44 protein-coding genes and 1 tRNA gene (1 of these 45 only partly in view) are annotated in these 49091 nt (G+C 64.6%); 30 read left to right on the top strand and 15 right to left on the bottom strand.

Features of this window, described 5'->3' with window-relative positions; genetic code table 11:
• The 3 genes from GTP77_RS19365 to GTP77_RS19355 all read right to left on the bottom strand — a co-directional run.
• The coding region (locus tag GTP77_RS19365; RefSeq protein WP_187358775.1) for an FHIPEP family type III secretion protein at positions 1 to 1059 on the bottom strand (1059 nt) is incomplete at its 3' end.
• Positions 1056 to 2273, bottom strand: a complete 1218-nt coding sequence (flhB, locus tag GTP77_RS19360) for a flagellar biosynthesis protein FlhB (protein WP_161073781.1) — start codon at positions 2271 to 2273, stop codon at positions 1056 to 1058. The genes GTP77_RS19365 and flhB, both read right to left, overlap by 4 nt.
• A 97-nt stretch (positions 2274 to 2370) precedes the next feature.
• Positions 2371 to 3087, bottom strand: a complete 717-nt coding sequence (locus GTP77_RS19355; RefSeq protein ID WP_161073780.1) for a pseudouridine synthase — start codon at positions 3085 to 3087, stop codon at positions 2371 to 2373.
• Between the two features lie 119 nt (positions 3088 to 3206).
• Here GTP77_RS19355 and GTP77_RS19350 point away from each other — a divergent pair, with 119 nt between their 5' ends.
• Positions 3207 to 3515 carry a hypothetical protein gene (locus GTP77_RS19350; RefSeq protein ID WP_161073779.1) on the top strand — a complete coding sequence of 103 codons (309 nt, stop codon included), beginning with the start codon at positions 3207 to 3209 and terminating at the stop codon, positions 3513 to 3515.
• A gap of 178 nt (positions 3516 to 3693) precedes the next feature.
• Here GTP77_RS19350 and GTP77_RS19345 read toward each other — a convergent pair whose 3' ends face one another.
• From GTP77_RS19345 to GTP77_RS19330, 4 genes are read right to left on the bottom strand one after another with little or no spacing between them, the layout of a single operon-like run.
• Positions 3694 to 4731 carry a S49 family peptidase gene (locus GTP77_RS19345; protein ID WP_161073778.1) on the bottom strand — a complete coding sequence of 346 codons (1038 nt, stop codon included), beginning with the start codon at positions 4729 to 4731 and terminating at the stop codon, positions 3694 to 3696.
• Positions 4732 to 4754: 23 nt separating this feature from the next.
• Complete coding sequence (locus tag GTP77_RS19340) at positions 4755 to 5129, bottom strand: Rieske (2Fe-2S) protein (protein WP_161073777.1); 375 nt, start codon at positions 5127 to 5129, stop codon at positions 4755 to 4757.
• Positions 5129 to 5788 (bottom strand): HAD-IIIA family hydrolase, encoded by a 660-nt coding sequence (locus tag GTP77_RS19335; RefSeq protein WP_161073776.1) that lies wholly within the window; start codon positions 5786 to 5788, stop codon positions 5129 to 5131. The genes GTP77_RS19340 and GTP77_RS19335 overlap by 1 nt, the downstream gene beginning before the upstream one ends.
• A gap of 34 nt (positions 5789 to 5822) precedes the next feature.
• Entirely contained in the window at positions 5823 to 6815 is a 993-nt protein-coding gene (locus GTP77_RS19330) for an RluA family pseudouridine synthase (protein ID WP_371869375.1), read from the bottom strand.
• Between the two features lie 612 nt (positions 6816 to 7427).
• Between GTP77_RS19330 and GTP77_RS19325 the strand changes: the two genes are divergently transcribed.
• From GTP77_RS19325 to moeA, 3 genes are all read left to right on the top strand, one after another.
• A complete protein-coding gene (locus tag GTP77_RS19325) occupies positions 7428 to 10562 on the top strand; it encodes an Rne/Rng family ribonuclease (protein WP_161073774.1) in 3135 nt (1044 codons plus the stop codon).
• An 82-nt stretch (positions 10563 to 10644) separates the two neighbouring features.
• On the top strand, positions 10645 to 11751 hold the full coding sequence (gene moaA, locus GTP77_RS19320) for a GTP 3',8-cyclase MoaA (protein WP_161073773.1): 1107 nt from the start codon (positions 10645 to 10647) through the stop codon (positions 11749 to 11751).
• A gap of 2 nt (positions 11752 to 11753) precedes the next feature.
• Positions 11754 to 13664: a molybdopterin molybdotransferase MoeA gene (gene moeA / locus GTP77_RS19315; RefSeq protein WP_161073772.1), complete on the top strand. Its 1911-nt coding sequence runs from the start codon at positions 11754 to 11756 to the stop codon at positions 13662 to 13664.
• Positions 13665 to 13796: 132 nt separating this feature from the next.
• On the opposite strand, the gene GTP77_RS19310 is transcribed toward moeA, so the two are convergent.
• Together GTP77_RS19310 and GTP77_RS19305 are read right to left on the bottom strand one after the other, a co-directional pair.
• Positions 13797 to 15059, bottom strand: a complete 1263-nt coding sequence (locus tag GTP77_RS19310; RefSeq protein WP_161073771.1) for a DNA recombination protein RmuC — start codon at positions 15057 to 15059, stop codon at positions 13797 to 13799.
• Positions 15060 to 15068: 9 nt separating this feature from the next.
• The gene (locus GTP77_RS19305; protein ID WP_371869376.1) at positions 15069 to 15467 is read right to left on the bottom strand and encodes a group II truncated hemoglobin; all 399 of its coding nucleotides are present in this window, start codon (positions 15465 to 15467) and stop codon (positions 15069 to 15071) included.
• Between the two features lie 91 nt (positions 15468 to 15558).
• Here GTP77_RS19305 and GTP77_RS19300 point away from each other — a divergent pair, with 91 nt between their 5' ends.
• Complete coding sequence (locus GTP77_RS19300) at positions 15559 to 16524, top strand: hypothetical protein (protein WP_161073769.1); 966 nt, start codon at positions 15559 to 15561, stop codon at positions 16522 to 16524.
• 94 nt (positions 16525 to 16618) lie between these two features.
• On the opposite strand, the gene GTP77_RS19295 is transcribed toward GTP77_RS19300, so the two are convergent.
• Together GTP77_RS19295 and GTP77_RS19290 are read right to left on the bottom strand one after the other, a co-directional pair.
• Complete coding sequence (locus GTP77_RS19295) at positions 16619 to 19156, bottom strand: ABC transporter permease (RefSeq protein WP_223149371.1); 2538 nt, start codon at positions 19154 to 19156, stop codon at positions 16619 to 16621.
• Between the two features lie 10 nt (positions 19157 to 19166).
• Complete coding sequence (locus GTP77_RS19290) at positions 19167 to 20177, bottom strand: adenosine deaminase (protein WP_161073767.1); 1011 nt, start codon at positions 20175 to 20177, stop codon at positions 19167 to 19169.
• Between the two features lie 497 nt (positions 20178 to 20674).
• On the opposite strand from GTP77_RS19290, the gene GTP77_RS19285 reads away from it, so the two are divergent.
• The 15 genes from GTP77_RS19285 (at position 20675) to GTP77_RS19215 (ending at position 37893) form a co-directional block, all read left to right on the top strand.
• The gene (locus tag GTP77_RS19285; protein ID WP_161073766.1) at positions 20675 to 22597 is read left to right on the top strand and encodes a PrkA family serine protein kinase; all 1923 of its coding nucleotides are present in this window, start codon (positions 20675 to 20677) and stop codon (positions 22595 to 22597) included.
• A gap of 85 nt (positions 22598 to 22682) precedes the next feature.
• On the top strand, positions 22683 to 23951 hold the full coding sequence (locus tag GTP77_RS19280) for a YeaH/YhbH family protein (RefSeq protein WP_161073765.1): 1269 nt from the start codon (positions 22683 to 22685) through the stop codon (positions 23949 to 23951).
• 22 nt (positions 23952 to 23973) lie between these two features.
• Positions 23974 to 25512, top strand: coding sequence for a SpoVR family protein (locus GTP77_RS19275; RefSeq protein WP_371869374.1), 1539 nt, complete (start codon positions 23974 to 23976; stop codon positions 25510 to 25512).
• 492 nt (positions 25513 to 26004) lie between these two features.
• Positions 26005 to 26667: an energy transducer TonB gene (locus GTP77_RS19270; RefSeq protein ID WP_161073763.1), complete on the top strand. Its 663-nt coding sequence runs from the start codon at positions 26005 to 26007 to the stop codon at positions 26665 to 26667.
• A gap of 81 nt (positions 26668 to 26748) precedes the next feature.
• Complete coding sequence (locus GTP77_RS19265) at positions 26749 to 27678, top strand: MotA/TolQ/ExbB proton channel family protein (RefSeq protein WP_187358774.1); 930 nt, start codon at positions 26749 to 26751, stop codon at positions 27676 to 27678.
• 5 nt (positions 27679 to 27683) lie between these two features.
• Positions 27684 to 28109, top strand: coding sequence for an ExbD/TolR family protein (locus GTP77_RS19260; protein ID WP_025595585.1), 426 nt, complete (start codon positions 27684 to 27686; stop codon positions 28107 to 28109).
• 81 nt (positions 28110 to 28190) lie between these two features.
• Positions 28191 to 28619, top strand: a complete 429-nt coding sequence (locus GTP77_RS19255) for an ExbD/TolR family protein (RefSeq protein WP_187358773.1) — start codon at positions 28191 to 28193, stop codon at positions 28617 to 28619.
• Between the two features lie 68 nt (positions 28620 to 28687).
• Positions 28688 to 29911, top strand: a complete 1224-nt coding sequence (locus GTP77_RS19250; protein WP_228893589.1) for a tetratricopeptide repeat protein — start codon at positions 28688 to 28690, stop codon at positions 29909 to 29911.
• A gap of 145 nt (positions 29912 to 30056) precedes the next feature.
• A complete protein-coding gene (locus GTP77_RS19245) occupies positions 30057 to 31034 on the top strand; it encodes a bifunctional riboflavin kinase/FAD synthetase (RefSeq protein WP_161073762.1) in 978 nt (325 codons plus the stop codon).
• Between the two features lie 64 nt (positions 31035 to 31098).
• Positions 31099 to 33963, top strand: a complete 2865-nt coding sequence (ileS, locus tag GTP77_RS19240; protein ID WP_161073761.1) for an isoleucine--tRNA ligase — start codon at positions 31099 to 31101, stop codon at positions 33961 to 33963.
• A 148-nt stretch (positions 33964 to 34111) separates the two neighbouring features.
• A complete protein-coding gene (gene lspA, locus GTP77_RS19235; protein ID WP_161073760.1) occupies positions 34112 to 34621 on the top strand; it encodes a signal peptidase II in 510 nt (169 codons plus the stop codon).
• Positions 34622 to 34643: 22 nt separating this feature from the next.
• A complete protein-coding gene (gene coaBC, locus GTP77_RS19230) occupies positions 34644 to 35864 on the top strand; it encodes a bifunctional phosphopantothenoylcysteine decarboxylase/phosphopantothenate--cysteine ligase CoaBC (RefSeq protein WP_187358772.1) in 1221 nt (406 codons plus the stop codon).
• Positions 35861 to 36310, top strand: a complete 450-nt coding sequence (dut, locus tag GTP77_RS19225; protein WP_161073759.1) for a dUTP diphosphatase — start codon at positions 35861 to 35863, stop codon at positions 36308 to 36310. Before coaBC ends, dut begins: the two co-directional genes overlap by 4 nt.
• A gap of 9 nt (positions 36311 to 36319) precedes the next feature.
• The gene (locus GTP77_RS19220) at positions 36320 to 37456 is read left to right on the top strand and encodes a M48 family metallopeptidase (protein ID WP_229202261.1); all 1137 of its coding nucleotides are present in this window, start codon (positions 36320 to 36322) and stop codon (positions 37454 to 37456) included.
• A complete protein-coding gene (locus GTP77_RS19215; RefSeq protein ID WP_161073758.1) occupies positions 37456 to 37893 on the top strand; it encodes a surface-adhesin E family protein in 438 nt (145 codons plus the stop codon). Before GTP77_RS19220 ends, GTP77_RS19215 begins: the two co-directional genes overlap by 1 nt.
• Before the next feature lie 43 nt (positions 37894 to 37936).
• Here the strand turns inward: GTP77_RS19215 and GTP77_RS19210 are convergent, their stop codons facing one another.
• Positions 37937 to 38548: a PEP-CTERM sorting domain-containing protein gene (locus GTP77_RS19210; protein ID WP_161073757.1), complete on the bottom strand. Its 612-nt coding sequence runs from the start codon at positions 38546 to 38548 to the stop codon at positions 37937 to 37939.
• 186 nt (positions 38549 to 38734) lie between these two features.
• Between GTP77_RS19210 and GTP77_RS19205 the strand changes: the two genes are divergently transcribed.
• The 3 genes from GTP77_RS19205 to GTP77_RS19195 all read left to right on the top strand — a co-directional run bounded on the left by GTP77_RS19205 (position 38735) and on the right by GTP77_RS19195 (position 41628).
• Positions 38735 to 39760, top strand: coding sequence for an XdhC family protein (locus GTP77_RS19205; RefSeq protein WP_161073756.1), 1026 nt, complete (start codon positions 38735 to 38737; stop codon positions 39758 to 39760).
• 81 nt (positions 39761 to 39841) lie between these two features.
• Positions 39842 to 40732, top strand: coding sequence for a DMT family transporter (locus GTP77_RS19200; protein ID WP_161073755.1), 891 nt, complete (start codon positions 39842 to 39844; stop codon positions 40730 to 40732).
• On the top strand, positions 40729 to 41628 hold the full coding sequence (locus tag GTP77_RS19195) for a DNA-3-methyladenine glycosylase family protein (RefSeq protein WP_161073754.1): 900 nt from the start codon (positions 40729 to 40731) through the stop codon (positions 41626 to 41628). Before GTP77_RS19200 ends, GTP77_RS19195 begins: the two co-directional genes overlap by 4 nt.
• Here the strand turns inward: GTP77_RS19195 and GTP77_RS19190 are convergent.
• Together GTP77_RS19190 and GTP77_RS19185 are read right to left on the bottom strand one after the other, a co-directional pair.
• Positions 41625 to 43883 (bottom strand): hypothetical protein, encoded by a 2259-nt coding sequence (locus GTP77_RS19190; protein ID WP_161073753.1) that lies wholly within the window; start codon positions 43881 to 43883, stop codon positions 41625 to 41627. The two genes, GTP77_RS19195 and GTP77_RS19190, sit on opposite strands and share 4 nt — an antisense overlap.
• Positions 43880 to 44647, bottom strand: a complete 768-nt coding sequence (locus GTP77_RS19185) for a hypothetical protein (protein WP_161073752.1) — start codon at positions 44645 to 44647, stop codon at positions 43880 to 43882. The genes GTP77_RS19190 and GTP77_RS19185 overlap by 4 nt, the downstream gene beginning before the upstream one ends.
• Before the next feature lie 108 nt (positions 44648 to 44755).
• Between GTP77_RS19185 and GTP77_RS19180 the strand changes: the two genes are divergently transcribed.
• The 4 genes from GTP77_RS19180 (at position 44756) to GTP77_RS19165 (ending at position 47361) form a co-directional block, all read left to right on the top strand.
• Positions 44756 to 45679, top strand: coding sequence for a class I SAM-dependent methyltransferase (locus GTP77_RS19180; RefSeq protein ID WP_161073751.1), 924 nt, complete (start codon positions 44756 to 44758; stop codon positions 45677 to 45679).
• Positions 45676 to 46692, top strand: coding sequence for a MerR family transcriptional regulator (locus GTP77_RS19175; RefSeq protein WP_161073750.1), 1017 nt, complete (start codon positions 45676 to 45678; stop codon positions 46690 to 46692). The genes GTP77_RS19180 and GTP77_RS19175 overlap by 4 nt, the downstream gene beginning before the upstream one ends.
• A 65-nt stretch (positions 46693 to 46757) precedes the next feature.
• Positions 46758 to 47195 carry a hypothetical protein gene (locus tag GTP77_RS19170; RefSeq protein ID WP_161073749.1) on the top strand — a complete coding sequence of 146 codons (438 nt, stop codon included), beginning with the start codon at positions 46758 to 46760 and terminating at the stop codon, positions 47193 to 47195.
• A 25-nt stretch (positions 47196 to 47220) separates the two neighbouring features.
• Positions 47221 to 47361 (top strand): hypothetical protein, encoded by a 141-nt coding sequence (locus tag GTP77_RS19165; protein ID WP_161073748.1) that lies wholly within the window; start codon positions 47221 to 47223, stop codon positions 47359 to 47361.
• A 54-nt stretch (positions 47362 to 47415) separates the two neighbouring features.
• Here GTP77_RS19165 and GTP77_RS19160 read toward each other — a convergent pair.
• Positions 47416 to 47492: transfer RNA gene (locus tag GTP77_RS19160), tRNA-Met, on the bottom strand.
• A gap of 185 nt (positions 47493 to 47677) precedes the next feature.
• On the opposite strand from GTP77_RS19160, the gene GTP77_RS19155 reads away from it, so the two are divergent.
• The 3 genes from GTP77_RS19155 to GTP77_RS19145 all read left to right on the top strand — a co-directional run.
• Entirely contained in the window at positions 47678 to 48253 is a 576-nt protein-coding gene (locus GTP77_RS19155) for an NUDIX hydrolase (RefSeq protein ID WP_161073747.1), read from the top strand.
• The gene (gene aat / locus GTP77_RS19150) at positions 48250 to 48981 is read left to right on the top strand and encodes a leucyl/phenylalanyl-tRNA--protein transferase (protein ID WP_161073746.1); all 732 of its coding nucleotides are present in this window, start codon (positions 48250 to 48252) and stop codon (positions 48979 to 48981) included. Before GTP77_RS19155 ends, aat begins: the two co-directional genes overlap by 4 nt.
• A gap of 67 nt (positions 48982 to 49048) precedes the next feature.
• Positions 49049 to 49091: the beginning of an arginyltransferase gene (locus GTP77_RS19145; protein WP_161073745.1), read on the top strand. The gene runs 686 nt beyond the window's last position; 43 of the gene's 729 nt are visible here — the first part of the coding sequence; its start codon is at positions 49049 to 49051; the stop codon falls past the right edge of the window.

The raw sequence follows: 49091 nt of genomic DNA, 5'->3' as shown, positions 1-49091 counted from the left end.
GCCCTCGCCCGACGGCGCCGCGCCGCCGGCCGCCGCGCCGCCTTCCCGGGTGCGCTTGGCCATCAGGTAGCCGGCGCCGCCCAGCACGCCGGCCAGCAGCAGGAACACGAGATTGGGCATGCCGGGGATCAGGCCCATGCCGCCGATGATGGCGGCGGTGATGTACAGCACTTGCGGCTTGGCAAACAGCTGGCCTATCACCTGGGTGCCGATGTCCTGCTCGCTGGCCACGCGCGACACCACGATACCGGCGGCGATCGAGATCACCAGCGAAGGAATCTGCGCCACCAGGCCGTCGCCGATGGCCAGCAGCGTGTAGGTCTTGATGGCTTCGCCGAACGGCAGGTCGTGCTGGATCAGGCCGACCAGCAGGCCGCCGACGATATTAATCACCGTCACCAGGATGCCGGCAACCGCGTCGCCGCGCACATATTTGGACGCACCGTCCATGGCGCCGTAGAACTCGGCCTCCATCGACACTTCGCTGCGGCGCTTGCGCGCTTCCGCCTCGCCGATCAGGCCGGCGTTCAGGTCGGCGTCGATCGCCATCTGCTTGCCCGGCATCGCGTCCAGGGCGAAGCGCGCGCCCACTTCGGCGATACGGCCCGCGCCCTTGGTGACCACGGTGAAGTTAATAATGGTCAGGATGATGAACACCACGATACCGACGGTGTAGTTGCCGCCGATCAGGAAGTGGCCGAAGGCCTCGATCACCTTGCCGGCCGCCGCCGCGCCGGTGTGGCCCTCGGTCAGCACCACGCGGGTGGAGGCCACGTTCAAGGCCAGGCGCAGCATGGTCGACACCAGCAGCACGGTCGGGAAAGCCATGAAGTCGAGCGGCTTGACGGTGTACAAGGCCGTCAGCAGCACGATGATGGACAGCGCGATATTGAAGCTGAAGAACAGGTCCAGCACAAACGCCGGCAGCGGCAGCACCATCATCGTCAGCAGCATGATGATCAGGATGGGCGCCGCCAGGCTCTTGCCGTTGGCGCCCGCCGCGCCGCTCACGCCGCCAAAGGCGCGGCTCATCCATTCCGGCAGTCTGATGCTGTTCATTGCTGTGCTCCGTTGCTGTTACCTGCGTTGTTATCGGTTTTCTTCTGCAAGGCTTGCTGCTTGGCCTGCTTGGCCAGCTCGTAGGCCGGATGGTTCGGGTCCATATCGTCCGGCACGTCCAGCTTGCCGGGGCGGTCCGGATAGCGGCCGCCCGGCTTGAAGGTGCGCAGCTGGAACACATAGGCCAGCACTTCGGCCACGGCCGCGTACAGGCGCTGCGGAATCTCGTCGCCGATATCGCTGTGCTTGTACAGCGCGCGGGCCAGCGCCGGCGCTTCCAGGATGGCCACCTTGTGCTCGCGCGCCAGTTCGCGGATCTTGGCCGCCACCTCGTCGGTGCCCTTGGCCACCACTTTCGGCGCGCCCGAACCGTCGGTGTACTTCAGCGCCACCGCATAGTGGGTCGGGTTGGTCACCACCACGTCGGCGGTCGGCACGTCGGCCATCATGCGGCGCTTGGCCATCTCGCGCTGCATCTGGCGGATCTTGCCCTTGATCTGGGGGTTGCCGTCGGACTCCTTGGACTCCTGGATCATCTCCTGGCGCGTCATCTTCATCTTGTTGGCGTAGTGCCACATCTGGTAAGGCGCGTCGATGGCGGCGATCAGGCCCAGCGCGCCGACGATGAACAAAAAGCTCATGCCCAGCATATCGAGCATGTGCACGCTGCCCAGCTTGAACGGCTCCATCGCCAGGCCGATCACGGCATCCTTCTGTTTCATCACCACCAGGTAGGCGACAAAACCCACCACCAGGGTCTTGGCGATGGCTTTCACCAGCTCCACCAGGGCGTTGGTGGACACCATATTGCCCAGACCGCGCATGGGGTTGAGCTTCATCAGGTTGGGAGCGACGGCCTTGCCGCTGAACAGCCAGCCGCCCACCAGCAGCGGCGACACCAGCGCCACCACCATCACGGCCACGCCCAGCGGCAGGCAGGCCAGCATCACGCGGCCGATATCGATGCCGACGCGGGTCAGCAGCACATCGGGATTGAAAATCTGTTCCTTGCTCAGCGCCAGGCCGGACACCATGGCGGAAGACAGGTCGCGCACCAGGCCGGAACCGGTCATCCACAGGCCGGCGCCGGCGGTCATCAGCACGGTGAACGTCGCCACTTCGCGCGAACGGGGAACATCGCCTTCCTCACGCGCCTGGTCCAGGCGCTTCTGTGACGCCGGTTCTGTCTTTTCGCTTTCGCTTTCTTCTGCCATGTGAAGCTCTGACTATCTTGAGGAATAGTCCCATTATGCCTGCGGGCAACGCCGCGGCATCAAGCGAACAGCATGTGTTTTCCCTCTCTGCTCGCCCTCAGGCGGGGGCCAGCAACGCCAGCTGTTCCGGCGTCAGATAGCACCACTCGCCCTCGGCCAGGCCCAGCGATTCGAGCTGCAGCTGGCCGATGGCGGAACGGTGCAGCGCGCTGCAGTGGTTGCCGGCGGCCGCCAGCATGCGCTTGACCTGGTGGTATTTGCCCTGCTCCAGCACGATTTCCAGCTGGTGTTCGCCGCGCTGCTCGCACACCAGCGCCGCCAGGGGCGCCGGTTCGTCGTGCAGCTGCACGCCGGCCAGCAGTTGCGCCACCAGTTCCGGCGTCACCGGGTCCTGGGTGGTGGCCTGGTAAACTTTGGGAACATGGCGCTTCGGCGACGATTGTGCATGGATAAAGGGCCCATCGTCGGACATCAGCAGCATGCCGGTGGTGTCGTGGTCGAGCCGGCCCACAGGCTGCACTTCGCGCCAGCTGAACTGCTCGGGCAGCAGGGTCAGCACGCCGGGATGGTGGCTGGGCTTGCGCGAGCACTCGTAGTTGGCCGGCTTGTTCAGGGCGATATACAGGTGTTCGCGGACCACCCATTCTTCTTCAAAAATGGTCAGGACCAGGCCCTCGGTCTCGAGGCTGGTCTTGTAGCTGTCATGGACTTCGCCGGCGATGCTGACTTCGCCGTCTTCGATCAGGGCGCGGCAGTATTTGCGCGTGCCGAAACCCTGGGATTGCAGGATGCGGTCTAAGGATAATTTGCTCATAGGGCGAGACTTTACCAGATTTCAATCAGGGCTTGATGTAGATCAAAGGCCGTTCACCTCGCTTGACTACACTTAATTTAAGGTAGGAATTTCCCTACTGGTGTAAGAAAGGATGAGAGATGAGTTCCCCGAAAACCGCCAGCCGCCACCTCGCTTTGCATGCCGCTTCGCTGGGCGTGGAGCGCTGGCGGCTGGGCGTTCACGGCCAGGATACGGCCCTGGCGGCGCAAGCTGGCTGGCATGCGGCGGCCCAACAGCATTTCATGGACTGGCTGGCGGGCGGCGGATTCCGGCAGCAGGAGGCGGGCGAAATGGACAGCACAAATGAAAACAGCGGCTGTTACGCCGCCGTTCTCATGTCCCGTTGCGGGACTCAATGCGAGGAATTGAAATTCTCTCGGGTCCGCATCAGCGATGCGGTTGAGTAGTTCGTTTCTGACTTACGGTAAACGTGTGCAGACAACGAGTTATGCTGTTTATGCTGGCCTCCTGGGAAAGAACTACATCACCAATATAGCCCACCCCCGGGAGAATACAAGAACAAATCAGGCCGGATTATCAATATTGCACAGTGCGCTCGCACATAGCGCAAACTTTCGTCCCTGCCTAGCGCACCGCCGGCGCGGCGCTCTGCACGGCCGCCTTCATGGCGCCCGCCCCCATCGCGGCGCCGAATTTCTTCAGCACGCGCTCAGGCAAGCCCTCGTGCTGCGTGTAGTCGACGATGTCTTCGGCATGGATCACATCGCGCGCCACCGTGTCCACCGTGCCCAGGCCGTCCGCCAGGCCCATGTCGATGGCGCGCGCGCCGGTCCAGAACAGGCCCGAGAACGTTTCCGGCGTTTCCTTCAGGCGCTTGCCGCGCCCCGTGCGCACCACGTCGATAAACTGGGCGTGGATTTCGTTGAGCATGGTTTGCGCATGCTGGCGGTGCTTGTCGCTCAGCGGCGTGAACGGGTCCATAAAGCCCTTGTCGGCGCCCGCTGTCAGCAGGCGGCGCTCCACGCCCACCTTGTTCATGATGCCGTTGAAGCCGAAGCCGTCCATCAGCACGCCGATGGAGCCGACGATGCTGGCCTTGTTGACATAGATCTTGTCCGCCGAGGCGGCGATGTAATAGCCGCCCGAGGCGCAAATTTCATTCACCACCACGTACAGCGGCTTGGACGGATAGCCCTGGCGCAGGCGGCGGATCTCGTCCACGATCATGCCGGCCTGCACCGGGCTGCCGCCGGGACTGTTGATGTGCAGCACCACCGCCACCGAGCCGTGGTCCGAAAACGCCTTGTTCAGCGCAGGGATCACCACGGCGGCGGAACCGCTGCCCTCGGCTTCGATGTCGCCCTGGATCTCGATCAGGGCGGTGTGGCGGCCCAGCGTTTCCGAGTCGCTGCCAGGGAAGGTGAAATCAAAATAAGCTGCGATGGCGATAAATACCAGCACCAAGGTCATTAGTTTGAAGAAGATGCTCCAGCGCCGGTTGGCGCGCCGCTCGCGCACCGTGGACAGCACCAGTTTCTCGAGCACTTCGCGCTCCCAGTTCAAGCCCGCTGCGGACTTGGCCGGGGCCGGCGCGCCGCCCCCCGCTTGGGGGCTGCCGCTGGGCTCGCCGCCTGAATTCGTATCGCTTGTATTGTCACTCATGGATTAGCTCGGGTGGTCGCCGCTCAGGCGCGGGCGGGCCGGACATAGTCGTCCGGCTGCCAGTAAAGTTGTTCGTCGTGTTCCACTACCGTGATGGGGCGCAGCCGCCCGCCGCGGCACGGGCCGCCGGCGCACTGGCCGCTTTCCGGCAGATACACCGCGCCGTGGGTGGAACACATGATGTAGAGCTTGCTCGATTCGAAGAACTCGCCCTGGTTCCAGTCCAGTTCGATGGGCACATGGGCGCAGCGGTTCAGGTAGCCGTAGGCCTTGCCGCCATAGCGCACCACGAAGCCGGTGGCGTCTTCGCCGCCGGCCGTGACCGGAAAGCGCACGCCCCGGCCCAGGTCCTGCACCGCGTCGGCGGCGCAGATCAGGATATCCACGCTGTCGCTCATCAGGCGTTCTCGTTCAGCCACTGGTGCAGCTCGGCCACGGTGCGGGCCGAGTACATGGGATTGCAGGCCCGCAGCTGGTCCACCGGGTGGGCGCCATATTCCACCGCCACGGCGGCCGCGCCGGCATTGTTGGCCATCAGCAAGTCATGGCTGGTGTCGCCTATCATCACGGTGCGCTTCAGGTCCTGCCCCAGCTCGCGGGTCAGCTCCTGCAGCATGGCCGGATGCGGCTTGGAAAACGTTTCGTCGGCGCAGCGCGTGGCGTCGAACAGCGACAGCAGCCCGGCCGCGTTCATGGCGCGGTTCAGGCCCACGCGGCTCTTGCCGGTGGCCACGGCCAGGAAATAGGCCTGCTGCGACAGCTCCTGCAGCATCTCGCCCACGCCCTTGAACAAGGTCAGCTCGTGGTCCTTGGACAGATAGTGGTAGCGGTAGCGCTCCACCATGCGCGGATAGTACTTGGGGTCGATATTGGGCATGACCGCCTGCATGGCCTCGTACAAGCCCAGGCCGATGACGTGCGATGCCGCGTCCTCGCCCGGTATCGGCAGGCCCAGATCCTTGGCGGCGGCCTGGATGCAGCGCACTATCGTCGAAGTGCTGTCCATCAGCGTGCCATCCCAATCGAACACGATGAGATCAAATTGCTTTCTTGCCATGTATTCCGGCGCTGCCTGCCGCCGGCTCCTCTAATTATAAATTCAATGGTTTACCCAAGCTTACCAAGAATCGCTCGCACTCGGCGGCCAGCGGCGCATTCAGGGTCATGGTTTTGCCCGTTTCCGGGTGGGTGAACGTAATCTGGTGGGCGTGCAGGAACATGCGCTTGAGCGCGCCGCGCGTGGCGTCGGCCTTTTGCAGCGCCTTGTTCAAGGCGAAATCGCCGTATTTGTCGTCACCTGCGATGGGGAAGCCCGACGATGCCAGATGAACGCGGATCTGGTGCGTGCGGCCGGTTTTCAGCTCGGCTTCCAGCAAGGCGAATTGCGGGTATTTTTTCAGCAGGGTGAACACCGTGTGCGAGGCCAGCCCGTCCGGCGACACCGCCACGCGGCGCTCGCCGTCGGCCGTGGAATACTTCTTCAGCGGCGACTTCACATGCTGGCGGGCGTTTTTCCAGTCGCCCACGGCCAGCGTCAGGTAGCGCTTGTCGGTATGGCCGTCGCGCATCTGCTCGTGCAGATTGGTCAGCGCGGAACGTTTCTTGGCCAGCAGCAGCAGGCCGGAGGTGTCGCGGTCCAGGCGGTGCACCAGTTCCAGGAACTTGGCGTCCGGGCGCGAGGCGCGCAGCTGCTCGATCACGCCGAAGGACACGCCCGAGCCGCCATGCACGGCGGTGCCGGCCGGCTTGTCGATCACCAGCAGGTGGGCATCCTCGAAAATAATGGCGAACTCGGCGGCGGGCACGCTGGCCTCGGACTTTTCCGCCACGCGCACGGGAGGCACGCGCACGACGTCGCCTTGTACCAGACGGTACAATTGATCGATGCGGCCCTTGTTGACGCGCACTTCGCCGGAACGCAGAATACGGTAGATATGGCTTTTCGGCACACCTTTGCAAATGCGCAACAGGTAGTTATCGATGCGCTGGCCGGCGTCTTCTTCGTCTATCGTCAGGAACTGTGCTTGCGGCAGGACCGGTGCGGGGACGGCGGCTTGCGGCTTTTGCGCCGCATTCTGGACCATGTTTCGGCCGTTCTTCCCAGAAATTCTCTCTAAGTCCTTCATTTTGAATATATAATCGTTTTGCCGCAGTTTAAGCTGCTGTACGTGTAAGAATAAAAGCACATTTTACACAGGGGCGTATCCACTGGCCTCGCTTATTTAGCAAATTCAGTGGAAATAAATGTATACGCACACTCGTGCGGTCATCAGGGTGGCGGCCACTGTCGCCATCGGGTAGCGTGCACGGGTGCTGGGATTAGATTGGCTGGATTGTTAGGATAAGTCCGGCGAGCAAGCACACAGTCGTTGCTCGCCGGTTGATGAAGCTGATTACGCTTGCCGTTTTCGCCACGCACCATACAAGATGCTCTGGCTCGACGTTTTGCGCACGCCTGCATTCTCCGCCCCGCCCCGGTTTGCTCCGGTTGGCCCGTTGGATGAGTTGCAAGCAGTGCGCGTACTCGGCATGACGCTCGGCCTCATGCGCCCTTTGCGGCCGCAACGCTACCGCGTTGCTGCGCTGCATGACGAGGCAAAACCCCTCCGCCTCCTTACTCCCGCGTATATCCCTGGTATCACGCCGTTCCCGAGGGAACGGCAAGAGATGGCCTTCGGGCCGCGGAGTTAATAAAAATGAAACGCATGTTGTTCAATGCGACGCAGCAAGAAGAATTGCGCGTTGCCATCGTCGACGGTCAGAAACTGATCGACATCGACATCGAAACCGCTGGTCGTGAACAGCGCAAGTCCAACATCTACAAAGGCGTCATCACCCGCATCGAACCGTCGCTGGAAGCCTGCTTCGTCAGCTACGGCGAAGACCGCCACGGCTTCCTGCCGTTCAAGGAAGTGGCCCGCACCTACTTCCGCGAAGGCGTGGACGTGCGCAATGCCTCCGTCAAGGAAGCGCTGCGCGAAGGCCAGGAAATCATGGTGCAGGTGGAAAAAGAGGAGCGCGGCAACAAAGGCGCGGCCCTGACCTCCTTCATCTCGCTGGCCGGCCGCTACCTGGTGCTGATGCCGAACAACCCGCGCGGCGGCGGCGTATCGCGCCGCGTCGAAGGCGAAGAACGCCAGGAACTGCGCGAAACCATGGACAAGCTGGACCTGCCGCAAGGCATGTCCGTGATCGCCCGCACCGCCGGCATCGGCCGCAACGTCGAAGAGCTGCAGTGGGACTTGAACTACCTGATGCAGCTGTGGCGCGCAATCGAAGGCGCAGGCAAAGTCGGCAACGGCGCCTTCCTGATCTACCAGGAATCGTCGCTGGTGATACGCGCCATCCGCGACTACTTCCAGCCCGACATCGGCGAAATCCTGATCGACACCGACGAGATCTACGAGCAGGCTCACCAGTTCATGAGCCACGTGATGCCGGACATGGTGCACCGCGTCAAGCGCTACAGCGACGACGTGCCGCTGTTCTCCCGCTTCCAGATCGAACACCAGATCGAAACCGCGTACTCGCGCACGGTGCCGCTGCCATCGGGCGGCGCCATCGTGATCGACCACACCGAAGCGCTGGTGTCGGTGGACGTGAACTCGGCCCGCGCCACGCGCGGTTCGGACATCGAAACCACCGCCTTCAACACCAACTGCGAAGCCGCTGAAGAAGTGGCCCGCCAGCTGCGCCTGCGCGACCTGGGCGGCCTGATCGTGATCGACTTCATCGACATGGAAGTGGCCAAGAACCAGCGCGAAGTGGAACAGCGCCTGAAAGACGCGCTGCACCACGACCGCGCCCGCGTCCAGATGGGCAAGATCTCCCGCTTCGGCCTGATGGAGCTGTCGCGCCAGCGCCTGCGTCCGTCGCTGTCCGAAGGTTCGCACGTGACCTGCCCGCGCTGCTCGGGCACCGGCCACATCCGCGACACCGAATCGTCCGCCCTGCAGGTGCTGCGCATCATCCAGGAAGAGGCGATGAAGGAAAACTCGGCCACCATCCACGTGCAAGTGCCGGTGGACGTGGCAGCCTTCCTGCTGAACGAAAAGCGCGGCGAAGTGCTGAAGATCGAAAACCGCCACCGCATCAACGTGATCCTGATCCCGAACAAGCATCTGGACACGCCGCACTACAAGCTCGAGCGCATCAAGCACGACGATCCGCGCCTGGAAGACCACACCGCCAGCTACACCATGGCCGAGCAAGCCGAAACCGACATGGCCTACAGCAAGCGCCAGAAGGAAGAAGCCAAGCCGCGCCAGGAAGCCGTCGTCAAGACCATCACCCCGGCCCAGCCTGCTCCTGTGGTGGAGCGCAAGCCCGCACCGGAGCCGGTCAAGGCCGCCCCGGCCGCGCCGGCGCCGGCCGAGCAAGGCTTCTTCGCCAAGCTGTTCTCCTTCTTCGCACCGAAGAAAGAAGAGCCGGTTGCAGCGCCTGCGCCAGCCCCGGCCGCCAAGCCGTCGACCGAACGCGGCGACCGCAACGCCCGTGGCCCGCGCGGCCGCAGCCGCAACGGCAAGCCAGGCCGTGAAGAACGCGAACCAGGCGCCCGCGCCGGCGCCGACGAAGCCGCCAAGCCGGCCGAAGCGCGCGAAGGCCGCGAAGGCCGTCCGGCACGCCCGCCGCGTCCGCCACGCGAGCCGCGTGAAGCGCGTGAAGGCCAGCCGGCCGAAGCCCAGGGCCAGCGCCCTGAGCGCCCTGAGCGCGCGGAACGTCCAGAGCGCGCCGAGCGTCCTGAGCGCACCCCGCGTCCACCACGCGAACCGCGTGGCGACAAGGCTGCTGCAGCGGAAGTGAAAACCGACGAACTGGCGCTGACCGCCGGCGCCGCAGCTACGGTAGCCGCCGTCACCCTGACCGGCGTGCCGGCAGCCGCTGCGCCAGTGGGCGACGTGCAAGTCAACGTTCCAGCCAACGCCGGTCCTGAAGGCGAAGACGGCGAAGCAGTGGACGGCGAAGAGCCGCGCCGCCGCCGCCGCCGTGGTGGCCGCAACCGCAACCGCCGCGAACGCGAAGAAGCCGAAGGTGCTGAACTGGCCGAAGGCGAGTCCGCACCAGTGATCAGCTTCACCGTGGCCCCGGCCGAAGGCGAAGCCGCTCCAGCAGCCCCGGCAGCGCCAGTTGCCGTCGCCGCACCGGTTGACCCAACCGTGGCAGTGGACGCGCCAGCCGCAGCCCCTGCAGTTGATGCAGCGCCAGCACCAGTGGCAATCGCAGCACCGGCCGATCCGACCGTGGCGGTGGATGCACCGGCAGAAGCTGCCGCAGCGCCAGTAGTGGCAGCCGCACCAGTAGTTGAAACTGCGCCTGCCGTTGAAGCAGCGCCGGTGGTTGAAGTTGCAGCCGAAGTTGCTCCTGTTGCCGCACCTGCTACAGTTGTTGCCCCAGCGCCTGTGGAAGCTGCCGCAGCCGCGCCAGTGGAAGTTGCAGCAGTTGCAGCGCCAGCCGCAGTAGTGGCCGAAGCCGTAGCGGCACCGGTTGCCGCAGAACCAGCGCCAGCAGCAGCCGAACCAGCCGCCGTCGCCGCCCCAGTGGCAGCGCCGGTAGTGGAAGCCGCACCGGCAGCCGCGCCAGCGCCTGTAGCAGCACCTGCACCAGCAGCCCCAGTGGCAGAAGCAGCGCCAGCAGCCAAGCCGGCTGCCGACCTGAACGCCATCCTGGAAGCCGCCGGCCTGACGCTGGCGGGCACCGATCCGGCCAAACTGCGCGCTGCGCAGGAAGCCGCCGCGCAAGCCGCCACCGCTCCGGTGCGCGTACCGCGCGAGCGCAAGCCGCTGCCACCGCAAGTGGACGAGCCGCTGATCCAGGTTGACACCCGCCGTTAATCGGCAGGACGCCAGCTAAAAAGGGGAAGCCGCGTGCTTCCCCTTTTTCATATGGCGGCTGCCATCGTGCTATCGTATCCGCATGTCTGAAAAAATCATCGTCTTTACCGACCAACGCTCGCAAGCCGCGGTCGTGCCAGCCGTCCTGGAAGCGCCCACCGGCGAGCTTCGGGATCAGCTCGCCCGTCCCCTGCACGACCTGCGCATTTCCGTCACCGACCGCTGCAACTTCCGCTGCGTCTATTGCATGCCCAAGGAAGTGTTCGACAAGGATTACAACTACTTGCCGCACTCGTCCCTGCTCAGCTTTGAAGAAATCACGCGCATCGCGAAGATCTTCATCGCCCACGGCGTGGAAAAAATCCGCCTGACCGGCGGCGAGCCGCTGCTGCGCAAAAACATCGAAAAGCTGGTCGGCATGCTGGCCGAGCTGAAAACCGTGCACGGCAAGCCGCTCGACCTCACGCTCACCACCAACGGCTCCCTGCTCGCCAGGAAAGCCCAGTCGCTGAAGGACGCCGGCCTGCAGCGCGTCACCGTGTCGCTGGACGCGCTCGACGACGCCGTCTTCAAACGCATGAACGACGTCGACTTCGCCGTGGCCGACGTGCTGCACGGCGTGGACGTGGCGCACAGCGTGGGCCTGGGACCGGTCAAGGTCAACATGGTGGTCAAGGGCGGCATGAACGACCAGGAAATCCTGCCCATGGCGCGCTACTTCAAGGGCACGCCCACCATCCTGCGCTTTATCGAATACATGGACGTGGGCGCTTCCAACGGCTGGAAGCTGGACGAAGTGCTGCCCTCGGCCGAAGTGGCGCGCCGCATCGGCGCCGAGCTGCCGCTGGAACCCATCGCCGCCAACTACAGCGGCGAGACCGCCGAACGCTGGCGCTACCTCGACGGCGGCGGCGAGATCGGCCTGATTTCCAGTGTAACCCAGGCATTTTGCCAAAACTGTACCCGTGCCCGCCTGTCCACCGAGGGTAAGCTGTACACTTGCCTGTTTGCTACGCGCGGCCACGACCTGCGCGCCCTGCTGCGCAACGGCAGCAGCGACGCCCAGATCGCCGGCGCAGTCAGCCACCTGTGGCAGGCGCGCGGCGACCGTTATTCCGAGCTGCGCAGCAGCCAGACGGCGGGCCTGGGCGAGCGCCAGAAAGTCGAAATGTCTTACATCGGGGGATAGTTTTGAGCGTCATCAATATTACGGGCCTGATACTGGCAGGCGGACGCGGCACCCGCATGGGCCGCGTCGACAAAGGCTTGCAGCATTTCCAAAGCAGCACACTGGCCGCGCACGTGATGCAGCGCCTGGCGCCGCAGGTGGCCAGCGTGGCCATCAGCGCCAACCGCAACCAGGCCGCCTATGAGGCGATGGGCGTGCCGGTCTGGCCGGACGAGCTGGCCGGCTTCGAAGGCCCGCTGGCCGGCCTGCAAACCGCGCTGCGCCGCTGCCGCACCGAATTGCTGCTGACCGCCCCCTGCGACTCCCCCTTTCTCCCCGCCGACCTCGCCGAACGCCTGCATGCAGCCCTGCTGACCCAGGACGCCGACCTGGCCGTGGCCGTCACCATGGAAACGGACGAGAGCGGCGAGCGCTACCGGCGCGTCCATCCCGTCTTCAGCCTGATGAAAGCCTCTGTGCTGCCGCAGCTGAGCGCCTATCTCGACAGCGGCGCGCGCCGCATGGACGGCTGGTACAAATCGGTGCGGGTGGCCGAAGTGCTGTTCGACGACAATGCCGCCTTCCGCAATATCAATACGCTGGGCGACCTGAAGGACATGGAGGCGCTGGCCGCGCGCGCAGCACAGCCAGCGCAGCACCAGCCAGGCGGCGCCGGCTACACGCCGGACGCCATGCCGGTGGAGCAGGCGCAAGCCCTGATCCGCAGCCTGGTGCAGCGGCACGCCCCTGTCCCGCTGGCGCAGCGGGTGGGCCTGCGCAGCGCGCTGGACCGGGTGCTGGCGGCCGACATCATCTCCCCCATCGATGTGCCCGCGCACGACAATTCCGCCATGGACGGCTACGCCTTCCGCGGCGCCGACCTGCTGCCCGATGCGCCCACCACCTTCAAGGTCGTGGCCACCGCCTACGCCGGCCGGCCCGCCGCCGTGCCGGCCGGGCCGGGCGAATGCGTGCGCATCATGACGGGCGCCGTCATGCCGCCAGGGCTGGACACCGTGCTGCCGCAGGAACTGGCCGCCGCCGTGGGCGACGGCAGCGTCACCGTGGCGCCCGGCAGCATCGCGCCAGGCGCCAACCGGCGCTTCCGTGGCGAAGACCTGGCGGCGGGCGCGCCCGCGCTGCGCAAGGGCAAGCGCGTGAGCCCGGCCGACCTCGGCCTGATCGCCTCGCTCGGCATCGCCGAAGTGGCGGTGCAGGCGCGCCTGCGCGTAGCCTACTTCTCCACCGGCGACGAGCTGCGCTCCATCGGCGAAACGCTGGACGCCGGCAGCATCTACGACAGCAACCGCTACACCCTGTTCGGCATGCTGGAGCGGCTAGGCTGCGAAGCCATCGACCTGGGCAGCGTGAAGGACGACCCGGACACGCTGCGCGCCACGCTGCGCCAGGCCTGCGAACACGCGGACGTGGTGCTGACCACCGGCGGCGTGTCGACCGGCGCGGCCGACTATATCCGCCAGATCATGGCGGAACTGGGCGACGTGGCGTTCTGGAAAATGGAAATGCGGCCCGGCCGGCCGATGGCCTTCGGCCGCATCCAGTCCGGCGGGCACAGCGCGCTGCTGTTCGGCTTGCCGGGCAATCCGGTCGCGGCCATGGTGGCGTTCTATTTCTTCGCGCGCGGCGCCCTGCTGCAGATGATGGGAGTGGATGCGGAACGCCAGGCGCTGCCGCTCATGCGCGCGCGCAGCGCGGCAGCCATACGCAAGAAACCGGGACGCACCGAATACCAGCGCGGCATTCTCGCAGCCGATGGCCAGGGCGGGCAGGAAGTGCGCATTACCGGCGCCCAGGGCTCCGGCATTCTGCGCTCCATGTCCGAAGCCAACTGCATGGTGGTCCTGCACGCAAGCCAGGGCGACACCGCGCCCGGCGATTTGGTGGATGTGGTGCTGTTCGACGGCCTGGTTTAGGCCGCTGGCGGGTTACGCGGGCGCGCCCGCTAACCCGCCCTACGATGCACAGCATTGAGCGGCATCGTATCGAGGCGTAGGGCGGGTTAGCGGGGAACTCCGCGTAACCCGCCATGCCTGCGGACCCGCGCCTCAACTGTCCAGCGCATCCTGATCAGTGTCAGGCCCCAGCATCAGCTGGGCCGCTTCGCTGGGCAGCGCTTCCACGGTTTTCAGCTTGCGCGCCATCTGGCGGCTGCGCACTTCGGCCGTTTCGATATTGCGCGCCGCCTTCTCCAGCGTGAGCTTGGTGGCGGCCAGCACGTCGCCGAACTTGCCGAACTCGGTTTTCACCGCGCCCAGCACCTGCCACACCTCGGACGAACGCTTTTCCAGCGCCAGCGTGCGGAAGCCCATCTGCAAGCTGTTCAGCAAGGCCATCAGCGTGGACGGCCCGGCGATGCTGACGCGGTTCACGCGCTGCAGCTCGTCCGCCAGCCCCGGCCTGCGCATCACTTCCGCGTACAGCCCCTCCGTGGGCAGGAACAGGATGGCGAAATCCGTGGTCTGCGGCGGCGCCAGGTATTTGTCGGCGATGGTCTTGGCCTCGCCGCGCACGGCGCGCTCCAGCTCGCGCCCGGCGGTGGCCACGCCTTCCGCATCGGCCCGCTCGGCAGCGTCCAGCAGGCGCTCGTACTGCTCTTTCGGGAACTTGGCGTCGATCGGCATCCACACCGGCGCGCCGCCCGCCACCTGGCCCGGCAGCTTGAGCGCGAACTCCACGCGCGCATTGCTGCCCGCCACGGTCTCCACATTCTTCGCATACTGGTCCGGCGTCAGCACCTGCTCGAGCAGCATTTCCAGCTGCACCTCGCCCCAGGTGCCGCGCGTTTTCACATTGGTCAGCACGCGCTTCAGGTCGCCCACGCCCTGCGCCAGCAGCTGCATCTCGCCCAGCCCCTGGTGCACCCGCTCCAGCCGCTCCGACACCTGCTGGAACGACGCGCTCAAACGCGCCTCCAGCGTGGCGTGCAGCTTTTCGTCCACGGTCTTGCGCATTTCCTCCAGGCGCGCGCCGTTGTCGGTCTGCAGCTCGCGCATTTTCACTTCCAGCGTGGCGCGCACTTCCAGCAGGCGGCGCGCGTTCGACTCGGTCAGCACCTCGATCTGGCGCCGCATGCCGTCCAGCTGCTGCACCGTGGCCGCGTGCGACTGCGCCAGCGTCTGCCCCATTTCCTGGCGCGAGGCCTGCGCCGTGGCCTGCAGCTGCATGCGCACTTCGCGCTCCACCCGCTCGATATGGGCGGCCAGGCCGGCCGTCTCGCCGCCGCCTCGCCCGCGCAGCAGCATCAGGATTTGCAGGACCAGCAAAACGGCGCCCAGCGCCAGCAATACGAGGAATTCGATATGGGTCATGAAGTCAGTTCAATGCGGATGATTCCGCATCCAGTCCGCCGTCTGGTAGAAGGATTCCATCAGCCGCACGCGCAGCGGCTCGGCGATGCCCACGTCCTCCATGGCCCAGGCCATGGCGCGCAGCCACTGGTCGCGCTCGGTGGTGCCGATGGCGAACGGCATGTGGCGCATGCGCAGGCGCGGATGGCCGAAACGCTCGATATAGGCGTCCGGCCCGCCCATCCAGCCGGACAGGAACCAGAACAGCTTGTCGCGCGAGCCGTCCGTGCTGGGCGGATGCAGGGCGCGCAGCACGGCAAATTCCGGCTCCAGCTCCATCAGGTCGTAAAAACGGTCCACCATTTCACGCAGCTTGCCCTCGCCGCCTATGGTGTCATACAGGGATTGTGGCTCATTCATAAGCTCCATCATAGCCTACACAGCAAAAGCTTGATATTGATCAAACGTCAAAGCACTATTCCGCGAGAAACTTCTACTCTGATCAAAAGTAATTAAGCGAATGAAACTGCCCATCTACGCCCACCCCATGCTCACCGTTCTGGTGGACGACAGCAGTTCTTTGCTGCAAAGTCTTCCGCCCCGGCCCCATGGACGCAAGGTTTTCCACCAGGCGGACGAAGCGCTGGCCTGGCTGATGCAGAGCCCCCAGCACGAACGCGTGCCGCTGCGGGTCAACCACGACCTGCCGGCCTGCAGCGTGACGGTGGACGTGGACAGCATCTTCCGCGTCAGCGGCCAGCGCGGGCGCTTTGCCGTGCCCTCGGTGGTGGTGGTGGATTTTTACATGCCGCATATGAACGGCCTGGACTTCTGCCGCGCGCTGCAATACCTGCCGTGCAAGAAAATCCTGCTGGCCGGGCCGGGCGAGGAGCGCATCGCCATGGAGGCCATGAACAGTGGCCTGATCGACCGCTACGTGCGCAAGCAGGACGGGGACGCGCCGGCGCAGCTGGAACGCGAGATCGCGCGCATGCAGCAAGCCTGGTTCCTGGACCAGGAACGCGTGGCCGGCGACCTGCTGGCCATGCACGAATACAGCTTCCTGCAATGCCGCCAGGTGGCCGAGGTGGTGCGCCAGCTGTACCACAACCACGGTTTCGTGGAGCACTACATATTCCCCCAGCCGAACGGCATCCTGCTGATAGACGAGGCGGGCGAGGCGCAGCTGATGGTGGTGGAAACGGAAGCGGGCATGCGGGCGCAATACGAAATCGCGCGCGACAGCGGCGCGCCGCGCCCGCTGCTGCAGGCGCTGGAGCAGCGCCGGGTGCTGCCCTTCTTCGACCACGAGGGGCGCGATGGCATGTACGACAGGTCCATCGGCGGCGCATGGCAGCGCTACTGCCAGGAGCCGCAGGTCTGCCGGGGCGAGCAGACCTACTACTGGGCGCTGTTCGAGCTGCCGCCCAGCTATCTGAGCGAGCAGCCCTACACCCACGCCCAGTATCTGAGCGAAGCCGCGTAACGGCGGGTTACGCGCGGCGGCGCCGCGCTAACCCGCCCTACGCAACTACGCAACGACCGTAGGGCGGGTTAGGCGCTTGCGCCGTAACCCGCCATCACGCTTCGCGCAGCGTTTGCAGCGGCGGCTTGGACAGCACGCCGCGCAGCCCCAGCCAGCCGCCCGCGATGGCGCACAGCGCGCCCACGGCCAGCCCGGCCAGCCACACGCCCGGATTGAAAGCCCATTCAAACTTGAACTGGTAGGTCGCCAGGCCCCAGCCCATGGCCGCCGCGCCGCTGGCCGCCAGCAGGCCCGCCAGCGCGCCCACCAGCGTGAACTCGATCAGCTGCGCCTGCGACAGCTGCTTGCGGGTGGCGCCCAGCGCGCGCAGCAAGCCCGCCTCCCGGGTGCGCTCGTCCTGCGATCCCATCAGCGCCGCGTACAGCACCAGCACGCCGGACAGCAAAGTAAAGGCAAACAAAAACTCCACCGCCATGATCACCTGGTCCAGCACCGCCTGCACCTGGCGCAGCACGCTGCCCACGTCGACAATGGTCAGGTTGGGATAGTCGCGCGTGAGTGCATTGCCCAGCGCGGCCTGCCCCTTGGGCAAATGGAAGGCCGTGATCCAGCTTTGCGGCGCGTCCGCCATCGCCTTGGGATTGATGATGACGAAGAAGTTCACCCGCATCGAACCCCATTCCAGCTTGCGCAGGCTGGTGATCTTCGCCTCCACCGGCGAGCCTGCGATATCGAAGCGCATGGTGTCGCCCAACTTCAGGCGCAAGGTCTTGGCAATGCCCTCCTCCACCGACGCTTCCGCCGCGCCGGCCGGCAAGGCCGCGTCATTGAACCACTGCCCCGCCGCGATGCGGTTCCCTTCCTGCATGGCGTTCATGGTGGACAGGTTGAACTCGCGGTCCGCCAGGCCGCGCGCGCGCTCGTCGGTGTAGGTGGCGGCGGTGATGGCCGCGCCATTCACGGCGATCAATCGGCCCCGTATCATGGGATACAGCGGCGCATTCACCACGCCCGCGCTGGCCAGCCGCTTGGCGATCTCGTCCTTCTGCTCCGGCTGGATATTGATGATGAAGCGGTTGGGCGCATCGGCCGGGGTGGCGTTGCGCCAGGCCGTCATCAAATCGCCGCGCACCACGGTCAGCAGCAGCAAGGCCATCAGGCCCAGCGCCAGCGACACGATCTGCACCACGGTGGCGCCGGGGCGGCGCTGCAGCGAGGTCACAGCGAAGCGCCAGGCCTGGTGGCGGAAGGCGCCGCGCAGCGTCTTGAGCGACTTCAGGCCCAGCCATCCCACCAGCGCGAACACGGCGAAGGCGCCCAGGAAGCCAAGCGCCGTCATCAGCGCCAGCTTGGCGTCGCCTGCCTGCCACAGCAACAGCAGCACAAAGCTGCCCAGGCCCAGGCCGTAGGTGGCCAGCGCCATCGGCTGCGGCGCGGCCGCTTCGCGCCGGATCACGCGATTGTGCGGCACGTTGCGCAGCTGGAGTATGGGCGGCAGCGCAAAGCCGGCCAGCAGCAGCATGCCGGTGGCCACGCCTTGCAGCGCGGGGCGGATGCTAGCCGGCGGCAAGTCGTTGGCCACCAGTTTTCCCAGCGCTTCGAGCAGCACGAAGTGGCTGCCGAAACCGATCGCCACGCCGATCACGCTGCCCGCCAGGCCCACCAGCAGGAACTCGATCAGATACATGGCGGTGGCCTGGTTCTGCGTCAGGCCCAGGCAGCGCAGCATGGCGCAGGCGTCCAGGTGGCGCGTCATGAAGCGGCGCGCGGCCATCGCCACGGCCACCGCCGCCAGCATGGCCGAGAGCAGGCCCACCAGCGACAGGAAGCGGTCGGCGCGCTCCAGGGTGGAGCGCATCTCGGGACGGCCCGCTTCCAGCGAATCGACGCGCACGCCCTTGACGCCGTCCGCCTCGATTTTTGCGCGCAGCCAGGCTTCATAGTCGGCGATGGCCTCGCCGCGCTGCGGCGGCGCCGCCAGCAGCAGGCGGTAGGTCACGCGCGCGCCCGGCTGCACCAGGCCGGTGGCGGCCAGGTCCGGCAGCGGCAGCATCACGCGCGGCGCAAAGTTCATAAAGGAGGCGCCCCGGTCCGGCTCGGCCGCGATCAGGCTGGCCACCTTGAAGGTCCTGTCGCCCAGCTTGATCTCGCCGCCCACCGCCACCTTCAGCGCCGTCAGCAGCCCGGCGTCCACCCAGGCCGTGCCGGGCTGCGGCACGTCGCCGGCGGCCACGCCGATGCCGTCGTTGGCCTGCACGGCGTCGGTGCTGGTCTTCACGCGGCCGCGCAGCGGATAGCCGCTGCTCACCGCCTTCAGCGACACCAGCTGCGACTGCACCGCGTCGCCCTCGCCCGCCTGCGCCATGCTGGGGAACACCACCGTGTCCGCCATCAACAGGCCGCGCCGCTGCGCCTCCGCGCGCCAGGCCGGGTCCACCGGCTGGTCCGCGTTGAGCACCAGGTCCGCACCCAGCAGCTGGTGCGCGTCGCGCTCCAGCGCCGCGCGCAAGCGGTCGATAAAGAAGCCGGACGCCGACAGGGCGGACACCGCCACGATCAGCGCCACCAGCAGGAAGCGCAACTGCCCCGCGCGCCAGTCGCGCAGGGTCATACGGAGGGCAAGTTTGAACATGGACTAGGCTTTAGGCCGGGACGGCGGCGAAATAGGCATCCACTTCGGCGAGGAAGCGCTGCTTCTGCTCCGCCGGCAGGAAGGACGCTTCGAAGCTGTTGCGCGCCAGCGTGCGGGCGTGCGCCAGCGTGAGCGGCAAGGCCTCGAAGGTGGCGATGAAGTTGTCGTTCATATAGCCGCCGAAGTAGGCCGGGTCGTCCGAATTCACCGTGGCCACCAGGCCTGCGTCCAGCAGCTGCACCAGGTTGTGGTCCTTCATCTGGTCGAACACGCGCAGCTTGGTGTTCGACAGCGGGCAGACCGTCAGCGCGATGCGCTCGCGCGCCACCCGCGCCGTCAGCGCCGCGTCCTCCAGCACGCGCACGCCGTGGTCGATGCGCTCCACGTGCAGCACGTCCAGCGCCGACTCAATATACGCCGGCGGGCCTTCTTCGCCCGCGTGCGCCACCAGGTGCAGGCCCAGCTCGCGGCAGCGCGCAAACACGCGCGCGAATTTCTCCGGCGGGTGGCCCACTTCGGACGAGTCCAGGCCCACGCCGATAATCTTGTCCAGGTAAGGCGTGGCCGCCTCCAGCGTGGACAGCGCGTCCTCTTCCGACAGATGGCGCAGGAAGCACATGATCAGCGTGGCGCTGACCGGGCTGTCCTGGCAGGCGCGGTGGATGCCGTTGAACACGGTCTCCATGGCCACGCCGCGCGCGGTGTGCGTTTGCGGGTCGAAGAAGATTTCCGTGTGGCGCACATTGTCGGCCTCGGCTTTTTTCAGGTAGGCCGCCGTCATGTCGTAGAAGTCCTGCTCCTGCAGCAGCACGCTGGCGCCGGCATAGTAGATATCGAGGAAGGATTGCAGGTCGGTAAAGGCATACGCGGCGCGCAGCGCCTCCACCGAGGCGTATGGCAGGGCCACGCCGTTGCGCGCGGCCAGCGCAAAAATCAGCTCGGGTTCCAGCGAGCCTTCGATATGGATATGCAGTTCGGCTTTCGGCATGGCCTGCACCACCGTGCGCAGCTGGTTGTTCATCTTGTTTCTTCCGTTGTCTGGTAAATAAGGGGCATCATAGGATGGGGCCATCTTAACGCAAAGGCGGACACACGCGCACGGTTTGCGTGCCGGTCAGCATGACTGCTTCAGCCGTGCTAATGTGGCACAAAAGCACCGGAAAAACGCGGTAAAAACCACTGGAAATTTAACTATTTCCAAGATTTTCCTGTTTAAAATCAGGTGGTTATAGAAACTAATTAAGTTAATTACGACATACCTTTTGACTTCCTGAACCAATAGAGCAATAATAAATTTCATAGACGTAAGATGCGTTACGACGTACACACAAATATGCCGGCAAAGCCCACCGCACGGCCACAAAGCACAGCTCCGAGGTACGGGCAATCCGTACCAGCGCAGGCAGCTGGCAACGATAGAAAAACAAAACAAGGAGTAGGTATCGCACAAGGCAAGGGCCAGCAGCCGTGTTGACTGCCGACCAAGTGACTAGCAGGTTTACATCAAAGGACATTCAAATGACCATTTTTGACAACTACGCAGCACGGTACGAGCGCACCAAGGAAGAAGAAATGTCAATGACGGAGTATCTGGCGCTTTGCAAAAAAGACCGGCTTACTTACGCCACCGCGCCCGAGCGCATGCTGGCCGCCATCGGCGAACCCACGCTGGTCGACACGCGCAACGATACGCGCCTGTCCCGCATTTTCGCCAACAAGGTCATCAAGATTTATCCGGCGTTCCGCGAGTTCTACGGCACCGAGGAAGTGATCGAGCAAGTGGTGTCCTTCTTCCGCCACGCCGCGCAGGGGCTGGAGGAGCGCAAGCAGATCCTCTACCTGCTCGGCCCGGTAGGCGGCGGCAAGTCCTCCATCGCCGAGAAGCTCAAGTCGCTGATGGAACAGGTGCCCTTCTACTGCCTGAAAGGCTCGCCCGTGAACGAGTCGCCGCTGGGCCTGTTCAACGAGGCCGAGGACGGCACCATACTGGAGGAAGACTACGGCATCCCGCGCCGCTACCTGCGCAACATTCCCAGCCCCTGGGCGGTGAAGCGCCTGCATGAATTCAACGGCGACATCAACCAGTTCCGCGTGGTCAAGCGCTACCCGTCCATCCTGAAGCAGATCGCCATTTCGAAAACCGAGCCGGGCGACGAGAACAACCAGGACATTTCCTCGCTGGTGGGCAAGGTCGACATCCGCAAGCTGGAAGACTACGCCCAGGACGATCCGGACGCCTACAGCTACTCCGGCGGCCTGTGCCTGGCCAACCAGGGCCTGATGGAATTCGTCGAGATGTTCAAGGCGCCCATCAAGGTGCTGCACCCGCTGCTGACCGCCACCCAGGAAGGCAACTACAAGGGCACGGAAGGCTTCGGCGCCATCCCCTTCGACGGCATCATCCTGGCCCACTCCAACGAGTCCGAGTGGAAGGCCTTCAAGAACAACCGCAACAACGAGGCATTCCTTGACCGTATCTATATCGTCAAGGTGCCGTACTGCCTGCGCGTGACCGACGAGATCAAGATCTACGACAAGCTGCTGGTCAACTCCTCGCTGGAGAAAGCGCCGTGCGCGCCCGGCACGCTGAAGATGATGGCGCAGTTCGCCATCCTGTCGCGCCTGAAGGATCCGGAAAACTCCTCCGTCTTCAGCAAGATGCTGGTGTACGACGGCGAAAACCTGAAGGACACCGATCCCAAAGCCAAGTCCATCCATGAATACGTGGACTACGCCGGCGTGGACGAGGGCATGAGCGGGCTGTCGACGCGCTTCGCCTTCAAGATCCTGTCCAAGGTGTTCAACTTCGACACCACGGAAGTGGCCGCCAACCCGGTGCACCTCTTATATGTGCTGGAGCAGCAGGTCGAGCGCGAGCAGTTCCCCCCCGAGACCGAGCAGAAATACTTCTCCTATATAAAAGAGCACCTGGCGCAGCGCTATGTGGAGTTCATCGGCAAGGAGATCCAGACCGCCTACCTGGAAAGCTATTCCGAGTACGGCCAGAACATCTTCGACCGCTACGTGACCTTTGCCGACTTCTGGATACAGGACCAGGAATACCGCGACCCGGACACCGGCGAAAGCTTCGACCGCGAATCGCTGAACAACGAGCTGGAGAAGATCGAGAAGCCGGCCGGGATTTCCAACCCGAAAGACTTCCGCAACGAGATCGTCAACTTCGGGCTGCGCGCGCGCGCCAACAACGGCGGCAAGAATCCGGCCTGGACCAGCTACGAGAAGTTCCGCACCGTGATCGAGAAGAAAATGTTCTCCAACACCGAGGAACTGCTGCCGGTGATCTCCTTCAACGCCAAGGCCAGCGCCGAGGACGCCAACAAGCACGCCGACTTCGTGGCGCGCATGGTGGAGAAGGGCTACACCGCGAAGCAGGTGCGCTTGCTGTGCGAGTGGTATCTGCGCGTGAGGAAGTCATCCTAAGCCGGCGGTGCGATAATACGAGGAAGGGACGGCCCAACAGCCGCCCTGCCCCGACGCCGGAAATTATGTAGCAGCAGGAGGCACTTTGACTTACCTCATTGACCGTCGTTTGCAAGGCAAGAACAAGTCCGCAGTGAACCGCGAACGCTTCTTGCGCCGTTACAAAGGCCAGATCAAGGACGCGGTGGGACGGGCCATCAAGGGCCGCTCCATCACCGATGTTGAAAATGGCGAAAAAGTGTCGATTCCCGTCAAGGACGTGAACGAGCCCTCGTTCGGCCATGCCCATGGCGGCGTGTGGGAAGTGATCAACCCGGGCAACCAGGAATACCTGAAGGGCGACCAGATCGCGCGGCCCAAGGGCGGCGGCGGCTCCGGGCGCGGCAAGGCCGGCAATAGCGACCAGACCTCGGAAGACGACTTCATCTTCGAGCTGTCGCGCGAAGAATTCATGAACTACTTCTTCGAGGACCTGGAACTGCCCAACCTGGTCAAGACCCAGCTCACCGCCACCACCGAGTTCAAGAACCAGCGCGCCGGCTACACCGTGTCCGGCACGCCGTCCAATATCCACGTGCTGCGCTCGCTGCGCGGCGCGCTGGGCCGGCGCATCGCCGTCGGCGGCAGCTCGCGCAAGCGCCTGCACGAGGCGGAGCTGGAACTGCAGGCCCTGCTCGAGGCGGGCGCGCCCATGGAAGACCCCAACGTGGTCGAGCTGCGCAAGCTGATCCACCACCTGCACACGCGGCTGCTGGCCATCCCCTATATCGACCCCTTCGACCTGCGCTACAGCAACCGCATCAAGGTGCCCAAGCCGATGACGCAGGCGGTGATGTTCTGCATCATGGACGTGTCCGGCTCCATGGACGAGAGCCGCAAGGACACCGCCAAGCGCTTCTTCATCCTGCTCTACCTTTTCCTCAAGCGCGTGTACGACAAGATCGACGTGGTCTTCATCCGCCACCACACGGCGGCGGCCGAGGTCAGCGAGGACGAATTCTTCCACTCGCGCGAATCGGGCGGCACGGTGGTGTCCTCGGCGCTGCACCTGCTCAACAAGGTGCTCGACGAACGCTACGGCGCCGGCCAGTGGAACAGCTACGTGGCCCAGGCCTCGGACGGCGACAACTGGGACAACGACTCGCTGCTGTGCAAGCAGCTGCTGGTCAACACCATCATGCCCAAGGTGCAGTACTACACCTATGTCGAGATCACGGACGGGCCGCCGCAGAACCTGTGGGAGCAGTACGCCCAGGTGCCGGACCTGCACCCCCACTTCGCCATGCAGAAAATCGTCACGCCGGCCGACATCTATCCGGTGTTCCGCGAACTGTTCAAAAAGCAGCCCAAATAAGCGGGCGCATTAAGGCACACGTATGAACCAGATGACTAAACGGCCACCGCATCCGCGCGCCCTGCCCGAGCAGTCCGAATGGACGTTTGAACTGATCGAGCAGGCGCACGAGGAAATCCGGCGCGTGGCGCACAACTTCGGCCTGGACACCTACCCCAACCAGCTCGAGATCATCACCGCCGAGCAGATGATGGACGCCTACACCTCGGTCGGCATGCCGGTGTCCTACAACCACTGGTCCTTCGGCAAGCACTTCCTGTCCACCGAAAAAGGCTACAAGCGCGGCCAGATGGGGCTGGCCTACGAAATCGTCATCAACTCCGATCCCTGCATCGCCTATTTAATGGAGGAGAACAGCCTGACCATGCAGGCGCTGGTGATCGCGCACGCGGCCTACGGCCACAATTCTTTCTTCAAAGGCAACTACCTGTTCCGCACCTGGACCGACGCCGAGGCCATCGTCGACTACATGGTGTTCGCCAAGAACTACATCGCCGAATGCGAGCAGCGCCACGGCATCGACGCGGTCGAGCTGCTGCTGGACTCCTGCCACGCCATCCAGAACTACGGCGTGGACCGCTACAAGCGGCCAGCCAAGCTGTCGCTGTTCCAGGAGCAGCAGAAGCAGAAGGAGCGCGAAGCCTACCTGCAGTCGCAGATCAACGAGCTGTGGCGCACCCTGCCGCGGCGCGACGAGGAGGAGATCGACAAGCCCATGCCGCGCTTCCCGCCCGAGCCGGAAGAGAACCTGCTGTACTTTATAGAGAAGTACGCGCCGCTGCTGGAACCCTGGCAGCGCGAGATGGTGCGCATCGTGCGCAAGATCAGCCAGTACTTCTACCCGCAGCGCCAGACCCAGGTGATGAACGAGGGCTGGGCCACGTTCTGGCACTACACCATCCTGAACCAGTTGTACGACGAGGGCGTGGTGGCCGAGGGCTTCATGATGGAGTTCCTCAAGAGCCATACCAACGTGGTGTTCCAGCCGCCGGTGCACAGCCCCTATTACAGCGGGATCAACCCTTATGCGCTCGGTTTCGCGATGATGACCGACATCCGCCGCATCTGCGAGCACCCGACGGACGAGGACCGCGAATGGTTCCCCGACATCGCCGGCAGCGACTGGCGCAAGACGCTGGACTTCGCCATGCGCAATTTCAAGGACGAAAGCTTTATCGCCCAGTACCTGTCGCCGCGCCTGATACGCGAGTTCCACTTCTTCGCCGTGCTGGACGACGACAAGAACGAAAAGCTCAACGTCTCGGCCATCCACGACGAGCTGGGCTACCGCTACGTGCGCCAGCAGCTGGCCGAACAGTACAACCTGGGCAACCGCGAGCCGAATATCCAGGTCTGGTCGGTCAACACCCGCGACGACCGCGCCCTGACCTTGCGCCACACCCAGTTCAACCGCCGCCCGCTGAACCAGCAGGCCAACGAGGTGCTCAAGCACGTGGCGCGGCTGTGGGGCTTCGATGTCCACCTGGAAACAGTGGACCCGCATGGCCATGTTATTAACACGCTGGAAGTCAAGCGTGAGAAGCGCAACCGCGGCGGCTGAACGCCTCCGGGGCGCCGCGCCCCGTCCCCTGCCCGCGTTCCGCGCCGCCGCCGCGGAACGCATATAGATAGAACAATATTTAAGACTGCCTTAACGGGCGCTAGTCTGTGAAATTCTTCTATACTATTCATATGGCGAACGCGCTTGAGTTGCACATCAGCAACGGCACGCACCAACTTTTGCACGGCTGGCCTGACCAATTCCGACATTTAATTCCGTTTTTCGGCGGAAAAATAAACATCGTGAAGGGGTCGAAAATTACTCCCCAAAAACGTGCCGGGAAGTCTTGCTTTTTGTGCCAGAACGGTGCAGCAGCAAGGCGAAAAACGGCGCTAAGCACATGAAATTTAACCGGTTTTAGGGATCAAAATTCTATGTAAATTGAAGGATTCGTATGTATAATTCGCCGACGTCCCGGATGCGGCTGGAGCTTTTTGTCGCCATAACGGGGTTCGAGGTAGTACAAAAGAGTTGGTATTGGAGAAAGCAGGCATGAATTTCACGCATAACGAGAAGGACGCCAAGAAGAATCTGACTGGCATAACCGTCGTGGTCTTGTTGCACATCCTGGTTGCGTACGGGATCGTGTCGGGTCTGGGCAAACGCCTGGTCGCCAAAATGGTCGAACCCGTAGAAACCAAGATCATCGAGGAAGTGGCACCACCTCCTCCAAAAGAACTGCCGCCACCGCCACCACCACCAGAGATGAAGGCACCACCACCGCCCTTCATTCCTCCGGTTGAGGTGAACGTGCAGCAGCCGCCGCCGCAGCAGAACGTTATCGCTAACGCGACCAACGTGAAACCTGCGACGAACGAGTTGCAGAAAGCGCCGCCAGCTGCACCGCCAGCACCGCCAGCGCCGCCTGCAAAATCGGTACACGTGCCTGCAGTAGCCGACTTCAACACTTGCGCAAAACCAGAGTGGCCTAAATCCTCCCTGCGCAATGAAGAAACCGGTACGGTAACGTTATCGTTCCTGATTGGTGTAGACGGCCATGTCGTCGAATCCAAATTAGTGAAATCCAGTGGCTTCAGGGATTTGGACAAAGCCGCAATCGCGGGTATTTCCAAGTGCCGTTTCAAGCCTGGCATGACCGACGGCAAGCCGGAGCAAGCGTGGATGCAAATGCAATACGTCTGGACGCTGGAATAAAAACCGGGGCAGCAGTTACGTCCCACTTAGTACTTCGTTGACATTTCAGCGAACTGATTATTTTATCAATTTGGAGGAAGCATGTTTAAGAATACCCGTTTGTCCGCTGTACTGGCCGCTGTGCTGTTCTCGGTGACCGCAGCATCCGCTCTGGTCAGCGCCCCAGCCATGGCTGACGCGCCTGCCTCGGCAGCCGCTTCGGCACCTGCAGCGGCTCCAGCGGATGCAGCGGCAGCTCCAGCAGCTCCAGCAGCAGACGCAGCAGCTCCAGCAGCATCGGCACCCGCAGCAGCCGGCACCCATGAAGAAGTAGAAAACCCATTCGGCTTCGAAGCCGTCTGGAACGGTGGTTTCGTTTCCCGTGGCACCCTGATCATCCTGACCATCATGTCGATGGGTTCGTGGTACATCATCGTCACCAAACTGCTGGACCAGATGAAGATCTTCAAGCAGTCGAAAGAATCCGCTGCCAAGTTCTGGAAAGCATCGTCGATCGCAGCTGGCGCCGCCACCCTGACCGACGGTTCCCCATTCCGCTTCATCGCTGAAACCGGCACCAAGGCCACCGCGCACCACGACGGCGCCCTGCTGGAACAAATCGACCTGTCGACCTGGGTAACCATGTCCATCCAGCGCGCTGTGGACAAAGTTCAGTCGCGTCTGCAAGACGGCCTGTCCTTCCTGGCAACCGTGGGTTCGACCGCACCGTTCATCGGTCTGTTCGGTACCGTTTGGGGTATTTACAATGCACTGATCAACATCGGCATGACCGGTAACGCGTCGATCGACAAAGTGGCAGGCCCTGTGGGTGAAGCACTGATCATGACCGCCTTCGGTCTGTTCGTGGCAGTTCCAGCCGTTCTGGGCTACAACTGGCTGGTGCGTCGTAACAAGTCCGCAATGGAAGACGTGCGTGCCTTCTCGGCTGACGTGCACTCCGTGCTGATCTCCGGCGCCATGTCGACCGCTGACTCGGCCATCCGTGCCGGCGGCGCTAAAAAGATTGGATAATAACCATGTCGATGTCCGTAGGCTCCGATAGCGGAGAAGATCAGGTAATGTCAGAAATCAACACGACGCCCCTCGTGGACATCATGTTGGTTCTGCTGATTATCTTTCTGATTACGAGCCCGGTCGTTCTCAAACTGCAGAAGATCAAGCTGCCGGAAGAGACCAACCAGGTAATTCAGACCAAACCGGAAGACGTCAACATCGTTGTTAACAAGGATGGCGACATCTACTGGAATCAAAAGAAAATGGCGGACACGAATGAGTTGTTCGATTTTCTGAAAAAAGAGGCCGTGAAACTGCCGCAGCCGGAAGTGCACGTACGTGGTGACCAAGAAACCAAGTACGAAGCAATCGGCAAGGTGATCTTCACGACTCAGCGTGCTGGTATCCAGAAGGTCGGCTTCATCACCGAACCGCCTGACAAGGGTTAAGGCCTCGGCCCAAGACCCTCGATGCCCCGGCCGGCCGTCATGGCCGGGGCAGGTCCAGTCACCTTCTACAAAGGAAACACCATGAGTATGAATGTCGGTTCCCCGGCCGCAGGCGCGGACCCGGAACCAATGATGGAAATGAACATGACGCCGCTGATCGACGTCATGCTGGTACTGATCATCATGCTGATCATCACCATTCCAAAAGCCAATCACTCGGTGAACTTGAACATGCCGGTCGGCACCCCGCCGCCGCCTACCAAGGACCCGGTTGTGATTACGATTGACGTCGACTTCGACGGTACGATCCTGTGGGATAACGCAGTCGTTCCCGACCGCGCCACCCTGGAATCGAAACTGACCGCCGTGGCAGCGCAAGCTGACCAGCCTGAGGTGCATCTGCGCCCCAACAAGCTGGTGTCGTACAAATCGGTGGCAGGCGTGATGGCTTCGGCCCAGCGCCTGGGTGTGACCAAGATTGGTCTGGTCGGCAACGAACAGTTCCAGTAATCCGTACTATTTATCGCAATAGGCAGGGTTTCCTGCCTATTGCGTTTCTACAGAAAGAATACTTCCTCATGACCAAGTTTCGTCTCGCTCATCTCGGCCTGGTGATGGCCGCCATCGGTTTTACCGCTGCCGCCCCGCTGACCGGCTTGACCTCGGTTGCCTACGCTGCTGACGCCGTCAGCGCCGCGGTCGGCAAACCGCTGCAGGAAGCACAGAAGCTGACGAGCTCCGGCAAGCACAAGGAAGCGCTGGCCAAACTGAAGGAAGCCGACGCAGTCGGTGGCAAAACCGAATTCGAGAAATACCAGATTGAGCGCGTGCGCGCCTCGGCGGCCGCAGCCGCCGGCGACAACGACACCGCTGCCCGCGCGTTTGAAGCCGTGGTCAACTCCGGCCGCCTGTCCGCCGGCGAATCGCCGAAGTTCACCCAGGCCCTGGCCGGCATCTACTACCGCGCCAAGGACTACCCGAAAGCCATCACCTGGATCCAGCGCGCGCTGAAAGACAGCCCGGGCGATGCACAAATGCACGACCTGCTGGTCCAGACCTACTACATCAGCGGCAAATTCGCCGAAGCGGCCAAGGAACTGCAGGCGAGCGGCAAGCAGTCCGAAGGCAATCTGCAGATGCTGGCCAATATCCAGCTGAAACAGAACGACAAGGCCGGCTACGTCGCCACCCTGGAAAAACTGGCCGGCAGCTATCCGAAGACCAGCTACTGGGCTGACCTGCTGAACCGCGTGGTCGGCAAGCCTGGCTTCTCGAGCACGCTGAACCTGGACCTGCTGCGCCTGAAACTGCAACTGGGTCTGCTGGCCAAGCCGAACGACTACATGGAAATGGGCCAGCTGGCGCTGCAAGTGGCCAATCCGGCCGAAGCGCTGAAAGTGATCGAGCAGGGCTACAAAAAAGGCGTGCTGGGCACCGGCGCCGACGCCGGCCGCCACCAGCGCCTGAAAGACCTGGCCGTGAAGACCGACGCCGACCTGAAAAAAGCGCGCGACGCCTCCGAAGCCGAGCTGATCAAGAACAAGGACGCCGACGGCCTGGCCAATATGGGTTACGCCCTGGTCAGCGAAGGCAAAGGCGACGCCGGCCTGAAACTGATGGACCAGGCGATCAAGTTCGGCACCGCCCGCCGTCCTGAAGAGATGAAACTGCACTACGGCCAGGCGCAAGCCATCGCCGGCAAGAAAGCCGCCGCCATCACCACGCTCAAAGGCGTGAAAGGCACGGCAGGCGAAGCCGAACTGGCCCGCTACAACATCATGCAGATCAACCACCCGATGTAATTCCCGTCCGGGAACACGAAGCGCTGCCGGCTCCCGCCCGCAGCGCTTTTTTGCTTTTCATGGTGCGCCGCAGTGTTTCCCCATGTGAATCCGGCCAACAGTCCGTATAATCCCCCATTTAGCCCAGTTTTCGCTCCAGATTCCCATGAAGGTATTTCGCGGACTTCCCAATGCAGCGGCGCGCGCGCCCTGCGCGCTGACGATAGGCAACTTCGACGGCGTCCACCTCGGCCACCAGGCGCTGCTGGCGCAGGTGCGCGCGGCGGCCAAGCAGCTGGGCCTGGAGGCGGCCGTGATGACCTTCGAGCCGCATCCGCGCGAGTTCTTCGCGCGCAAGGCCGGCGACCTGTCGAAAGCCCCGGCCCGCATCGCCAATCTGCGCGACAAGCTGCAGTCACTGGAGAATAACGGCATCGACCGCGTCATCGTCGAGCATTTCAGCACACCCTTCGCCGCCCTCACGCCGCAGGAATTCACCGAGAACGTGCTGGTCGAAGGCCTGCACGTGAAATGGCTGATGGTGGGCGACGACTTCTGCTATGGCGCGCGCCGCGCCGGCAATGTGGCCATGCTGATCGAGGCCGGCAAGCAGTACGGCTTCGAGGTGCATACCCTGCCCACGGTGATGAAGGGCTCCACCCGCATCTCCTCCTCGGCCGTGCGCGCCGCGCTGTCCGAGGGCGACTTCGCCCACGCCGAACAGCTGCTGGGCCACCCGTACTCGATTTCCGGCCACGTGATCCACGGCGCCAAGCTGGGCCGCACCATAGGCTACCCCACGCTCAACCTGCGCGTGCCGCACCGCCCCGCCCTGGGTGGCATCTTCATCGTGCAGGTGCACGGCCTGGCCGATGCGCCTTTGCCGGCCGTGGCCAGCCTGGGCGTGCGCCCCACCGTGGAGGACGCCGGCCGCACGCTGCTGGAGGTGCACATCTTCGACTACGCCCAGTCCTGCTACGGCAAGAACGTGCGCGTGGAGTTCCTGGAGAAGATACGGGACGAGGAGAAATTCATCGACCTGCCCACCCTGACCGCCGCCATCGACCGCGACGCCGAACTGGCGCGCGCGTGGTTCGCCCGGCGCACCAGCAGCGGCGCCGTCAACGCTACCGACCGAATTTGACTCTGCCCGGCAGCACCCGCAGCAGTCCCACCAAGCATACAAATACCCAAACTTAAAGATCGCTATGTCCGACAACAAACCAAAGAAGGCCGAGAGCAAATACCCGGTCAATATGACCGAAACCCCGTTCCCCATGCGCGGCGACCTCGCCAAGCGCGAGCCGAACTGGGTCAAAGACTGGCAAGAGAAGAAGATCTACCACCGCATCCGCAAGGCAGCGGCCGGCCGCCCGAAATTCGTGCTGCACGACGGTCCGCCTTACGCCAACGGCGACATCCACATCGGCCACGCCGTCAACAAGGTGCTCAAGGACATGGTGGTCAAGGCCCGCACCCTGGCCGGCTACGACGCGCCCTACGTGCCGGGCTGGGACTGCCACGGCATGCCGATCGAGATCCAGATCGAAAAACTGCACGGCAAAAACCTGCCGACCGCCGACGTGCTGACCAAGGCCCGCGCCTACGCGCACGAGCAGGTTGAGCGCCAGAAGAAGGACTTCATCCGCCTGGGCGTGCTGGGCGAGTGGGAAAACCCTTACCTGACCATGAACTACTCCAACGAAGCCGACGAGCTGCGCGCCCTCGGCCAGCTGCTGGAGAAGGGCTATGTCTACCGCGGCCTGAAGCCGGTGAACTGGTGCTTCGACTGCGGCTCGGCGCTGGCCGAAGCGGAAGTGGAATACCAGAACAAGCGCGACCCGGCCATCGACGTCGGCTTCGCCTTCCATGAATTCGACAAGCTGGCCAAGGCCTTCGACCTGCCTGCCCTGCCGACGCAAAACGGCTTCATCGTCATCTGGACCACCACCCCGTGGACCATCCCGTCCAACCAGGCGCTGAACGTGCACGCGGAAGTGAAGTACGCGCTGGTGCAGGCCGAACGCGACGGCCAGCCGCTGCTGCTGATCCTGGCGCAAGACCTGGTGGAGTCCTGCCTGGCGCGCTACAAGCTCGAAGGCACGACCATCGGCACCTGCATGGGCCAGGACCTGGCCGGCATCAGCTTCAAGCACCCGCTGCACGCGCGCGACGCCTTCTACGACCGCCTGTCGCCGGTCTACCTGGCCGACTACGTGACCACCGAGAGCGGCACCGGCGTGGTCCACTCCGCGCCCGCCTACGGCCAGGACGACTTTATCTCCTGCAAAGCGCACGGCCTGAAGGACGACGAGATCCTGAAACCGGTCATGGGCGACGGCAAATACGTGTCCACCCTGCCGCTGTTCGGCGGCATGAGCATCTGGGACGCCTCCAAGCCTATCTGCGACGCCTTGCGCGAAGCCGGCGCCCTGTTCGAACTGAAGATGTTCGACCACAGCTATATGCACTGCTGGCGCCACAAGACCCCCATCGTCTACCGCGCCACCTCGCAGTGGTTCGCCGGCATGGACGCGCATCCGAAAGACGGCGGCCCTACCCTGCGCCAGACCGCGCTCAAAGCCATCGACGAAACCAAGTTCTTCCCGGACTGGGGCCAGGCGCGCCTGCACGGCATGATCGCCAACCGTCCGGACTGGACCCTGTCGCGCCAGCGCCAGTGGGGCGTGCCGATGGCCTTCTTCATCCACAAGGAAACCGGCGACCTGCACCCGCGCACCCCGGAGCTGCTGGAACAGGTGGCGCAGCTGATCGAGAAGAACGGCATCGATGCCTGGCTGTCGCTGGACCCGGCCACGCTGCTGGGCGAGGACGCGGCCCACTACGAGAAGAACAAGGACACGCTGGACGTGTGGTTCGACTCCGGCACCACGCACCAGACCGTGCTGCGCGGCTCGCACAAAGAGCAGAGCGCCTTCCCGGCCGATCTGTACCTGGAAGGTTCGGACCAGCACCGCGGCTGGTTCCACTCCTCGCTGCTGACCTCCTCCATGCTGAACGGCGCCGCGCCCTACAAGGCGCTGCTGACGCACGGCTTCGTGGTCGACGGCGAAGGCAAGAAGATGTCCAAGTCCATCGGCAACACCGTGTCGCCGCAGGACGTGTCGAACAAGCTGGGCGCCGACATCCTGCGCCTCTGGGTGGCCGCCACCGACTACACCGGCGAGCTGTCGATCTCGGACGAGATCCTCAAGCGCGTGACCGAATCCTACCGCCGCATCCGCAACACGCTGCGCTTCCTGCTGGCCAACACCTCGGACTTCGACGCCAAGGCCAACGCCGTGCCGGTGGCAGAGATGCTGGAGATCGACCGCTACGCGCTGGCCGACATGGCGCGCCTGCAGGCCGACATCGCCAAGCACTACGAGAGCTACGAGTTCCACCCGGTGGTGTCCAAGCTGCAGAACTACTGCTCGGAAGACCTGGGCGGCTTCTACCTGGACATCCTGAAGGACCGCCTGTACACCTCCGCCGTGGACTCTCAGCAGCGCCGCTCGGCGCAGACGGCGCTGTGGCACATCACGCAAAGCCTGCTGCGCCTGATGTCGCCCATGCTGTCCTTCACCGCAGAGGAAGCGTGGGCGGTGTTCGCCGGCGCCGAAGCGTACAAGGCCAGCGACGAAACCATCTTCACGCAGACCTGGTGGGAACTGCCTGCGGTGGCGGACTCGGAAGCCCTGCTGGCCAAGTACACCGCGCTGCGCGACGTGCGCACCGGCGTGACCAAGCAGCTGGAAGACCTGCGCACTTCGGGCGCCATCGGCTCCTCGCTGCAGGCCGAGCTGGAGATCAAGGCCTCGGGCGAGAAGTACCAGCTGCTGGCCAGCCTGGATGACGACCTGAAGTTCGTCTTCATCACCTCGCAGGCCAAGGCCGTGCAAGTGGCTGCCGAAGCGGATGAAGCGGTGGCGGTCGCCGCCTCGGCCGCCGCCAAGTGCGAGCGCTGCTGGCACTACCGCGCCGACGTGGGCGCGCATGCCGACCACCCGACGCTGTGCGGCCGCTGCCACAGCAATCTGTTCGGTGCGGGCGAGAAGCGCAAGTTCGCTTAAACTCCGGTGCGGCGGGTTACGCGCTCGCGCGCCAACCCGCCCTACGCCACCGCAACACCGCAACACCGCAACACCGTAATGCCGTAACACCGTAGGGCGGGTTAGCGCGTAGCGCGTAACCCGCCAAAGCCAACCGACAAGACCACACATGGCATCCAAACCAAAAAGCTTCTCCTCCAAGTCCTCCTCCGGCGGCCTGACGCCGTGGCTGGGCATTGCCTTCATCGTGCTGCTGCTGGACCAGATCACCAAGATCACCATCAACAAGACCTTCCGCTGGGGCGAGGAAATGGTGGTCACGCCTTTCTTCAACCTGGTGCTGGCCTATAACAAGGGCGCGGCATTCAGCTTCCTGTCCAACGAGAGCGGCTGGCAGCGTTATTTCTTCACCGGCATCGGCATCGCCGCCGCGCTGTTCATTGTCTACCTCTTGAAAAAGCACGCCGGCCAGCGCATGTTCTGCTGGGCCTTGGCGCTGATACTGGGCGGCGCCATCGGCAACGTGATCGACCGCATCCTCTACGGCCACGTGGTGGACTTCCTCGACTTCCACTGGAAGGGCATAGGCCACTTCCCGGCCTTTAACATCGCCGATTCGGCCATCTGCGTCGGCGCCGCGCTGTTCGTGCTCGACGAGCTGCGCAGGGTGAACAAGTAGGCGCATTTATGGAACTGACATTATGGAACTGAGCGGCAAAAGAATCGTCCTCGGCCTGTCCGGCGGCGTGGCCTGCTACAAGGCTGCGGAACTGTGCCGCGCGCTCACGCGCGAAGGCGCTTCCGTGCAAGTGGTGATGACCGACGCGGCCACCCACTTCATCACCGCCGTGACCATGCAGGCGCTGTCCGGCAAGCCGGTCTACACCAGCCAGTGGGACCCGCGCGTGGACAACAACATGGCCCACATCGACGTCACCCGCAATGCGGACGCCATCCTGATCGCGCCCTGCTCGGCGGACTTCATCTACAAGCTGGCGCACGGCGTGTGCGACGACCTGCTGTCGACCATGTGTTTGGCGCGCCCGCGCACGGTGCCGCTGCTGGTGGCCCCGGCCATGAACGTGGAAATGTGGCAGAACCCCGCCACCCAGCGCAATGTCCAGCAGATCAAGGACGACGGCGTGCAGATCTTCGGCCCGGCCGCTGGCGAACAGGCTTGCGGCGAAGTGGGCCTGGGCCGCATGCTCGAAGCCGAGCAGCTGCTGGCCGAACTGATCGCCGCCTTCCAGCCGAAAGTCCTGGCCGGCAAGCGCATCCTCATCACCGCCGGTCCGACCTTCGAGGCCATCGACCCGGTGCGCGGCATCACCAATCTGTCCTCGGGCAAGATGGGCTACGCCGTGGCGCGCGCCGCGCGCGAAGCCGGCGCCGAAGTGGTGCTGATCTCCGGCCCCACCGCCCTGCCCACGCCCTTCGGCGTGCAGCGCATCAACGTGCAAAGCGCCTTGCAGATGCACGACGAAGTGCAGTCGGCCGTGCACGGCCAGCACGTCTTCATCTCCGTGGCCGCCGTGGCCGACTGGCGCGTCGTCAACGCCAGCACGCAGAAGATGAAGAAGAAAAACGACGGCACCGTGCCGGACCTGAAGTTCGAGCAGAACCCGGACATCCTGGCCAGCGTCGCCACCCGCACCAACCTGGCCGGCTACCCTTACTGCGTGGGCTTCGCCGCCGAATCCGAGAACCTGCTCGAATACGGCGCGGCCAAGCGCGAGAAGAAAGGCATCCCTCTGCTGGTCGGCAATATCGGCCCGCAGACCTTCGGCCAGGACGACAACACCATCATCCTGTTCGATGAAAACGGCCACACCATCCTGCCGCGCGCCGACAAGCTCACGCTGGCGCGGCAGCTGATTTCCGAAATTTCCAAACGCATAGCAAAGCATTCCCTGTTCCAATGAAAAACATCGACGTCAAAATCCTCGACCCGCGCATGAAAGACCAGATGCCGGCCTACGCAACCCCCGGCAGCGCCGGCCTGGACCTGCGCGCCTGCATCGATGCGCCCATCGTCATCGAGCCCGGCCAGACCGTGCTGGTGCCTACCGGCCTGGCCATCCACATCGGCGATCCGGGCTACGCCGCCATGATCCTGCCGCGCAGCGGCATGGGACACAAGAACGGCATCGTGCTGGGGAATCTGGTAGGCTTGATCGACTCCGATTACCAGGGCCAGCTGATGGTATCGACCTGGAACCGGGGCCACAGCACGTTCACGCTGAATCCCATGGAACGCCTGGCGCAACTGATTATCGTGCCGGTGCTGCAAGTGGGCTTCAACGTGGTGGAAGAATTCGGCGGCAGCGAACGCGGCGAAGGCGGCTTCGGCAGCACCGGCAAACATTAAGGAAACTCCATGGCAGGCAAGGCGCAGAAACTGATGGCGGCAGCGGACAAAAACGGCAACCAGGCGGGCGGCAAATTGGCCGCAGCAGCAGCGGCGCTGTCGGCGGCGCTGCTGTCGGCCTGCTCCACGCTGGCGCCGCAGGCCAGCGCGCCGCAGACCGCCCCTGTCCCGCATGCGCCCGCGGAAAACCAGCAGCCGGTGGTGAGCGCCAAGACGGCCGCCGCGCAGGACGCGTTGAGAACCATGGTCAGCCTGCAGGACCGCCTGTCGCGCGTGTCCGCCCCGCTGCTCATCAACAACGCCGACCTGTGCAAGAACATGGCGCGCAACCTGCTCGGCTTCACCGCGCAGAACCGCTACTCCTACCCGGGTGAATACTCCGACGCGGCCAACGCCGTGCTGGGCTACGGCGAACGCCTGCAGGTCAGTTCGGTGCTGGCCGGCAGCGGCGCCGCGCGCGCCGGCCTGCGCAAGGGCGACGGCCTGGTGTCCGTCGAAGGCAAGGCCCTGCCCGGCGGCCCGGACGCCGAATCGCAGGCGGCCGAGGTACTCGGCCCGCTGGTGGGCAGGCAGGCCGCGCTGAACATGACCATCGCCCGCAACGGCGGCAACCAGACGCTGAACGTGCCGGTCACGCGCGCCTGCGCCATCCGCGTCCACCTGGGCAACGCCGACAACATCAATTCCTACGCCGACGGCCAGCGCGTGCTGATCACGCGCGGCATGATGAACTTCGCCCAGAGCGACGAGGCCATCGCCTACGTGCTGGCCAAGGACATCGCCCACAATGTGCTGGGCCACGCCGGCGCCATGCGCAACACCGCCGCCGTGGGCAGCATGATAGACAACCTGGTGCGCACCAAGCCCGACCTGTCCCTGCTGATCGGCAGCGGCGGCCTGAAGCCGGTGCCGCAGGAAATGGACACGGCGGCCGACAGCCTGGCGCTGTACATGCTGGCGCGCGCCGGCTACAGCATCGAGCGCGCCAAGCCCTTCTGGCAGCGCCTGGCGACGCAATATCCGGCCTCGGTCATGAACGGCTACACCGCCCTGCACCCGGCCACCACGGTCCGCTTTGCCGCCATCGACAAGACCGTGGCCGAGATCAAGACCAAGCTGGCCACCAAGAAGCCGCTGGTGCCCTGATGAACCGCGCCGCCCTGCCGCTGCTGGCGGCGCTGCTCACGCTGTCCTGCACCGCACAGGCGGCAAGCAAGGCGCAGGGCGCCAACTGGAGCAAGCTGTCCGGCAACGGCGCCGCCACCCTCTACGTGGACAAGGCCAGCGTGGCCAAGGTGGACGACGGCGCCGAGGGCGCGCGCAAGGCCTGGACCCTGGTCTCCTACAGCAAGCCGCAAACCTCCGCCGACGGCAAGACCTACCGCTCGCTCAAGGCGCAATACCTGTATTCCTGCAAGGAGCACAGCGTGACCCTGCTGGCGCAAACCTTCTACCCGGCCACGCTGGCGCGCGGCGAAGCGGTCGGCAACTTCAAGTACGAGCAATACGACGCGGAACAGCCCGCAGCGGGCAGCCATACCGACACGGCCTACCGCTACGTGTGCCGCCGCAAGCTGCGCTAAAAAAAACCGGCCTCGCGGCCGGTTCGTTTTTATGCGCGCCGCTTTATGCGCGTTGTTTGCGGCGCAGTGCAGCCAGGCCCGCCAGGCCCAGGCCGAACAGGGCTATGCTGCCAGGTTCAGGCACGGCGGTGATCTTGGTGCTGAAGTAGGCAACGTTCTGGCTCACCGAATTGCCGGCCCAGATCCAGCGGGCGGTATCGGCGATCTCAGGACGATTTCCCCAGGGCTGCATGCCATCGGCGCCGAGGTTGGTCAGGCTGGTGTACGGCATATTGAAACCCGTGTTGTTGCCCTTCCAGTTGACGGTATTGGTCGTCAGCACGGTGCTGGCATTGGAAAACAGGTGCTTGTCATCGCCCAGGTTGAACTGGCCCAGCAGGCCGGCCGCGTCGGTGGGGCTGGCGTTGTCATCGTAAGCGTAGATGTGCAGGTAGTAGGTAACGCCATTCACCAGATTGGCCGTGCCCGTGATGGTGGTGCCCCAATCCGCGCCGCGGCTGAACTCGGTACCCGTGACGGTATCGCTGGTCGAGATGTAGGCGATGAAGCCGTTATCGACGCTCAGCTTGCTGGTCAGCGTGGTGGCGGCGGCGGAACCGGCCAGCAGCAGGGCGGCAGCGGCGACGGCGGTGCGGGACATGAAACGCTTGCTCATTGTTCTTTCCTATTGGATATTTTTAATCAATGGGAGCCATACAAGCAACAATCATGCCATTTTCTTGCAAACAATATTTTTTACTATAAATCAATAACTTAGGATTTTGGGCAACTTTTTGCCGCTCGCCAGTGTAAAGAATTCCGACAAAAAACGAATCGGCGGCGCCGTAGTATAGTTAAGCCCATGGATAGCATCGACCTCGAAGTACTCAAAACCAGCGCCGCCTGGGTCGCAGCAGGCCACCGCGCCGAGCTCGTCACCGTCATCAAGACCTGGGGCTCCAGCCCGCGCCCGATAGGCGCCACGCTCGCCATTTGCGACGACGGCCGCGTGGTCGGCTCGGTCTCCGGCGGCTGCATAGAAGACGACCTGATCGCCCGCGTGCGCGAACAGGGCATCACGCGCAGCGCGCCGGAAGTGGTCAGCTATGGCATCACGGCCGACGAGGCGCACCGCTTCGGCCTGCCCTGCGGCGGCACCATAGAACTGGCAATCGAACCGCTGGGCGCGCACAGCCGCATCGCCGAGCTGCTGGACATGCTGGAGCAGCGCCAGCTGGTGGAGCGCCGCCTGGACCTGCGCAGCGGCGCCGTGGCGCTGTCCCACACCGGCGTGGGCAATGTGCTGGAGCTGCGCGAAGGGCGCGAACTGGTCACGCAGCACGGCCCGCGCTGGCGCCTGCTCATCATCGGCGCAGGCCAGCTGTCGCGCTTCCTGGCGCAGATCGCCACCGCCATGGACTACCACGTCACCGTGTGCGATCCGCGCGAGGAATACCGCGCCGGCTGGCAGGTGGACGGCGTTCAGCTGGTGCACGCCATGCCGGACGACCTGGTGCTGGAAATGCGCCTGGACCACCGCAGCGCCGTCGTCGCGCTCACGCACGATCCCAAGCTGGACGACCTGGCGCTGATGGAAGCGCTCCGGTCGGACGCCTTCTACGTGGGCGCCATCGGCTCGCGCCTCAACAACGCCAAGCGGCGCGAACGCCTGCAGCTGTTCGACGTGACGGAAGCGCAGCTGGACAAGCTGCATGGTCCCATCGGCCTCTACATCGGCAGCAAGACGCCGGCCGAAATCGCCATTTCCATCCTGGCCGAAATGACGGCGGTGAAGAACGGCGTGCCGGCCGCGTTGCAGGTCAAGCACGCCGCCTCGCCGGAAGCGCCGTCCACGCCGGATGCGCCGAACGCCTGCGTGGTGACCTGAGCGAATTCAAAAGCAAGAACCGGCTGGCGCGTGCGGCGCGCCTGTCGCACAATAGCGCCGCCCACCTCACCGAGTCCGACCATGAGCACTGCCAACCTGCTGCGCCTTTTCCTGCTTGCCGCCATCTGGGGCGGCTCCTTCCTGTTCATGCGCATCGCCGCGCCGGTGCTCGGCCCCGCGGTGCTGATTGAATACCGCGTGGTGTTCGCCTCGCTGTTCCTGCTGGCCGTGGCGCTGCTGATGAAAAAGCCGCTGGACCTGCGCCAGAACTGGAAGCACTACCTGGTCCTGGGCTTCTTCAACTCCGCCCTGCCCTTCCTGCTCTACGCCTACGCCGCGCGCACGCTGTCCGCCTCCGTGATGGCGGTGCTGAACGCCACCGCGCCGATCTGGGGCGCCGTCATCGGTGCCGTATGGCACCGCCAGATGGTGTCCGCGCGCGTGATGCTGGGCCTCGTCATGGGCACCGGCGGCGTGGCGCTGCTGGTCGGCTTCGACCACGCCAGCTCGCGCGAAGGCGCCGGCCTGGCCATCGCCGCCGCGCTGTTCGCCGCCTTCAACTACGGCATCGCCAGCACCTACGCCAAGTCCGCCAAAGCGGTCGAGCCCTTCGCCAATGCGCACGGCAGCATGTGGGCCGCCACGCTGCTGGTGCTGCCCTCGCTGGCCTTCTTCCCGCAGCCGGGCCAGCCCACCGTGGGCATCATGGGCGCCGCGCTCGCGCTGGGCGTGCTGTGCAGCGGCGTGGCCTACTTGCTGTACTACCGCCTGATACGCGACGTGGGACCGACGTCGGCGCTGACCGTCACCTTCCTCAGCCCCCTGTTCGGCATCCTGCTCGGCACCCTGTTCCTGAACGAAGTGGTGGGCTGGTACACCATACTGGGTTCGGCCATCGTCATCGTCGGCACCGCGCTGGTCACCGGCTTCAAGCCCGGCTTCGGCTGGCTGCGCAAATCGGCCTCCGCATGAAGCACAGTATCGCGCTGCCGCAGGGCTACCGCCTGCACGACGTGCTCGCCTTCCACAGCCGGGACGCGGAAAGCGTGGCGGAGCAGATCAGCCCCGAACGGCTGCGCAAAGGCGTGGTGATGGATGGCGTGCCGCTGGTGATCGATATCGCGCTGGGCGGCGCAGACACAGGGCTAGCCGAATACGCGGTGCAAGCCGGCGTGGCGCTGCCACCCGCGCTGGCCGAGCAGGCGCGCAACGCCGTGCTGAATGTGCTGGGCCTGCGCATCGACCCGCAGCCCTTCCTGGACTTCGCGGCAAACGATTCACTGCTGGGCGAACTGTCGCGCCGCCAGCCCGGCCTGCGCATCGTGCAGTCGGCCACCGTGTTCGAGGCGCTGACCTGGGCCATCATCGGCCAGCAGATCAACCTGCCCTTCGCCATCTCGCTACGCCGCACCTTCATCCTGCAGGCCGGCGTTGAGCACAGCAGCGGCCTGTGGTGCTACCCGGACGCCGCCGGCGCCTCGCGCCTGCAAGTGGGCGACCTCACCAGCCGCAAATTCTCGCGCGCCAAGGCGGAAACCCTGCTGCGCTTTGCCGCGCTGGTGGCCAGCGGCGAACTCGATCTCGTGCCCGGTCCCGGCAACAGCATCGACGACATCGGCAAGGCGTTGCTGGCGGTGAAAGGCATAGGCCCGTGGACCGTCAACTACGGCCTGCTGCGCGGCTACGGCTATCCCGACTGCTCACTGCACGGCGACGTCGCCATCCGCGCCGCGCTGCAAGCGCTGCTGGGCGAGGACAGCAAGCCGGACATGGCCCGCACCGAAGAAATACTCAAGCGCTACGCGCCCCACCGCACCATGGCGGCGGCCCATTTGTGGGCCAGCCTGCATCCGCGCGCCGCCGACTAGAAGAAGTACTTGGTCTGCTGCGCCCACTTGCTGTTCGGGTAGTTCTTCTTCAGCAGGTTGAAGGCCTCCTTCGAATACTGCGCGCGCAGCTGGTCCTTCTCTTCCTTGTCCGTCCCATACGGGCACTCCATGCGCGTGGACGCCACCAGGAAATGCAAGGCCTTCGGCGCCTCGTCGTCGTTCGGCTTCAGCTTGGCCCACGCCAGCAAGGCCGGCGCGATGAACTCCGTGCGCAGCGGAAGCTTCAGCAGCACCTGCTGCTCCTTGCCAGCATCCGCCAGCTGCTCCGGACCCAGGTGGCGCGGCGGCTGCTGGGGCATGGCCTGGGATTCCTCCATTCCGCCCGAGCGGCAGCCCCAGTTGCGGCTGAGGCCCTGCGCATCGATCACGGACGGATTCAGTTCCGGCGTGTTCACCAGTATCAGCGCACCGGCCAGCTGCCGTTCCGCGCCGCTGGCCGCCTTGCGGTAGCGCGCGTAGAGATGCTCGGTGGTCTTGCGGCCTTGCGCCACCTTGTCCAGCAGCGCCAGCGCCGTTGCCTCGTCGTTGAAGATCAGCGCGCGCGCCAGCATGGTTTCCTCCAGCGGCTTGCGCCACTGCTTGGGCAGGCGCGGATGCGCCAGCAGCGCGCGCAGCTCGGCGGTTGGGAAGTAACGGTACACGCTGCGGCCGAAGTCCTCGTCGGTCTCGCCTTCGGCCGGCGCGGCATCGATCGCCTCGCCTGCTTCCACAGGGTCTGGTTTGCGCGGCGCGGCCTTCAGGAAGTCATCCAGCGTCCCGGCGGAAAACAGCTTCAAGGCCAGGTAGCGGTTGGTGGTGGCGACCGACATGGCCTTGCCGTGGCTGGCCATCAGGCGGTCTATGTCCTTGTCGGCCTGCGCCGCCTGCTTCTCGGCGATGGCGAGCCGCGCCAGGTTGTACTGCAGCGTGAGATACAGCGGATGCCTGGCTGGCACTGCGGCGGCGGCTTTCTTCTCGGCCTCCGTCAGCTCGCCGGCGTGGGCCAGCGTCAGCAGCGGCGCCAGCCAGAGCGCGCCGTCGTCCTTCTGCTTCAGCCAGCGCGCGCGCAGATCCTGCAAGGCTTGCGCCCGCGCCTGCTGCACCTCCTTGCTGTTCGCGCTTTCAAATACGTCCAGCGGCGCCTCGGCCTGCATGCTGCCTATCCAGGCCGTCAGCGGTTCCTGCGCCGCGATCATCGCGCTGCGCGGCTGCTGGTCCAGCAGCACCAGATAGTCGCTCAGCAGCCTTGGCGTCTCGGCGCTGAAGGGCTCCTGCTCCAGCCTGCGTGCCAGCACGGCGATGCGCGCCACCGGGTCCAGGCGCGCGTCCACCAGCGAGATCATTTGTTTTGCAGGCGCATACGACGGCGCCAGTGCATCCAGCTCCTTGCGCGCCAGCGCCAGCTTGGCCGCGCGGTCCGGCGCCTTGCCGCCCTGCTCCAGCGTGGCGCTGCGTATCAGGCTGCGCGCCGCCAGGTAGCTGCCCAGCGTGCGCCAGGGCGACTTGGCATCCTGCGCGACGGCCAGGAACTGCTTGCGCGCCAAGTCGAAATTGCGGGCGTAAAAATGCGCGGCGGCGGTCTGGTATGCCTGGTCGGCCTTGAGCCAGTCCGGCGCGTTCGCGGGCACGGCGGAAGGCAGCTGCACCACCCGCTTCGGCTGCGGCGAGCCATACTGGTAGGGCGGCTCCTCGCAGTTGGCGAACACCGCGTCCTGTCCTTGCAGCCAGGCCTTGTGCCACTGGTCCGCCTTGCCGCCAGCGCCGAGCTGCGCACGCGCCTTCATCGTCAGCGCCGCCTGCTTGAACGCATCCTCATGGCAGTTGACGTAGCTGGCGTGTTCCACGTCCCCCATCACGTCCAGCTTCACATCCGCCAGGCCCCATTGCTTGGCGTAGACTGCGCGCTCCTTCAGCCAGGCGCCGGAGCCGTTCTTCTCCGCTTCGTAACTGTAGTCCCAGCCGCTGGTTTTGCCCACATGCCAGCGATCCAGTTCCAGCGCGGCGAGCTGCTGCGGCGTGAGCGCGCGGCCCTTCGCGGCCTGGTAAGCCAGGTAGTGGTAGACGCGCCAGTACGTCCCTGGCAGCACGCCCAGGTTGCCGCCCGCGAACTGGGCCAGCACGCCGGGCGCAACCTGGTATTCGGATGCGAAGCGGTTGGCGCTGAAACCGTCGCCGCCGCTGGACAGCGCAGGCTGGGGCAGCGCCGCGAACAGCGCGGCTGCGGCGATGGAAGAAAGGATGCGGTGTCGTTTCATGGGATGGACGAGTAGGGTTCGGATTGCATGGCCCGCCAGCTTGCAGCGGTCCACGGACGGGGAGAAAAATAATAGCCGCGCGCGGCCACGCTGCGCAGCGGGGGCTCGTCGCTCGCGTAGCCTGCGGCGGCGCGGCACACCGGCTGGGTAAAGCCCTGGCGGTGCAGGCGCTGGCGCAAGGCGTCCTGGCCCGGCCCCATGCGGAAAGCCATCGGCACCACCTCGTCGGCCACGCCGGCCGGCAGCCACGCGTCGTCCATGCACCACGAGGCCAGCGCCGTCACCGACAGCGCGATGCGCGGATCCAGCTGGCGGCGGATCTCGGCCATGGTCTGCGCCAGGAAAGGCCGCTGCGAGCGGCGCACTTCAAAATCGAGCTGCACCACGCTGCGGTTGCCGCGCTGCGCCACGCGCAGCAGTTCCTGCACGATGCGCGCAGACTGCTGCGCGCTCAGCGCCGGCGGCACGCGCCAGGAGGCGTCCACATGCAGCACAGGCACCAGCGCAGCGCCTTCGCGCAGCAGCAGCGGCGCGGTGCGCGGATGGACCAGCGCCTCCTCGCCGCGCAGCAGCATGGTGGACGCCACATAGGCCACGCCGGTGTCGGCAGGCAGCCAGCGCAAATCCTCCGGCCGCTCCCACGCCCACAGCATGCGCGCAGGAAGCTGCGCCAGGGCCGGGTGCGCCGGGCGTCCGGCATGGCCGTCCGCACGCAGCGCCGAGCAGGCCAGGCATGCGAGCAGGAAGATGAGTAGGCGTTGCATAGCCAGCATCATAATGGAAAGCCGCCACCGCATGCGTACAGCCGGCGCTTGACCCTCACGCAGCGTCAGGCTTTAGGCTATCCTTTCCCTCACCACGAAAGGAACAGCATGCAGCACGATAGCCCCAAGCCCAGCGCCATGATGGTCGCCGTCCTGCGCGGCGCGCACCAGTTGCTGGACGCGCCGCTGATACTGGACGACCCGCTGGCCCTGCCCATCCTGGGCGCGGAACGGGAAGCCGAAGTGCGCGCCAACCCGGAGCGCTTCCACGACCCGCTCGCAACGGCACTGCGCACCACCATCGTGATCCGCAGCCGGCTGGCGGAAGACACCTGGCGCGAGGCGCAGCAGCGCGGCGTAATGCAGCACGTGATCCTTGGCGCGGGACTGGACACCTCGGCCTATCGCGGCAAGCTCCCTGCGGGGGTGCGCGTGTTCGAAGTGGACCTGCCCGCCACGCAGCAGTGGAAGCGCGAGCGCCTGGCCGCCGCCGGCATCGCGGCGCCGGACACCGTGCGCTACGCGGCCGTCGACTTCGGCACCACCACGCTGGCGGACGGCTTGGCGCAAGCGGGCTTCGACCACAGCGCGCCGGCCTGCTTCACCTGGCTGGGCGTAACGCTCTACCTGGCGCCGGAGGACGTGGCGCACACACTGCGCTATATCGCCTCCTGCGCGCAGGGCAGCAGCGTGGTGTTCGATTTCGTCATCTCGCCCGCGCTGCTGGAGCCGAGGGAGCGCGCCGCCATGGAAGCGATATCAGCCAGCCTGGCCACAGGTGGCGAGCCTTGGAAGAGCAATTTCGCACCCGCCGAACTGGAGGCGCTGCTGCGAAGCATGGGCTACAGCCGTATCGAGCACTACGGACGGGAGGAACTGACGCAGCGCCATCTGCGCGGCCGCAGTGACAATCTGCGCCTCGGCGGCAGCACCGGCATCATCCGCGCCACGCTGGGCGCCGATGCCGCAGCAGAGCCAACGCAGGCGGACGATGGCGCGGCGGTCCGCGCAAACAAAGCAGCGGCGCCATGATACGGGTCGGCGAACTGGCCAGGCGCGCAGGGCTGACGGTGCGCGCGCTGCACCACTACGACAGCCTGGGCCTGCTCAAGCCGTCCGCGCGCGCCGAATCGGGCTACCGCCTGTACAGCGCAGCAGACGTGGCGCGCCTGCACCAGATCCAGGCACTGCGCCGCTTCGGCATGCCGCTGGCCGAAATCGCCGGCTTCCTTGCGCAGCCGGATGCGCCGCTGGCGGACCTCGTCGGCCAGCAGATCGCCGCGCTGGACCGTCAGATAGCGCAAGCCGCCACCCTGCGCGCGCAACTCGCGCAGCTTCAGCAGCAACTGCACAGCGGCGAAGAACCCGGGCTGGGTGACTGGCTGTCGGCGCTGGAGCGCATGGCGGCGTATGAACAATACTTCAACAAGGAGGAGCTGGCGGCGCTGCCGCTGGCCGGCGCCACAGCGCAGCGCGAGTGGGCCGCGCTGGTGGCGTCGGTGCGCAGGCTGATGGAACAAGGCGGGGCGGCAGACAGCGAGCCCGCGCAAACGCTGGCAAAGCAATGGATGTCCATGCTGGAGCGCGACACCGCCGCCAATCCCGACTTCGCGCGCCGCCTGAACGCCATGATGGCCGAGCGTCCCGCCGCGCGCCAGCACAGCGGTATCACGCCGGAGATGAAGCAGTACGTCACGCAAGCCTTCAGCGCCTTCAAGCTCTCGCTGTACGCCAACTATCTCGACGCGGAAGAACTGGCCCGCATGCGCGCGCAAAGCGGCACGCAAACCGGCGAGTGGCTCGCGCTGATCAGCGCCGTGCAAGCCCAGATGGCGGCAGGCGCCGCGCCGCACGACAGCCGCACGCAAGAACTTGCACGGCGATGGCTCGCCCTATTCCAGCGCCACGCCGGCGCCGATCCCGCCACCCGCGAAAAAATCCGCCGCGCCCACGAAGCCCACCCCACCCTACTCTCCGGCACCTGGATGACGCCCGCCCTCCTCACCTACCTGCGCACCGCCCTCGCCGCCTTGCCCGCCGCTTGATCCCGGCCAAGACCAGCAACGTTCCTGTCGGCTATGCTCGCGTCATCCCTCGCCGAGGTGCAAATATGGAACTCATTAACTTCCTGGGCTGGTTCATGCTGAATGTATGTGCGCCTCTGCTCGCCCCTATCATCCTGCTTACCTTGCTAGGTGCTGGCCGCCAACATCGCGGTCAAGTCAAGCTCTTGATCAAGTGGGCAATTCGTGATGGACAGCTGTATTGGCCAGTCATTGCAATGTGCGCGGCAGCTTGTTACGAAGCTGCAAGCGTCTTTGCAAACAAAGCAGACGCCCGCAGTCCAGTTCTGGCTTGGTTCGCCATCGGCTGGCACGTCCTTCTCATTGTTGCCTCATCCGTTCTCGTTACAGTTAGCACAACAGATGCAACACTGGCTCGCCCAGAGCAACATGAAAACACACTCTCGCCGGTGGTGCTAATATCGATTGCAGTCTCCGTGATAACGGCAGTCAGCTATTCTTTGACGCACTACTTGGCTGGCTAGCTGCCAACTGATGCAGGAGGGAGATATGATCAAGCGGTTTGCCGACTACATGGACAGCGCGGAAAACCGCCGCAAGCTGACCATACGGCTAGGAATCTTCATGATTGTGGGCGGTATCGCCTTCAATCTCATTATGCTGTACGCAATAGTCTTCCTGAACAAATAAGCGCCCAAACGGAAAAGCCGTTGAACTCTTTCGAATTCAACGGCTTTCAGTATCTGGTTGCGGGGACAGGATTTGAACCTGTGACCTTCGGGTTATGAGCCCGACGAGCTGCCAGACTGCTCCACCCCGCGTCTGTATGAACGTATTATAGGGCAACTGGAGACTTTAGGCAATATCAATCTCGAGATCATCGATGATAGCGCCAATTTATCCAGCCACGCCGCCGCATAGCCAGCGCTCGCGCTACGCGCACAGCCCGCAATCGGTGTAAAGTAAGCACTACGCCAACAAACACCGCTGACCCCAACCGCCTCCCATGAAATTCTGTTCCGAATGCGCCCACCCGGTCGAGCTGACCATACCCGCCGGCGACAACCGCCCGCGCTACGTCTGCCCCCATTGCACCGCGATCCATTATCAGAATCCCAAGATGGTGCTCGGCTCCGTCCCCGTGTGGGAGCGAGACGGCAAGCTGCAGGTGCTGCTGTGCAAGCGCGCCATCGAGCCGCGCTACGGCTACTGGACCCTGCCCGCCGGCTTCATGGAGAACAATGAAACCACGGCCGAGGCGGCGGTGCGCGAAACCGTGGAGGAAGCCGGCGCCAATATCGAACTCGGCCCGCTGTTCACGCTGATGAACGTGGCGCGCGTGCACCAGGTGCATATGTTCTACCTGGCCACGCTGCGCGACCTGGACTTCGCCCCCGGCGAGGAAAGCCTGGAAGTGCAGATGTTCACCGAAGACGAGATCCCCTGGGACGACCTGGCCTTCCCCACCATCCGCACCACGCTGGAACTGTTCTTCGCCGACCGCGCCCGCATGCGCGCCAGCGGCGGCAGCCACGGCTTCCACACCCAGGACATCACGAAACCCATGCGCAGCGACGTATGATCCCCTGGCTGGACGCGCACTCGCCCTTCCCCGACGTATCCCAGGCGCTCACCACCGACGCGCCCGGCCTGCTGGCCGCCGGCGCCGACCTGTCGCCCGCCCGCCTGCTGGCCGCCTACCAGCGCGGCATCTTCCCCTGGTTCTCCGAAGGCCAGCCCATCCTGTGGTGGAGCACCGACCCGCGCATGGTGCTGATGACGGAGCGCTTCCGCGTCTCCGACAGCCTGAAAAAAGCCATCAAGAAAGTGCAGCGCAGCGCAGAAAGCGGCGGCCGCTGGCAGGTGCGCTTCGACTCCGCCTTCGAAGACGTGATGCGCGCCTGCGCCGCGCCGCGCCGCGACGGCCCCGGCACCTGGATCTCCGACGACATCATCGCCGGCTACACCGGCCTGCACCAGCTGGGCTACGCCCACTCGTCCGAGCTGTGGCTGGACGGCGAACTGGTGGGCGGCGCCTACGGCGTGTGCATAGGCCGCATGTTCTACGGCGAATCCATGTTCGCGCGCGTGACGGACGGCTCCAAGATCGCGCTGGCCTACCTGGTGCATTTCCTCAAATCCCAGGGCGTGGCCATGATCGACTGCCAGCAGGAGACCGGCCACCTGGCCTCGCTGGGCGCCGCCCCCATCCCGCGCGCCGAGTTCCTGCGGCACCTGGGCGCCAATATCGGCCTGCCCGCCATCAGCGGCTGGGCACCGTTGCAGCCATACCCCAGCGCCGCCGATTAGCGTGCAGAGTTCGCCGCTTTCTGCGCTATGATATGCACACGGACACCATTTCTGCCCCGGGACGCGCATGACGCACCTGAACGACCTGCCCTTCGCAACGCTGCAGTTCT

The organism is Pseudoduganella aquatica, assembly GCF_009857595.1.
GTDB lineage: Bacteria > Pseudomonadota > Gammaproteobacteria > Burkholderiales > Burkholderiaceae_D > Rugamonas > Rugamonas aquatica_A.
The sequence above is the reverse complement of the archived record's forward strand: the minus strand, read 5'-3'. Positions and strand labels throughout refer to the sequence as shown.

Bases quoted from the DNA above. Each gene is read 5' to 3' on its own strand.
- GTP77_RS19250 (WP_228893589.1), top strand. From the start codon at position 28,688: ATGACCAAGTTTCGTCTCGCTCATCTCGGCCTGGTGATGGCCGCCATC.
- moaA (WP_161073773.1), top strand. From the start codon at position 10,645: ATGTCTGAAAAAATCATCGTCTTTACCGACCAACGCTCGCAAGCCGCG.
- GTP77_RS19310 (WP_161073771.1), bottom strand. From the start codon at position 15,059: ATGACCCATATCGAATTCCTCGTATTGCTGGCGCTGGGCGCCGTTTTG.
- GTP77_RS19285 (WP_161073766.1), top strand. From the start codon at position 20,675: ATGACCATTTTTGACAACTACGCAGCACGGTACGAGCGCACCAAGGAA.
- GTP77_RS19270 (WP_161073763.1), top strand. From the start codon at position 26,005: ATGAATTTCACGCATAACGAGAAGGACGCCAAGAAGAATCTGACTGGC.
- GTP77_RS19260 (WP_025595585.1), top strand. From the start codon at position 27,684: ATGTCGATGTCCGTAGGCTCCGATAGCGGAGAAGATCAGGTAATGTCA.
- ileS (WP_161073761.1), top strand. From the start codon at position 31,099: ATGTCCGACAACAAACCAAAGAAGGCCGAGAGCAAATACCCGGTCAAT.
- GTP77_RS19205 (WP_161073756.1), top strand. From the start codon at position 38,735: ATGGATAGCATCGACCTCGAAGTACTCAAAACCAGCGCCGCCTGGGTC.
- lspA (WP_161073760.1), top strand. From the start codon at position 34,112: ATGGCATCCAAACCAAAAAGCTTCTCCTCCAAGTCCTCCTCCGGCGGC.
- GTP77_RS19220 (WP_229202261.1), top strand. From the start codon at position 36,320: ATGGCAGGCAAGGCGCAGAAACTGATGGCGGCAGCGGACAAAAACGGC.
- GTP77_RS19290 (WP_161073767.1), bottom strand. From the start codon at position 20,177: ATGAACAACCAGCTGCGCACGGTGGTGCAGGCCATGCCGAAAGCCGAA.
- GTP77_RS19215 (WP_161073758.1), top strand. From the start codon at position 37,456: ATGAACCGCGCCGCCCTGCCGCTGCTGGCGGCGCTGCTCACGCTGTCC.
- GTP77_RS19295 (WP_223149371.1), bottom strand. From the start codon at position 19,156: ATGTTCAAACTTGCCCTCCGTATGACCCTGCGCGACTGGCGCGCGGGG.
- coaBC (WP_187358772.1), top strand. From the start codon at position 34,644: ATGGAACTGAGCGGCAAAAGAATCGTCCTCGGCCTGTCCGGCGGCGTG.
- GTP77_RS19340 (WP_161073777.1), bottom strand. From the start codon at position 5,129: ATGAGCGACAGCGTGGATATCCTGATCTGCGCCGCCGACGCGGTGCAG.
- flhB (WP_161073781.1), bottom strand. From the start codon at position 2,273: ATGGCAGAAGAAAGCGAAAGCGAAAAGACAGAACCGGCGTCACAGAAG.
- GTP77_RS19265 (WP_187358774.1), top strand. From the start codon at position 26,749: ATGTTTAAGAATACCCGTTTGTCCGCTGTACTGGCCGCTGTGCTGTTC.
- GTP77_RS19185 (WP_161073752.1), bottom strand. From the start codon at position 44,647: ATGCAACGCCTACTCATCTTCCTGCTCGCATGCCTGGCCTGCTCGGCG.
- GTP77_RS19275 (WP_371869374.1), top strand. From the start codon at position 23,974: ATGAACCAGATGACTAAACGGCCACCGCATCCGCGCGCCCTGCCCGAG.
- GTP77_RS19245 (WP_161073762.1), top strand. From the start codon at position 30,057: ATGAAGGTATTTCGCGGACTTCCCAATGCAGCGGCGCGCGCGCCCTGC.
- dut (WP_161073759.1), top strand. From the start codon at position 35,861: ATGAAAAACATCGACGTCAAAATCCTCGACCCGCGCATGAAAGACCAG.
- GTP77_RS19345 (WP_161073778.1), bottom strand. From the start codon at position 4,731: ATGAGTGACAATACAAGCGATACGAATTCAGGCGGCGAGCCCAGCGGC.
- GTP77_RS19180 (WP_161073751.1), top strand. From the start codon at position 44,756: ATGCAGCACGATAGCCCCAAGCCCAGCGCCATGATGGTCGCCGTCCTG.
- GTP77_RS19155 (WP_161073747.1), top strand. From the start codon at position 47,678: ATGAAATTCTGTTCCGAATGCGCCCACCCGGTCGAGCTGACCATACCC.
- GTP77_RS19305 (WP_371869376.1), bottom strand. From the start codon at position 15,467: ATGGAGCTTATGAATGAGCCACAATCCCTGTATGACACCATAGGCGGC.
- GTP77_RS19190 (WP_161073753.1), bottom strand. From the start codon at position 43,883: ATGAAACGACACCGCATCCTTTCTTCCATCGCCGCAGCCGCGCTGTTC.
- GTP77_RS19200 (WP_161073755.1), top strand. From the start codon at position 39,842: ATGAGCACTGCCAACCTGCTGCGCCTTTTCCTGCTTGCCGCCATCTGG.
- GTP77_RS19355 (WP_161073780.1), bottom strand. From the start codon at position 3,087: ATGAGCAAATTATCCTTAGACCGCATCCTGCAATCCCAGGGTTTCGGC.
- GTP77_RS19195 (WP_161073754.1), top strand. From the start codon at position 40,729: ATGAAGCACAGTATCGCGCTGCCGCAGGGCTACCGCCTGCACGACGTG.
- GTP77_RS19170 (WP_161073749.1), top strand. From the start codon at position 46,758: ATGGAACTCATTAACTTCCTGGGCTGGTTCATGCTGAATGTATGTGCG.
- GTP77_RS19300 (WP_161073769.1), top strand. From the start codon at position 15,559: ATGAAACTGCCCATCTACGCCCACCCCATGCTCACCGTTCTGGTGGAC.
- GTP77_RS19165 (WP_161073748.1), top strand. From the start codon at position 47,221: ATGATCAAGCGGTTTGCCGACTACATGGACAGCGCGGAAAACCGCCGC.
- GTP77_RS19335 (WP_161073776.1), bottom strand. From the start codon at position 5,788: ATGGCAAGAAAGCAATTTGATCTCATCGTGTTCGATTGGGATGGCACG.
- GTP77_RS19350 (WP_161073779.1), top strand. From the start codon at position 3,207: ATGAGTTCCCCGAAAACCGCCAGCCGCCACCTCGCTTTGCATGCCGCT.
- GTP77_RS19325 (WP_161073774.1), top strand. From the start codon at position 7,428: ATGAAACGCATGTTGTTCAATGCGACGCAGCAAGAAGAATTGCGCGTT.
- GTP77_RS19210 (WP_161073757.1), bottom strand. From the start codon at position 38,548: ATGAGCAAGCGTTTCATGTCCCGCACCGCCGTCGCCGCTGCCGCCCTG.
- aat (WP_161073746.1), top strand. From the start codon at position 48,250: ATGATCCCCTGGCTGGACGCGCACTCGCCCTTCCCCGACGTATCCCAG.
- GTP77_RS19255 (WP_187358773.1), top strand. From the start codon at position 28,191: ATGAGTATGAATGTCGGTTCCCCGGCCGCAGGCGCGGACCCGGAACCA.
- GTP77_RS19330 (WP_371869375.1), bottom strand. From the start codon at position 6,815: ATGGTCCAGAATGCGGCGCAAAAGCCGCAAGCCGCCGTCCCCGCACCG.
- GTP77_RS19175 (WP_161073750.1), top strand. From the start codon at position 45,676: ATGATACGGGTCGGCGAACTGGCCAGGCGCGCAGGGCTGACGGTGCGC.